The organism is Vogesella perlucida, assembly GCF_979366545.1.
Window position 1 is genome coordinate 1 of record NZ_CEETRO010000005.1, and the last position, 56003, is coordinate 56003.

50 protein-coding genes (1 of these 50 running past the window's edge) are annotated in these 56003 nt (G+C 63.7%); 17 read left to right on the forward strand and 33 right to left on the reverse strand.

Annotated features, from left to right (window positions below; all coding sequences use genetic code 11):
• Positions 1–323: 323 nt before the first annotated feature.
• From ACZ9XP_RS08435 to ACZ9XP_RS08445, 3 genes are all read right to left on the reverse strand, one after another.
• A complete protein-coding gene (locus tag ACZ9XP_RS08435) occupies positions 324–1349 on the reverse strand; it encodes a carbonic anhydrase (RefSeq protein ID WP_465188261.1) in 1026 nt (341 codons plus the stop codon).
• 87 nt (positions 1350–1436) lie between these two features.
• On the reverse strand, positions 1437–2315 hold the full coding sequence (locus ACZ9XP_RS08440; RefSeq protein ID WP_465188262.1) for a DMT family transporter: 879 nt from the start codon (positions 2313–2315) through the stop codon (positions 1437–1439).
• 106 nt (positions 2316–2421) lie between these two features.
• Positions 2422–4029, reverse strand: a complete 1608-nt coding sequence (locus ACZ9XP_RS08445) for a HAMP domain-containing methyl-accepting chemotaxis protein (protein WP_147685450.1) — start codon at positions 4027–4029, stop codon at positions 2422–2424.
• A 284-nt stretch (positions 4030–4313) separates the two neighbouring features.
• On the opposite strand from ACZ9XP_RS08445, the gene ACZ9XP_RS08450 reads away from it, so the two are divergent.
• The gene (locus ACZ9XP_RS08450; protein WP_438699048.1) at positions 4314–5405 is read left to right on the forward strand and encodes an NAD(P)/FAD-dependent oxidoreductase; all 1092 of its coding nucleotides are present in this window, start codon (positions 4314–4316) and stop codon (positions 5403–5405) included.
• On the opposite strand, the gene ACZ9XP_RS08455 is transcribed toward ACZ9XP_RS08450, so the two are convergent.
• From ACZ9XP_RS08455 to ACZ9XP_RS08465, 3 genes are read right to left on the reverse strand one after another with little or no spacing between them, the layout of a single operon-like run.
• Positions 5355–5939 carry a hypothetical protein gene (locus ACZ9XP_RS08455; RefSeq protein ID WP_465188263.1) on the reverse strand — a complete coding sequence of 195 codons (585 nt, stop codon included), beginning with the start codon at positions 5937–5939 and terminating at the stop codon, positions 5355–5357. The two genes, ACZ9XP_RS08450 and ACZ9XP_RS08455, sit on opposite strands and share 51 nt — an antisense overlap.
• On the reverse strand, positions 5936–6694 hold the full coding sequence (locus ACZ9XP_RS08460) for a substrate-binding periplasmic protein (RefSeq protein WP_465188264.1): 759 nt from the start codon (positions 6692–6694) through the stop codon (positions 5936–5938). Before ACZ9XP_RS08460 ends, ACZ9XP_RS08455 begins: the two co-directional genes overlap by 4 nt.
• A gap of 13 nt (positions 6695–6707) precedes the next feature.
• Entirely contained in the window at positions 6708–7508 is an 801-nt protein-coding gene (locus tag ACZ9XP_RS08465) for an MOSC domain-containing protein (protein WP_465188265.1), read from the reverse strand.
• Between the two features lie 202 nt (positions 7509–7710).
• Here ACZ9XP_RS08465 and ACZ9XP_RS08470 point away from each other — a divergent pair, with 202 nt between their 5' ends.
• Positions 7711–9027, forward strand: coding sequence for a methyl-accepting chemotaxis protein (locus ACZ9XP_RS08470; protein ID WP_465188266.1), 1317 nt, complete (start codon positions 7711–7713; stop codon positions 9025–9027).
• Between the two features lie 205 nt (positions 9028–9232).
• On the opposite strand, the gene ACZ9XP_RS08475 is transcribed toward ACZ9XP_RS08470, so the two are convergent.
• Positions 9233–10033 (reverse strand): AraC family transcriptional regulator, encoded by an 801-nt coding sequence (locus ACZ9XP_RS08475; protein ID WP_465188267.1) that lies wholly within the window; start codon positions 10031–10033, stop codon positions 9233–9235.
• A 92-nt stretch (positions 10034–10125) separates the two neighbouring features.
• Between ACZ9XP_RS08475 and ACZ9XP_RS08480 the strand changes: the two genes are divergently transcribed.
• Positions 10126–11328, forward strand: coding sequence for an MFS transporter (locus ACZ9XP_RS08480; RefSeq protein ID WP_465188268.1), 1203 nt, complete (start codon positions 10126–10128; stop codon positions 11326–11328).
• Positions 11329–11726: 398 nt separating this feature from the next.
• On the opposite strand, the gene hutH is transcribed toward ACZ9XP_RS08480, so the two are convergent.
• From hutH to hutC, 5 genes are all read right to left on the reverse strand, one after another.
• Positions 11727–13262, reverse strand: coding sequence for a histidine ammonia-lyase (gene hutH, locus ACZ9XP_RS08485; RefSeq protein ID WP_465188269.1), 1536 nt, complete (start codon positions 13260–13262; stop codon positions 11727–11729).
• Positions 13263–13537: 275 nt separating this feature from the next.
• Positions 13538–15226: a urocanate hydratase gene (hutU, locus tag ACZ9XP_RS08490; protein WP_147685433.1), complete on the reverse strand. Its 1689-nt coding sequence runs from the start codon at positions 15224–15226 to the stop codon at positions 13538–13540.
• A gap of 192 nt (positions 15227–15418) precedes the next feature.
• A complete protein-coding gene (gene hutG, locus ACZ9XP_RS08495; protein ID WP_465188270.1) occupies positions 15419–16351 on the reverse strand; it encodes a formimidoylglutamase in 933 nt (310 codons plus the stop codon).
• A gap of 199 nt (positions 16352–16550) precedes the next feature.
• Positions 16551–17786, reverse strand: a complete 1236-nt coding sequence (hutI, locus tag ACZ9XP_RS08500) for an imidazolonepropionase (protein ID WP_465188271.1) — start codon at positions 17784–17786, stop codon at positions 16551–16553.
• Positions 17787–17968: 182 nt separating this feature from the next.
• On the reverse strand, positions 17969–18697 hold the full coding sequence (hutC, locus tag ACZ9XP_RS08505) for a histidine utilization repressor (RefSeq protein WP_147685430.1): 729 nt from the start codon (positions 18695–18697) through the stop codon (positions 17969–17971).
• A 133-nt stretch (positions 18698–18830) separates the two neighbouring features.
• On the opposite strand from hutC, the gene ACZ9XP_RS08510 reads away from it, so the two are divergent.
• Together ACZ9XP_RS08510 and ACZ9XP_RS08515 are read left to right on the forward strand one after the other, a co-directional pair.
• Positions 18831–19697: a D-hexose-6-phosphate mutarotase gene (locus ACZ9XP_RS08510; RefSeq protein ID WP_147685427.1), complete on the forward strand. Its 867-nt coding sequence runs from the start codon at positions 18831–18833 to the stop codon at positions 19695–19697.
• A 39-nt stretch (positions 19698–19736) separates the two neighbouring features.
• On the forward strand, positions 19737–20318 hold the full coding sequence (locus tag ACZ9XP_RS08515; RefSeq protein ID WP_147685425.1) for a hypothetical protein: 582 nt from the start codon (positions 19737–19739) through the stop codon (positions 20316–20318).
• Positions 20319–20447: 129 nt separating this feature from the next.
• On the opposite strand, the gene ACZ9XP_RS08520 is transcribed toward ACZ9XP_RS08515, so the two are convergent.
• The 3 genes from ACZ9XP_RS08520 to waaC form a co-directional block, all read right to left on the reverse strand.
• Positions 20448–20978, reverse strand: coding sequence for a GNAT family N-acetyltransferase (locus ACZ9XP_RS08520; RefSeq protein WP_147685423.1), 531 nt, complete (start codon positions 20976–20978; stop codon positions 20448–20450).
• 74 nt (positions 20979–21052) lie between these two features.
• Complete coding sequence (waaA, locus tag ACZ9XP_RS08525; protein ID WP_465188272.1) at positions 21053–22300, reverse strand: lipid IV(A) 3-deoxy-D-manno-octulosonic acid transferase; 1248 nt, start codon at positions 22298–22300, stop codon at positions 21053–21055.
• Complete coding sequence (gene waaC, locus ACZ9XP_RS08530) at positions 22300–23259, reverse strand: lipopolysaccharide heptosyltransferase I (protein ID WP_147685419.1); 960 nt, start codon at positions 23257–23259, stop codon at positions 22300–22302. The genes waaA and waaC overlap by 1 nt, the downstream gene beginning before the upstream one ends.
• 586 nt (positions 23260–23845) lie before the next feature.
• On the opposite strand from waaC, the gene ACZ9XP_RS08535 reads away from it, so the two are divergent.
• The 4 genes from ACZ9XP_RS08535 (at position 23846) to ACZ9XP_RS08550 (ending at position 26892) form a co-directional block, all read left to right on the forward strand.
• Positions 23846–24604 (forward strand): glycosyltransferase family 2 protein, encoded by a 759-nt coding sequence (locus ACZ9XP_RS08535; RefSeq protein ID WP_465188273.1) that lies wholly within the window; start codon positions 23846–23848, stop codon positions 24602–24604.
• Positions 24605–24935: 331 nt separating this feature from the next.
• Positions 24936–25952 carry a S66 family peptidase gene (locus ACZ9XP_RS08540; protein WP_465188274.1) on the forward strand — a complete coding sequence of 339 codons (1017 nt, stop codon included), beginning with the start codon at positions 24936–24938 and terminating at the stop codon, positions 25950–25952.
• Positions 25949–26389, forward strand: a complete 441-nt coding sequence (gene yiaA / locus ACZ9XP_RS08545; RefSeq protein WP_147685412.1) for an inner membrane protein YiaA — start codon at positions 25949–25951, stop codon at positions 26387–26389. Before ACZ9XP_RS08540 ends, yiaA begins: the two co-directional genes overlap by 4 nt.
• Positions 26389–26892: a GNAT family N-acetyltransferase gene (locus ACZ9XP_RS08550; protein ID WP_147685410.1), complete on the forward strand. Its 504-nt coding sequence runs from the start codon at positions 26389–26391 to the stop codon at positions 26890–26892. The genes yiaA and ACZ9XP_RS08550 overlap by 1 nt, the downstream gene beginning before the upstream one ends.
• A 64-nt stretch (positions 26893–26956) precedes the next feature.
• Here the strand turns inward: ACZ9XP_RS08550 and ACZ9XP_RS08555 are convergent, their stop codons facing one another.
• A complete protein-coding gene (locus tag ACZ9XP_RS08555; RefSeq protein ID WP_465188275.1) occupies positions 26957–27685 on the reverse strand; it encodes a 16S rRNA (uracil(1498)-N(3))-methyltransferase in 729 nt (242 codons plus the stop codon).
• A gap of 115 nt (positions 27686–27800) precedes the next feature.
• Between ACZ9XP_RS08555 and ACZ9XP_RS08560 the strand changes: the two genes are divergently transcribed.
• Positions 27801–28592, forward strand: a complete 792-nt coding sequence (locus tag ACZ9XP_RS08560; RefSeq protein WP_147685406.1) for an inositol monophosphatase family protein — start codon at positions 27801–27803, stop codon at positions 28590–28592.
• A gap of 79 nt (positions 28593–28671) precedes the next feature.
• Here ACZ9XP_RS08560 and ACZ9XP_RS08565 read toward each other — a convergent pair whose 3' ends face one another.
• The 3 genes from ACZ9XP_RS08565 to ACZ9XP_RS08575 all read right to left on the reverse strand — a co-directional run bounded on the left by ACZ9XP_RS08565 (position 28672) and on the right by ACZ9XP_RS08575 (position 30877).
• Positions 28672–29349, reverse strand: coding sequence for an alpha/beta hydrolase (locus ACZ9XP_RS08565; protein ID WP_438698966.1), 678 nt, complete (start codon positions 29347–29349; stop codon positions 28672–28674).
• Between the two features lie 116 nt (positions 29350–29465).
• Positions 29466–30356, reverse strand: a complete 891-nt coding sequence (locus tag ACZ9XP_RS08570; protein WP_465188276.1) for a DMT family transporter — start codon at positions 30354–30356, stop codon at positions 29466–29468.
• The gene (locus ACZ9XP_RS08575; protein WP_147685399.1) at positions 30356–30877 is read right to left on the reverse strand and encodes a MarR family transcriptional regulator; all 522 of its coding nucleotides are present in this window, start codon (positions 30875–30877) and stop codon (positions 30356–30358) included. Before ACZ9XP_RS08575 ends, ACZ9XP_RS08570 begins: the two co-directional genes overlap by 1 nt.
• Before the next feature lie 87 nt (positions 30878–30964).
• On the opposite strand from ACZ9XP_RS08575, the gene ACZ9XP_RS08580 reads away from it, so the two are divergent.
• On the forward strand, positions 30965–31852 hold the full coding sequence (locus ACZ9XP_RS08580; RefSeq protein WP_438698968.1) for a carboxylate/amino acid/amine transporter: 888 nt from the start codon (positions 30965–30967) through the stop codon (positions 31850–31852).
• 5 nt (positions 31853–31857) lie between these two features.
• Here the strand turns inward: ACZ9XP_RS08580 and ACZ9XP_RS08585 are convergent, their stop codons facing one another.
• From ACZ9XP_RS08585 to rarD, 4 genes are all read right to left on the reverse strand, one after another.
• Positions 31858–32226 (reverse strand): VOC family protein, encoded by a 369-nt coding sequence (locus ACZ9XP_RS08585; protein ID WP_465188278.1) that lies wholly within the window; start codon positions 32224–32226, stop codon positions 31858–31860.
• A gap of 92 nt (positions 32227–32318) precedes the next feature.
• The gene (locus ACZ9XP_RS08590) at positions 32319–32972 is read right to left on the reverse strand and encodes an alanyl-tRNA editing protein (RefSeq protein ID WP_147685392.1); all 654 of its coding nucleotides are present in this window, start codon (positions 32970–32972) and stop codon (positions 32319–32321) included.
• Positions 32969–33844, reverse strand: a complete 876-nt coding sequence (locus tag ACZ9XP_RS08595; protein ID WP_147685390.1) for a GNAT family N-acetyltransferase — start codon at positions 33842–33844, stop codon at positions 32969–32971. The genes ACZ9XP_RS08590 and ACZ9XP_RS08595 overlap by 4 nt, the downstream gene beginning before the upstream one ends.
• Positions 33845–34015: 171 nt before the next feature.
• A complete protein-coding gene (gene rarD / locus ACZ9XP_RS08600; protein ID WP_147685388.1) occupies positions 34016–34924 on the reverse strand; it encodes an EamA family transporter RarD in 909 nt (302 codons plus the stop codon).
• A 384-nt stretch (positions 34925–35308) separates the two neighbouring features.
• Here rarD and ACZ9XP_RS08605 point away from each other — a divergent pair, with 384 nt between their 5' ends.
• From ACZ9XP_RS08605 to ACZ9XP_RS08615, 3 genes are all read left to right on the forward strand, one after another.
• On the forward strand, positions 35309–38800 hold the full coding sequence (locus ACZ9XP_RS08605) for an indolepyruvate ferredoxin oxidoreductase family protein (RefSeq protein WP_465188279.1): 3492 nt from the start codon (positions 35309–35311) through the stop codon (positions 38798–38800).
• A gap of 178 nt (positions 38801–38978) precedes the next feature.
• A complete protein-coding gene (locus ACZ9XP_RS08610) occupies positions 38979–40598 on the forward strand; it encodes an EAL domain-containing protein (RefSeq protein ID WP_465188280.1) in 1620 nt (539 codons plus the stop codon).
• 40 nt (positions 40599–40638) lie between these two features.
• Positions 40639–41103 (forward strand): GNAT family N-acetyltransferase, encoded by a 465-nt coding sequence (locus ACZ9XP_RS08615; RefSeq protein ID WP_465188281.1) that lies wholly within the window; start codon positions 40639–40641, stop codon positions 41101–41103.
• Between the two features lie 96 nt (positions 41104–41199).
• On the opposite strand, the gene ACZ9XP_RS08620 is transcribed toward ACZ9XP_RS08615, so the two are convergent.
• From ACZ9XP_RS08620 to ACZ9XP_RS08645, 6 genes are all read right to left on the reverse strand, one after another.
• On the reverse strand, positions 41200–41439 hold the full coding sequence (locus ACZ9XP_RS08620) for a hypothetical protein (protein WP_147685380.1): 240 nt from the start codon (positions 41437–41439) through the stop codon (positions 41200–41202).
• 53 nt (positions 41440–41492) lie between these two features.
• Positions 41493–42524 (reverse strand): AbrB family transcriptional regulator, encoded by a 1032-nt coding sequence (locus ACZ9XP_RS08625; RefSeq protein ID WP_147685378.1) that lies wholly within the window; start codon positions 42522–42524, stop codon positions 41493–41495.
• Between the two features lie 60 nt (positions 42525–42584).
• A complete protein-coding gene (locus ACZ9XP_RS08630; protein WP_465188282.1) occupies positions 42585–44090 on the reverse strand; it encodes a tripartite tricarboxylate transporter permease in 1506 nt (501 codons plus the stop codon).
• Positions 44090–44605, reverse strand: a complete 516-nt coding sequence (locus tag ACZ9XP_RS08635; RefSeq protein WP_147685374.1) for a tripartite tricarboxylate transporter TctB family protein — start codon at positions 44603–44605, stop codon at positions 44090–44092. Before ACZ9XP_RS08635 ends, ACZ9XP_RS08630 begins: the two co-directional genes overlap by 1 nt.
• A 3-nt stretch (positions 44606–44608) precedes the next feature.
• The gene (locus ACZ9XP_RS08640) at positions 44609–45562 is read right to left on the reverse strand and encodes a Bug family tripartite tricarboxylate transporter substrate binding protein (protein ID WP_438698610.1); all 954 of its coding nucleotides are present in this window, start codon (positions 45560–45562) and stop codon (positions 44609–44611) included.
• A gap of 67 nt (positions 45563–45629) precedes the next feature.
• Positions 45630–46691: an ABC transporter substrate-binding protein gene (locus ACZ9XP_RS08645; RefSeq protein WP_438698609.1), complete on the reverse strand. Its 1062-nt coding sequence runs from the start codon at positions 46689–46691 to the stop codon at positions 45630–45632.
• Between the two features lie 226 nt (positions 46692–46917).
• Between ACZ9XP_RS08645 and ACZ9XP_RS08650 the strand changes: the two genes are divergently transcribed.
• Genes ACZ9XP_RS08650 through ACZ9XP_RS08660 form a run of 3 tightly spaced genes read left to right on the forward strand, consistent with a single transcriptional unit; the run spans position 46918 to position 52169 of the window.
• Complete coding sequence (locus ACZ9XP_RS08650; RefSeq protein ID WP_017507669.1) at positions 46918–47586, forward strand: response regulator; 669 nt, start codon at positions 46918–46920, stop codon at positions 47584–47586.
• Positions 47583–48992 (forward strand): sensor histidine kinase, encoded by a 1410-nt coding sequence (locus tag ACZ9XP_RS08655; RefSeq protein ID WP_147685368.1) that lies wholly within the window; start codon positions 47583–47585, stop codon positions 48990–48992. Before ACZ9XP_RS08650 ends, ACZ9XP_RS08655 begins: the two co-directional genes overlap by 4 nt.
• 27 nt (positions 48993–49019) lie before the next feature.
• Complete coding sequence (locus ACZ9XP_RS08660) at positions 49020–52169, forward strand: EAL domain-containing protein (RefSeq protein ID WP_170253654.1); 3150 nt, start codon at positions 49020–49022, stop codon at positions 52167–52169.
• A 122-nt stretch (positions 52170–52291) separates the two neighbouring features.
• Here ACZ9XP_RS08660 and pyrI read toward each other — a convergent pair whose 3' ends face one another.
• The 4 genes from pyrI to ACZ9XP_RS08680 form a co-directional block, all read right to left on the reverse strand.
• Positions 52292–52759, reverse strand: a complete 468-nt coding sequence (gene pyrI, locus ACZ9XP_RS08665) for an aspartate carbamoyltransferase regulatory subunit (RefSeq protein ID WP_017507672.1) — start codon at positions 52757–52759, stop codon at positions 52292–52294.
• Positions 52760–52770: 11 nt separating this feature from the next.
• Positions 52771–53691 carry an aspartate carbamoyltransferase gene (gene pyrB, locus ACZ9XP_RS08670; protein WP_147685364.1) on the reverse strand — a complete coding sequence of 307 codons (921 nt, stop codon included), beginning with the start codon at positions 53689–53691 and terminating at the stop codon, positions 52771–52773.
• Between the two features lie 233 nt (positions 53692–53924).
• Positions 53925–54485 carry a LysE family translocator gene (locus ACZ9XP_RS08675; protein ID WP_465188283.1) on the reverse strand — a complete coding sequence of 187 codons (561 nt, stop codon included), beginning with the start codon at positions 54483–54485 and terminating at the stop codon, positions 53925–53927.
• A 107-nt stretch (positions 54486–54592) separates the two neighbouring features.
• Positions 54593–56003 carry the 3' portion of a methyl-accepting chemotaxis protein gene (locus tag ACZ9XP_RS08680; protein ID WP_147685360.1) on the reverse strand. 668 nt of this gene lie beyond the right edge of the window, so only the last 1411 of its 2079 coding nucleotides appear in the window; the start codon falls outside the window, past its right edge — the gene reads right to left on this strand; its stop codon occupies positions 54593–54595.

The following is a 56003-nucleotide window of genomic DNA, read 5'->3' on the forward strand; positions in this document are numbered from 1 at the left end:
AAATCTTTGCAGTGCAAGTATTTGGCTTAGCCAGACACTTACACCTATCGGTTATTTGGTCTGTTAAAGAGCGGTGCTGACTGCTTGTTTCGTTTGCGTCGTCAGCTGAGGAGGCGAACTATACCCAGACGAGCGAAGGGCGTCAACACTTTGTTAGCAGAAAACTGTAAATATCTTAGTAAATATCGATAAGTATTTGATTTATATGGTCGCGAAAAAGCCGCCGTTTTCACGGCGGCTTGCGGATAAGCGGCGGGGTGTCTGCCAAGGGTGGGCGGTACGCCGCCTATTGCCTGACTAGATACTAATAATAACGGCTCTGGCTAGTGGCCGCCCGCCGGTGCGGCGCTCATGCCGGTGGCGGCATTAAAGAAGTTACCGGCTTTGGTGAGGGCGGCCAGCTTGGCGGGGTCGGTTTCACCATTGATATTGGTGATGATGAGTTTGCCCTTGCCTTGCTTGTAGTCGTTGCGGAAGTCGTAGAAGGCGCCGATGACGGCGAGTTTGCCGGATTCGACCTCACCGCCGAATTTCAGCATGGCGGATTCCACCTGGTTGTTCACGTTCATCAGTACGCCTTCATTGACGTTGATGCCTTTGGGAATGTTGATGGTGAGCAACTCTTTCTGGATGGGGCGCTCCAGTTTGCTGAAGTCGCCACTGGCGGCTGCCACGGCGCCGCAAACTGCGTGACCGATGAACATGAGCAGCGGGGTGTTGAGGTGGCGCACGCCGTATTCGATGGAGCCTTCGGAGGTGGCCAGCTGGTTACCGATATTGCGCACCATGAACAGGTCGTTGACGGCGTCGGGGTGGAAAGCGTTGCTTTGCACGCGGGAGTCAGCACAGGTGACCACGGTGGCACGCGGGGTTTGCTTGCTGGCAAATTTATCGAAGTAGCTGCTGTTGTTGCGCTTCATATAGTTGGAGTTGGCCGCGAGCATGGCTTTCACCAGGTTTTGTACTTTGCCGGTTTCGCTGTCGTGGCCGTGGCCATCGTCATGCGCATCGCCATGCCCTGCCGCTGCACTCGTGTGGGCTTTGGCCTTGCCATGGCTGGCAGCGGGTTTATGGCTGCTTGCCGGGCGGGCATGACTAGCGGCTGGCTTGTGTACCGCGGTGGCGGTGTGGATAGCCGGGCGGCGCAGCGGGTGGATGGACGGCGACAGCGTCTCTGGCGCTTTACTGGCGGCCGGCGTGCCGTGACCGGCCTCGGCGGGCTTCGGTGCCTCGGCTGGGGCGGCGTGGCTGGCCGCTGCTTTGGGCGCGGCGGCGGGGGCATGCGCATCGCTGGCCATGGCTGCGGTGGTGCCGAGTGTAAATAACGCGCCAAGCAGCGCTGTAACCATCCCCTTGTATTCCATATGGACACCTTGCAAATTAATGTGAGCTTTTAACAGTATCGGCTCTGGCCGGGAAAACTCAATTGTCCGATATCAGTCTTTTGCGGTGCGCGGGCGCCACTGGCTAAGCAATACGCCACCCAGCACCATGACGCAGGCGAGTGCCTGGGTGGCATTGAGTGTTTCATCCAGGTACAGCCAGGCCAGAACCAGCGTAAACAGCGGGATGAGGTTGATGAACGCGCCGGCCAGGGCGACGGGGACTTTGCCTACCGCCCAGGTATACATGCCATACGCGCCCAGCGTGATGCAGGCGCCCAGATAGAGCACCCATAACATGGCGTCCAGCGGGTAGTGCTGCGGCCAACTGCCCCATGGCGTGAGCAGTGCCGCGCCGAACCACACGCTGCCCATCAGCGTCTGGGTGGCGGTGATGACCAGGGCGGAATAGCGCGTAGAGAGCTTCTTGGCGATCAGGACATAGCCGGTAGCGCAGAGCATGGCGAGGAATTCCAGCAGGTTGCCCAGTACCGGGTTGGGGGCGCTGGCTTGTACCTCGCTACCACCAGTCAGTACCAGTACCCCGGCCAACGAGAGCGCCAGACCCAGCCAGACGGTGCGCGGCTGCCGGTCTTTCAGCAGGAAGTGCGCCCCCACGGCCACCAGCAGTGGCAGGGTGGCGGTAATCATGCCGGCTTGCGATGCGCTGGTATGCAGTAGCGCCTGGGCTTCGAACAAAAAATACAGGCACGGCTCGCACAGCCCCATCAGCAGTAGCCAGCGCCAGTCGCCGGCCTGGTAGCGCCAGCGTTGGCCGCGCCGCAGCAGAAACGGCAGCATGCAGATGCTGGCGATGATCATGCGGCAGAACAGCACGAATAGCGGGTCGAAGACGGCAAACACGGTCTTGAGCGCAATAAAGGAGCTGGACCACAGCAGCATGGCTGCGGTGAGGGCGATATAGGGCAACATGGTGACGCCTGTCATGCGTGAAGCCGGCGAGTGTGACGCAGCGGCATGCCGGCGTCAAAACGACTGCGGCCAACCCACAGGTTGGCCGCATGCGAGATAGATACTGCTACAGCTTGTAGGCCGATACGGTGTGCTGCATGCTGGACGCCAGCTCGCGCAGGCGCTGTGCCTGGCTGGAGGCATCGCCCGCGGCAATGGCGTTATCGGTGGCCAAGCTGGCGACTGCCTCTACCTGGTTGGCAATACCATTGGTAGCGGCGCCTTGCTCGCGGATGGCCAGGGTAATTTCCCCGACCAGCTCACAGCTCTGGGTGGCACTGCTCACGATATCGCCCATGACCTCGCTGGCCCGCCCGGCTTCGGCCACGCCGCCATCCACCCGCTCTACGGCAGCCCGCATGCGCGCCACCGCGCTACCTGACACGCTCTGGATCGCCCCGACACTGGCTTCGATTTCCTGGGTAGACAGCGCGGTACGCTCGGCCAGCTTGCGGACCTCGTCGGCCACCACGGCAAAGCCACGGCCCATTTCGCCGGCACGCGCGGCCTCGATAGCGGCGTTCAGCGCCAGCAGGTTGGTCTGGTCGGCCACGTCGCGGATCACCGATACCACGCTGGCAATCTCGCGGCTACGTTCGTCCAGCTGTGCCATATTGCCCGATGCCTCGCCGACAGCAGACGAAATGGCATGAATGCTGCCCACGGTGCTGTCGATCACCTTGCGGCCACCGCCAGCGCTGGCACCCGCACTACGCACCAGCTGGTCGGCTTCCTGCGCGCGGTCGCCAACGTGGTTGATGCTGACTGTGATTTCTTCCAGCGCGGCTGCCATGGCCGCGGCCGATTCCGACTGCACGTCCGAGCCATGCGCTACCTTGTGCGCAGCCCCGGCTACCGCTTCGGATGCTTGGTTAATCTGGCGGGCGCCATCCATGATCTGGCTCAGGCTGCCACGCAGGCTGTCGATCAGCTGGTTCAGCGCCGTCAGCATCTGGGCGATTTCGTCTTTACCCTGCACGTGGGCCCGGCGGGTAAAGTCCAGGTTACCGGCAATGTCCTGCATCAGCTGTCGTGCACCACCCAGCCCACGGTCTACCTGGCGGTAAACGGTAAAACCGATCAGGCCAACCAGCAGTGCGCCCAGCGCGGTCAGACCGATAGTAATACCCAGCGATTGGGCCTGAATGGCGGCGGAGCTCACACGGTTTGTTTCTACATAGGTGTTGTTGTACTTGGCGTGTTTGTCCAGCGCCGCTACCGCCTCGTTAATGGACGGCAGATTGCGTTCGTACAGCTGGCGGGCTTCTTCGGTACGCTGCTGGCGCGACAGGTCGAGGATATTGCCGTAGAAGCTCCACACCCGTTGCAGCTTCTGGCGCTCGTCGTCCAGCAGGCGCTGGTCTTCCGCGTCGGCCACCAGGGCTTCGTACGATTTGAGCGATGCGTCAACGATTTGACGCTCTTCTTTCATTTCCGCTTCGATGGTCTGCATACGGGAAGCGTCGGTACTGATGACATGCAGCAACACCAGCCCGTTGTAATCCAAGAAATTGGCCCGCGCATCGGCCAGCAGCTGGATACTGGCAATGGTGGTTTCCGAATCGTCCAGCAGTGCCTGAAAACGCTTGAGCTGCCAGATGGCGCCACTGCCCAGCACCAGCATACCCACGACGGTAATCAGCACCAACAAGCCCAGTTTGTGCGCAATTTTCATAGCTTCCCCTTATGCAATCTTTTATAGATTTACGCCTTATTACTTTAGATAGTATGCGCGTTCAGGGTGGACAATGCTGAACTGTGTGCGTACAGCCAACGTGGCTTCAAGGCTGGCCGCAAGGTAGGGGTGATGGGCCTGCATGTAGCCGCTTGCAGCACAAGGCTTTGCGGCCCCTGCACCAGCCCGGCCAGCTGCCAGGCAGGCTTTGTAAAGCCGCAACAATGACATGCAGCGTAGTAGCGCCGGGGGCACCATAGCCAAGCAGCAAGGGGGATAAGCGGATGGACAAAATCGATACCGTCGTGATCGGTGCAGGCGTCGTCGGCCTGGCCTGTGCCCGTGCACTGGCCCAAGCCGGGCGCGATGTCATGATCGTGGAACAGGAGGCCGCCATCGGCCAGCACACCAGCAGCCGCAATAGCGAGGTGATTCACGCCGGCATCTACTACGCCCCCGGCAGCCACAAGGCGCGGCTGTGCGTGGCCGGGCGCGACATGCTGTATCGCTACTGCGCCGAGCGCGCCATACCACACCAGCGCATCGGCAAGCTGCTAGTAGCAGTAGCCGCTGCCGACGCCGGCAGCTTGGCCGCACTACAGCAGCACGCCGCCGCCAACGGTGTCGCGCTGAGCTGGCTGGACCACGCCGCGCTACGCGAACGCGAACCGGCGCTGCACGCCCACGCCGCCCTGCACTCGCCCGCTACCGGCATTATCGACAGCCACGCGCTGATGCAAGCACTGCTAGCCGATGCCGAACACGCCGGTGCCACGCTGGCGCTGGCTTCGCCTGTTCTGGGTGGGCAAGCCAGCCGCGCAGGCATGGTGCTGCAGCTGGCTGACGGTTACGAGGTGCTGGCGCAGCAGGTTGTGAACGCCGCCGGGCTATGGGCACCCACGCTGGCGCAGCAGCTGCATGGCGTTCCACGTGAAACCATCCCCACGCCCCGCTACGCCCGTGGCGTGTACTTTGCCCTGAGTGGGCGCAGCCCGTTCTCGCAGCTGATCTACCCGCTGCCCGAGCCCGGCGGCCTGGGGACGCACCTGACGCTGGACCTGGGCGGCCAGGCGCGCTTTGGCCCGGACGTGGAATGGATTGATGGCGTGGATTACACGGTAGACCCGCAGCGGGCGCAGGGCTTTTACCGCAGCATTCGCCGCTGGTGGCCGGGGCTGGCCGACGGGGCGCTGGCGCCCACCTATGGCGGTGTGCGGCCCAAGATCGTGCCACAGGGTGCGGCAGACGGGGATTTTGTCATTCAGGGCCCGGCCGTGCATGGCGTACCCGGGCTGGTGAACCTGTACGGTATCGAATCGCCCGGTTTAACCGCCAGCCTGGCTATCGCGGCCGAGGTGGCTAGCCTGCTGCGCTAGCGCCAGCCCGGCTACCGCCCGCAAGATACGCTGGCGTATCAGCCCGCTGACCGGCCGTATCAGGTACCAGTACGGCCAAAAACGGCGGTAGCTGGCCTGCGTGGGGCAGGCTACCCGTGTTTCGGTGCAGAGCAGCGTCTGGCCATCCGGCTGGGCGCTGACCGTAAAACCCAGCACCAGGCGCGGGCAAGGCAGCGCGGCAAAGCTGGCCGCATCGGCAATGGGCTGCAGCCCGTAATCGCTACGCCAGAACTCGCCTGCCAGCCCCCATACCAGCTCGTGCTCGCCCTGCGCCAGCAGGGTAAATTCGTGCAGGCCAAACGGCGGCTTGTGTGGCAGGGCATTGGCGTAACCCAGCCGTGCGACCAACCTGCCAGGTAGCTCGCGCAGCGCGATAAAGCGGCTTATCCACGGGTCTTGCCACTGCGGCAGCTGCGCCAGCGCTTGCATGAGCGCAGCGGGCGTGGCCGCTACGCGGCGCTGGTGGCGCTCGGCAAACTGGTATTGCGGCAACAAGCCGTGCAGCAGGCTCATGGCTGCGGTTCGGCGTCGTAGCGGCGGAAAATGGCGTTATAGCGGCCGTCGTTTTTCATTTCGCGCAGGCGGTAGTCCATGCGCTGGCGCAGGATCGGGTCACGCCACAGCACGGTAGCCTCGCGCGGCGGCAGGATGGCAAAAATGTCTACCGGCTGGCGCACATCCACCCCGGCCTCGCCGCGCAGGTGCTTGCGGTACCAGTCCAGCACCAGGCGGTCGGCCAGAATCACGTCTACCCGGCCGGTGTACAGGCTTTTCACCTGCTGGCGCTGGTCGCCGGTTTCGTTGTATTGGCCTTGCGATACCGCCTCCAGCCTGTCGAAACTGTCCGGCATGTCATTCTGCGCACCATCCCACGCCAGAATGTTCAGCCCCACCAGGTCGGCGGTGTTGTCCAGCTTGAGGTGGCGCTTGTGCAGCGCCATGGCCAGGTTGTCGAAGGTGTGCAGCGGGCGGCCCAGCGTGCCGGGCAGGTTGGCGTGTTTTTGTGCCAGCGGCGATATATCGTAGATGGCGTCTACCTCGTTGCGACGGAACAGCGCCATGCGGCGCGCCACCGGGTAGTACACCGGGTGTAGCGCCAGCCCTTCGGCTTGCAGCGCTTCGCGTAGCAGCTCTACCGCAATACCGGGGCGTACCCCGGCATTGACCCAGGGCGGGCTGTTTTCCGGAAAGGCCACCTTGATCACGGTGGCGGCCTGCGCCGGCAGCGCCAGCAGCAGGGCCGCTAGCCAGCACCATGGCTTGCTCATGTGGCGGACTGAATTAATCAAAGGCCAGGGTACTTTCCAGAACGGTGAGCGCGTCGCCCAGCTGCAGTACACCGCTGTTACGCGCAACCAGGTTCACGCCAAAGCAGACGCCCTCGTCCAGGCGGCGGTAGCCTATCAGGGTAGCCAGCGGCTGCTTTTGCGGGTGGGGCTCGGCGGTATCCGGGTCAATGGTGGTAAAGATGCAGCGGGTGCAACGGCTGACCACCTCGAACTCCACTTCACCAATGCGGATACGCTGCCACTCGTCTTCTTCAAAGGCAAAGGCGTCGTCCACCACCAGGTTGGGGCGGAACTGGCGCATGGAAACCGGTGCGGCCAACCTTTGGTTCAGGTCGTCCAGCGAGGCCTGGCTGATCAGCAAAAACGGCGCGCCGTCGGCAAACGACAGCGGCGTCACGCCATCCTTGAACACGCGGGTCGTCTGCCCCAGCCACAGCAGCTGCACCGGCTCGGCCAGCAGCTGGCTGAACCAGGCATCGGCCGCCTCATCGCCGCACAGTGCGGTGAACTCGCTTTTCCATACCTGGGCGCGGTGCGGCTGGGCAAAGCGCGCGGTATCGGTATGCAGCGCCTGCTGGCCCGGCGCAGTAAACTGCCACGCACCCTGCCCCGCCCCGGCCGCCTCCACCTGTACCAGCGCCGGGTGGGTACGCGCAGTGATCTGGCTACCATCGGGGCGCACGACCAGCCACACGCGGTCGTCGGCCAGCCCCTGCAAAGTCACCGTCGCTTTTTCCACGGCCTGGCCGCGGCAGGATTTCAAAGGGTGGATAAACAGCTGGGTCAGCGCCATAAACTGTGCCCTATAGTAAAGACGCCCTAGGCTAACGCCAGCGGGCAGCTTAAGCAACGCCCTCCGCGTGGCTGCTTGTCATTTATATTTTATAGAAACAAAAGAAACTGGTTAGATGCGCCTATTAAAAGAATAGCCATCTTGGCTACTCTGCCGCTACTTGATGCTGTGCACCGCTACGCCGCAGGCATGGGAGATAAAGATGTTCAATAAACACCTGAAACAGGAAATTTCAAGCCTGAGCGCCGCGCTTGCCAAGCACCAAGCCATCGAAGCCGCCATTGACCGCTCCAATGCGGTAGTACAGTTCGACCTGGACGCCAAAGTCATCACGGCCAACCAGAACTTTCTGCGCACCTTGGGTTATAGCAGCCTGGAGCAAATTGCCGGCAAGCCGCACAGCACCTTCTGCGACAGCGCGACCGTGGCCAGCGCCGACTACAAGCAGTTCTGGGACACGCTGCGCCGTGGCGAATTCTTCAGCGGCCGCATCAAGCGTATTGGTGCACAAGGACAAACCTTGTGGCTGGAAGCCACTTACAACCCCATCCTGGACAGCCGCGGCCAGGTGACAGGTTTCATCAAGTTTGCCACCGACATCACCCCGCGCGTCATGGCCGCTGCGCGCGACCGAGCCACGCTGGCCGCACTGAACCGCGCCATGGCGGTGATCGAATTTACCCCCGACGGCCAGGTCATCCAGGCCAATGACAATTTCTTGCAGGTCATGGGCTACCGGCTGGACGAGATCAAAGGCAAACACCACCGCATTTTCTGCGACAGCAGCTTTAGCGGCAGCGCGGAATACGAGCAGCTCTGGCGTACGCTGCGCAGTGGCCAGTTCTTTTCCGGCCAGATAGAACGCCTCACCAGCCGTGGCGAGCGCCTGTACCTGGAAGCCAGCTACAACCCGGTGTTTGATGAAGATGGCAAAGTCAGCAGCGTGGTGAAGTTCGCCACCGACATCACCGCCAAGGTGCTACAGGTGCAGAAAGAACGCGACAGCGCCCTGTTTGCCCTGACCACCTCGCAACAAACGCAGGCGCTATCCGATAGTGGCGTGGGCAATATCCTGCAAAGCGTGGCCGATATCCGCGCCATGGCCACCAGCATCGAGCAAGCCGGCCATAACATCCAGGCACTGGGCGAGCGCTCGCAAGCCATTACCTCCATCGTGCAAACCATCAAGGACATTGCCGACCAGACCAACCTGCTGGCACTGAACGCCGCCATCGAGGCCGCCCGCGCGGGCGAAATGGGCCGCGGCTTTGCCGTGGTCGCCGACGAAGTACGCAAGCTGGCCGAGCGCACCTCGTCGTCCACGGCCGAGATTGCCGGCATGGTGGGCGATATCCAGCAGCAAACCCGTACCGCGGTAAGCAATATGGACCAGCTGCTGGAGCAAGCCCGTGGCAGCGTACAGCTCACCCAAGGGGCAGGCGATACCATGCAGCAGATACGCGATGGCGCAGAAAAAGTGGTGCAAGCCATCGGCCAGTTTGCCCACCTGAAAAACTAGCCGTGCCCTGGTACCCGAACGCCCTGCGGGTGGCCCAGCACCCCATGCACCGCTCGCCGCCGCTAGCGGCCAGACGGCACAGTGGCAGCACGACGAATTTCCTACTAAATCAGTCAACAATTTTATCCACAGTGTAGCGGTATGCCTTCGTGGCGATGGCCAGGGTTGTGGATAAGTTGGCCGCACCGCCCGCCGTGTGGCGGCGTTAGTCCTCGCTGTTATCCGGTGCCGGGCTGGCAAAAAACGCGCTGGGTGCCACGCCAAACTGGCGGCGGAACATGGCGGTAAAGGCGCTGGGGCTGGCGTAGCCGGCAGACAGCGCCACGTCCAGCACCCGCGCACCGCCGGCCAGCAGCGCCAGCGCATGCATCAGCCTGGCTTGGCGCCGCCAGGCGCCGAAATTCATGCCGGTAGCGCGCTGGAAACGGCGCTGCAGCGTACGCACGTCCACCCCCAGCCAGGCCGCCCAGTGCTCGCTGCTGCGTTCGTCGTCCGGCTGCGCCTGCAGCTGGCGGCACAGCGGCGCCAGCAAGTCGTCGTCGGGCGTGGGCAGCGCCAGCGGCAGCGTTTCCAGCACTTCGCATTCCTCCAGCAGCAAGGCCAGCAGGCGCGCGGCGCGGGTATCGGGCAACACCGGCGGTGGTATGCGCACCGCGGCCAGCAGCAGCTCGCGCCATAGCGGCGTGACTGCCAGCACACAGCACTGCTGCGGCATGCCGGCCAGCGCGTGCGGCTGCACGTACACGCTGCGCACCTGCGCCGGGCTGAGCATGTGTACCTCGTGCCAGTGGCCGGGCGGGATATAAATGGCGCGGCTGGGCGGCACGATCCACTGCCCGCGCGGGGTCAGGATGCGCATCACGCCGGCAATGCCGTACAACAGCTGGGCTGTGCTGTGGGTGTGGCGCACGGTGGCGTAGCCGGCCGGGTATTCCTGGGTTTTGCCTATCATCAGCGTGGCGCTGGTGAGCAGCGGCGGGTTGATGTCTTCGACCGGGGCGTGCATGCCGTTTTCTCGATAGTTAGTGCCCGTACGCAGCAGGACAGGCAGGAATAGCCATTCTAGGATGGGCTACCTTCCCCCACAAGGAGCACACCATGAACACCAGCCCCGCCGCCGCTGCGGCCAACCCTGACACCGCCACACCCCGCTGGCGCGTGATTAGCGCCGTGAGTGCGGCGCACTTTCTGAACGACATGATGCAGTCGCTGATCCTGGCGCTGTACCCGCTGCTAAAGGGCAACTACGCGCTGAGCTTTGCCCAGATCGGCCTGCTGACCCTGGTATACCAGTGCACCGCCTCGCTGCTGCAGCCCATGGTAGGCATGGTTACCGACCGCCGCCCGCAGCCCTACGCCATGATGCTGGGCATGCTGTCCACGCTGGCCGGCCTGCTATTGCTATCGCAAGCCACGCAGTACGGCTGGCTGCTGGTCGCCGCCGCGCTGGTGGGCACCGGCTCGTCCATCTTCCACCCCGAATCGTCGCGCGTGGTGCGGCTGGCCTCGGCCGGGCACAAAGGCCTGGCGCAATCGCTGTTCCAGGTAGGCGGCAACGGCGGCACCGCCACCGGCCCGCTGCTGGCCATGCTGCTGATCCTGCCCTACGGCCAGGGCAGCCTGGCGTGGGTGGCCATGCTCACCCTGCTGGCCATGCTGCTGCTGTGGCAGGTGGGTAACTGGTATCGCGCCCAACTGGCGCACGCCGCACAGCGCCGGGCCAGCGTGGCGGCCAACCCGCTGTCGCCGGCCGACACCCGCAAAACGCTGGCGGTGCTGATGGCGCTGGTGGCCACCAAGTACACCTATATGGCCAGCCTGCACAGCTACTTCACCTTTTATCTGATCGAACGCTTTGCCGTACCCACCGCCAGCGCGCAGCTGTACCTGTTTGCCTTCCTGCTGGCTGTGGCAGTGGGCACCCTGCTGGGCGGGCCGCTGGGCGATCGCATCGGCCGCCGCCGCGTGATCTGGTTTTCCATCTTTGGCAGCGCACCGTTTGCGCTGGCGCTGCCACACGTGGGCCTCACTGCCACGCTGGCGCTGGTGGTGATCATCGGGCTGATTCTGTCGTCGGCCTTCTCGGCGATTCTGGTGTACGCGCAAGAGCTGCTACCGCAAAAGGTAGGCACCATCTCCGGCCTGTTCTTTGGCCTGGCGTTTGGCGTAGCCGGCCTGGCCGCCGCCGCCTTGGGCCAGCTGGCCGACCACGCCGGCATCCAGGCCGTATACCAGTGGTGCGCGTGGCTGCCGCTGGCCGGCATCATCGCCGCGCTGCTGCCCGAGCTGCGCCGCCGCTAGCCACACCGCGGCCCAAAACAAGGTTGGCCGCACGCCATTACGGCGTGCGGCCAACTACCCGCCAGGCGTGGCGGTTAAAAGACGTAGTCCGGATAAGCCAGCGGTGCATCCGGGATGATGGGACGGTATACAAATGGCCAGCTCATTGCGACATTGGATTGCAAGCCCGGATGCGGCTGCGCTTTCTCCGAGCTACGGCTTATGCGCGGTGAACGTTGGGCTTCGCTGCGCTCAGCACCAACCTACAAGCCACAAGCCACAAGCCACAAGCCACAAGCCACAAGCCACAAGCCACAAGCGAACATCATACCGCCAGCCCATGACAAAAGGGCAAGCCCGCAGGCTTGCCCTTGTTTACGTCTGGCTGCGGCCAACCTTGGCCGCATTCCGCTCTCTGCTTACAGCGACGGCAGCAGGCCGGGGATGGCGAAGCGGTTGTACTCGGCGCGCTGGATCAGGGCGCAGGCTTTTTCGATGTCGGGCGCGAAGTAGCGGTCCTTGTCGTAGAAGCTGACCTGTTCACGCAGCACGGCTTTGGCGTCTTCCAGCGCGTCGGCGGCTTTGTTCGGGGCGCGGAAGTCCACGCCCTGGCAGGCGGCCAGCAGCTCTACCGCCAGGATGCCGGCAGTGTTGTCGGCCATGTCGCGCAGGCGGCGGCCGGCGAAGGTGGCCATCGACACGTGGTCTTCCTGGTTGGCGCTGGTAGGCAGGCTGTCTACCGAGGCCGGGTGGGCCAGCGATTTGTTCTCGGACGCCAGTGCGGCGCCGGTGACCTGGGCGATCATGAAGCCGGAGTTCACGCCGCCGTTGTTCACCAGGAACGGTGGCAGCTTGGACAGGTTGCTGTCGATCAGCAGCGCCATGCGGCGTTCGGACAGCGAGCCGATTTCGGCAATGGCCAGTGCCAGGTTGTCGGCGGCAAACGCTACCGGCTCGGCGTGGAAGTTGCCGCCGGACAGGATGTCGTTATCGTCGGCAAACACCAGCGGGTTGTCGGATACCGAGTTGGCTTCCACCAGCAATACCTCGGACGACTGGCGGATCTGCGTGAGGCAGGCGCCCATCACTTGCGGCTGGCAGCGCAGGCTGTACGGGTCTTGCACCTTGCCGCAGTTGGCGTGGCTGTCGGCAATTTGCGAGCCGGCGCCCAGCAGCGCGCGGTATTGCGCGGCGGCGTCGATCTGGCCTTTATGGCCGCGTACCTGGTGGATGCGGTCGTCGAACGGGGTGCGGCTGCCCTGGGCGGCTTCTACCGACATGGCACCGGCGACCGAGGCGGCTACGTACAGGTCTTCGGCGGCAAACAGGCCTTCCAGCGCAAAGGCGGTGGACGCTTGGGTGCCGTTCAGCAGGGCCAGGCCTTCTTTCGGGGCCAGGGTAATCGGCGCCAGGCCGGCGCTGCGCATGGCCACATCGCCCGGTACGCGCACGCCATCCACAAAGGCTTCGCCTTCGCCGATCAGCACCGCGCTCATGTGCGACAGCGGGGCCAGGTCGCCAGAGGCGCCCACGGAGCCCTTCTGCGGAATCACCGGGTAAATGCCCTTGTTGAACAGGGTGATCATGGCGTCCAGCACTACGCGGCGGATGCCGGAAAAACCACGCGACAGCGAGTTGATCTTCAGCGCCATGACCAGGCGCACAGTGCTGTCTTTCATCGGCTCGCCGATACCGGCAGCGTGCGACAGCACGATGGAGCGCTGCAGCAGCTCCAGTTCGTCGGCGGCGATCTTGGTGTTGGCCAGCAGGCCAAAGCCGGTGTTGATGCCGTACACGGTGCGGTTTTCGGCCAGCACGCGCGCCACGGTGGCGGCGGAGGCGTCGATGGCAGCGTGGGCGGCCGGATCCAGCGCCAGCTGGGTGGCCGGGTTGCGGGCGATCTGGCGCAGCTGGGCCAGGGTGAGCTTGCCCGGGGTAAGGGTGATGGTGGTCATGGTGGTACCTTTTTCTGTCGGCCACGAAAACCACGAAATAGCACGGAAAATCTTTTTTTTGCCACGGAAACACACGGTATACACGGAAAATACAACAGCCAAACCGGGCAATGGCTTGATGCAGCCAGCCCATCGGTTTTCAGGCTGCCGGCCTGGGTTTTTCTTCCGTGCTTTTCGTGTGCTTCCGTGGCGAACAGATTCTGTTCGTGCCCTTTCGTGGTTTTCGTGGCAAAAATTCTGGCCCCTGCGGCCAACGTTGGCCGCAGGGTACGGCTTTACTTGATCATCGGCAGCTTGAGGCCAAAGCGCTTGGCAGCGGCCACGGCTTGCTCGTAACCGGCGTCGGCGTGGCGCATCACGCCGCTGCCGCAGTCGTTCACCAGCACGCGGGCCAGGCGCTCGGCGGCGGCGTCGGTGCCGTCAGCCACGATCACCATGCCGGAGTGCTGCGAGTAGCCCATACCCACGCCGCCACCGTGGTGCAGCGACACCCAGCTGGCGCCGCCGGCGGTGTTCAGCAGCGCGTTCAGCAGCGGCCAGTCGGATACGGCGTCGGTGCCGTCTTTCATGGCTTCGGTTTCGCGGTTCGGGCTGGCGACCGAGCCGGTGTCCAGGTGGTCGCGGCCAATCACGATCGGCGCTTTCAGCTCGCCGTTCTTCACCATTTCGTTGAACGCCAGGCCAGCGAGGTGACGCTCGCCCAGGCCCAGCCAGCAGATGCGTGCCGGCAGGCCCTGGAAGCTGATGCGCTCGCGTGCCATGTCCAGCCAGCGGTGGGTGTGCTTGTTGTCGGGGAACAGTTCCTTGATCTTGGCGTCGGTCTTGTAGATGTCTTCCGGGTCGCCGGACAGCGCTACCCAGCGGAACGGGCCTTTGCCTTCGCAGAACAGCGGGCGGATGTAAGCCGGCACAAAGCCCGGGAAATCAAAGGCGTTGGCCACGCCCTGGTCAAACGCTACCTGGCGGATATTGTTGCCGTAGTCCACGGTGGGGATGCCCATGGCCTGGAAGTCCAGCATGGCCTGTACGTGCACGGCGCAGCTCTTGGCGGCTTCGGCGGTCAGGCGGGCGTGCAGTTCCGGCTTGGTTTGCGCGTCTTTCCACTGTTCTACGGTCCAGCCCACAGGCAGGTAGCCGTTGATCAGGTCGTGGGCGGAGGTCTGGTCGGTAACCAGATCAGGCTTGATGCCGCCCGCCTGGGCGCGGCGTACCAGCTCTGGCAGCACCTCGGCGGCGTTACCCAGCAGCGCGATGGACACGGCTTCTTTGCGCGCGGTGTGTTCCTTGATCAGCTCCAGCGCGTGGTCGATGTCGCGCGCTTGCTTGTCCACGTAGCGGGTACGCAGGCGGAAGTCGATGCTGCTCTGCTGACATTCGATGTTCAGCGAGCAGGCGCCGGCCAGCGTGGCGGCCAGCGGCTGCGCGCCACCCATGCCACCCAGGCCGGCGGTCAGGATCCAGCGGCCGGACAGGTCGTTGTTGTAGTGCTGGCGGCCGGCTTCGACAAAGGTTTCGAAAGTGCCTTGCACGATGCCCTGGCTGCCGATGTAGATCCAGCTACCGGCGGTCATCTGGCCGTACATGAACAGGCCTTTGCGGTCCAGCTCGTTAAAGTGGTCCCAGTTGGCCCATTTCGGTACCAGGTTGCTGTTGGCAATCAGCACGCGCGGGGCGTTGGCGTGGGTCTTGAACACGCCTACCGGCTTGCCGGACTGCACCAGCAGGGTTTCATCTTCGTTCAGCTCTTTGAGCGAAGCCAGGATCTGGTCGAAGCATTCCCAGTTACGTGCCGCACGGCCGATGCCGCCGTACACCACCAGGCCTTGCGGGTTTTCCGCCACGTCCGGGTCCAGGTTGTTTTGCACCATGCGGAAGGCCGCTTCGGCGATCCAGTTTTTGCAATGCAGGTCGCTGCCGTGCGGGGCGCGGATTACACGGGTAGCATCAAAACGCGGGTCGTTCATGGGAGTCTCTCCTCTAAAAATCTTTTTTGGCCGCGAAAGCACGGTAAAAGCTTTTTTTGGCCACGAAAGCACACGAAAAGCACGGAATTTTTTTAATAGCCGCCGCTGATTTGCATTCGTACAAGGTTTTCTAATCAGGTTTCGTGGTTTTCGTGGCCAATGGCTGTTAACTGTTTTCGGGGCTAGAAAATACTAACGGCGCAGCTGGCGGGTAATACCCCAGGCCAGGCGGGCGGCGGCTTTGGCTCCGTGGCTGTCCTGATCAAAAGCGGGGTTGAATTCCACCAGGTCGGCGCCAATCAGCTTGCCGCTGCGCGCCAGCTTGGCCACCAGCGCATCCACCACGGCGATATCCACGCCGTAACCGGCCGGAGCGGACACCGCTGGCATTTGCGCGGCGGGCAGTACGTCCAGGTCGATAGTCAGGTAAACGGCATCCACGCTGTCGATAAACTCCGCCAGCTGCTGGCGCGCTTCGGCCAGCTGCCACGGGGCCATATCGCTATCCAGCCGCCATTCGGCGCCCAGGCGGGCGGCGGTGTCGAACAGCGCGCGGGTGTTGGCGGTTTCCGCCACGCCCAGGCACAGGTAACGGAACGACTGGCCGTGTGTGGCACAGGCGGCAGCAATCTGCGCAAACGGCGTGCCGCTGGTGGCGGTGTCGGCCTGGCGCAGGTCGAAATGGGCGTCGAAATTGACGATGCCGATGCGCTTGCCGGCGTGGGCGCGGGCCAGGCCCAGCCAGTGGCCGTAGGCGGTTTCGTGGCCGCCACCCAGTACCAGCGGCAGGTGGCCGGCTTGCACAATGGCGGTAACGGCTGCGGCCAACCTTTCGTGCGCAGCGTCCAGGTCGCCGTCGTCACAGCGCACGGTGCCGGCGTCGTACAGCGGCAGCGTGGGGTGCCAGGCCAGGTTGGCCAGCGCACGGCGCAGCGCCAACGGGCCATCCACCGCGCCGGTACGGCCCTGGTTACGGCGCACACCTTCGTCGCAGGCAAAGCCGAGGATGGCAATGCCGGGTGCCGCGCCAGCGGCCAGTGGCTGTACCGCCTGGTGCCAGCGGCGGGCGGCGTCGCCTTCGGCGGCGTCGATGCGGCCGGTCCACATGCTCATGTCTATCGTCATTTGAAAATCCTTTTTGCCGGTCATCAGGCACGCCTGGTGGTTTGCCACGGCATTTAAAAACTGCATTTCTTTTTTGCCACGGAATACACAGAAAGCACGGAAAAAAACCAAACCCTATGCCATTGAAGCCGGCTTCTTTTTTCTGTGTCTTCCGTGTATTCCGTGGCTAAAAATGTTTTCTGTATTCAAGGCAGACAGATCAATCAATCTGCTGCGCCACGCCACGGAACACGCGCTGTTTCAGCGGGTTGGTGCCCAGGCCGTACACGATTTCTGCCGGGTGCTCGATATCCCACAGCAGCAGGTCCGCCACGTAGCCTGCGGCCAACTTGCCATGGCTGGCCGCGCGGCCCAGCGCCTGCGCGGCGTGGCAGGTGGTGCCCAGCACGACTTCTTCCGGCGTCAGGCCGAACAACACGCAGGCCTGGTTCATGGCCAGGCGGATGGAGGCAAACGGGCTGGTGCCGGGGTTCAGGTCGGTGGACACCGCCATCGCCACGCCGGCGGCGCGCAGCTTGTCCACCGGCGGCTTTTGCGTTTCACGCAAAAAGTAATACGCACCGGGCAGCAGCACGGCCACGGTGCCGGCCTGCGCCATGGCGGCCACGCCGGCGTCGTCCAGGTATTCGATATGGTCGGCCGACAGGCCGCCAAATTCGGCCACCAGCGCAGCGCCGTGCAGGTTGGACAGCTGCTCCACGTGGCCTTTCAGCTGCAGGCCGTGGGCGCGGGCGGCCTCGAACACGCGGCGGGTTTGCGCCGGCGAAAAACCGACCCCTTCGCAGAACACGTCCACCGCTTCGGCCAGGCCTTCGGCGGCGGCAGCCGGCACAATGGTGTGGCACACGTAATCGATATAGGCGTCGGCCTGGCCGGCGTATTCCGGCGGCAGCGCGTGCGCCGACAGCAGCGTGGTGGCCACTTCCACCGGCAGCGCAGCGGCCAGGCGGCGGGCGGCGCGCAGCTGTTTCAGCTCGTCGGCCAGCGTCAGGCCGTAGCCGGACTTGATCTCTACCGTGGTGACGCCTTCTTTCATCAGCGCTTTCAGGCGCGGCAGGCTGGCCAGCGCCAGCTCGTCTTCGTCCAGGCTGCGGGTGGCGCGCACGGTGGAAATAATGCCGCCGCCTTCGGCCGCGATTTGCTGGTAGGGCACGCCGGTTAGGCGTTTTTCCCATTCCGCGGCGCGGTTGCCGCCGTACACCAGGTGGGTGTGGCAATCGATAAAGCCCGGCGTGATCCAGCGGCCTTGCGCGTCGTACACGCTACCGGCCTGACCGAAAGCCTGCAGCGCCTCGGCCTGCGGCAGCACGGCGTGGATGCGGCCATCCTGCAGCCACAGTGCGTGACCTTCCAGCGCACCGTAGGGCGCAGGGTTGGCCGCATCGCAGGTGGCGAGTCGGGCGTTGATCCACAAGGACTGGTCGGGCTGGTGCATGGCTGAATCCGGTTGCGCGATTAATTGTATATACATTTAGACCATGCGCGCGCTGACGTCAAGCAGCTTTTATTGTCGCGCCGCAGCAAGGCCGGCATGCCAATGCGTAAAAAACCCATAAAAAACAACAGGCCACGTCAAAACGTGGCCTGTTGCGGGGTGTGACTTAAATGTATATACAATTACGTTTTGCGTACCCGCGTCTGCGAGCGCAGCTTGTATTTGCTGCCGGGGTGCAGCAGGCGGGCAAAGCTCACCAGGTGCTTGCCGGACCAGGTACGGCGCAGTACGCGCAGGCAGGGCTCCGGCAGCGCGAGCGCCAGCAGCTGCTGTTCGTCGCTGCCGGGCAGCACCGCCTCGACCGTGTGTTCCACGTCGGTCAGCGGGCAGGTGCGCATCAGGTAGGCGTTAGGGGTTTCCTGCTCGAAGGCCTGCGCCAGGTAGTCGGGTGCCCACTGCGGGTTCACGTAGCGGTCTTCGATCTGGATAGGGCTGTCATCTTCGTGATGCACGATCAGCGAATGGAACACCGCCGCACCGGCGGCCATGCCCAGGCGCAGCGCCACTTCTTCGCTGGCCGGCTCGGCGCGGGCAAACAGCACCTGCGCACGGTAGGCGTGGCCGCGCAGGGCGATTTCTTCGGCGATATTGTTCACGTCCAGCAGCGGCGACTCGGCCTTGCGCTCGGCCACATAGGTGCCATCACCGGCGTAACGCAGCAACACGCCGGCTTCGGCCAGGTCGCGGATGGCCTTGTTCACTGTCATGCGCGACACGCCAAACTGGCGCGCCAGCTCTACCTCGGGCGGGATCTTGGCGCCGGGCGCAAAAGTGCGCTGCTTGATGCCGTCGAGGATGTAATCGCGGATGCGCAGGAAATGGGGTTTGGCGGCGGGTTTGGGCGTGCTCATGCCGCGATTGTAACGCGGCACTGGTCAAAGCGCTTGCCAGCAGTTAGCTTAATGCTGCATGACAAAGCATGCACAGCGGCACGGTGCTTCCTGCCTGCCCTGGCCCACGCCCACCTTTGCAGATGGAATTGCCATGAGTCACCCCGTACACCCCGATCTGTTACCCGCTGGCGTACGCGCCATCGAGCTGGCCCCTGGCGTACCCGGCCTGGCATTTACCCACCCCGCCTTCACCGCCACCCTCAGCCTGTATGGTGGCCAGTTGCTGGGCTATACCCCGCACGGCGGCCAACCTTTGTTTTACCTGTCCCCTACGGCGCTACTGCAGCCGGGCAAGGCCATACGTGGCGGCGTACCGCTGTGCTGGCCGTGGTTTGGCAAACATGGCAGCGACGCTAGCCAGCCGCAGCACGGCGTGGCACGCACAGCGCTGTGGACAGTCAACGCCATTGCCCGCAGCGAGCTGGGGTTTCACGTGAAACTGAACGGCCCGCGCCACGGCGAGCTGTCGTCCAGCCTGAGCCTGGTACTGGGCGACAGCGTGGACATGGCGCTGACCACGCGTAACCACGGCAAAACCGTGGCCACGGTGAGCGCGGCGCTGCACAGCTATATCGCCGTGGGTGATATCCGCCAGATCAGCCTGGCCGGCCTGGAAAACGCCCCTCTCCACGACAAGCTGACCGACAGCCACGGCACCCTGCCCGCCAGCCCCTGGCGCTTTGAGGGCCCGACTGACGCCGTGGTCGCCAGCGGTGCCGCCACGCTACTGCACGATGCCGCCTGGCAGCGCACAGTCAGCATCAAGCCCAGTGGTTCGGACAGCACCGTGGTGTGGACCCCGTGGGCAGCAGGCGCTGCCGCGCTGGCCGACCTGCCGGACGACGGCTGGCAGCACTTTGTCTGCGTAGAAGCTGCCAATGCCGGGGCGGACAGCCGCCAGATCGCCCCGGGTGACAGCCATACACTAGGCCAGCATTTGCGCGTGGCGGGGGTATAATCAGCGTTTGCCTCACCGCCGCATACCACGAGTAACAGCATGATCCAACCCGACCGCCTGGACCGTTTCTTTCCCATTACCTACCCCAATGGCACCACGGTAAGCCGTTTTGCCAAGCATTGCCCGCACTGCAAACAGCTGGTGAAAGCCTCGGCAATGGAAGGCATGGCCCTGCTGCTGAAAGACAAGGTATTCGTGCTGGCCGACGGCCACTGCCCGCACTGCCAGCACAGCTTTGTGGTGAAGTGCGTGATCGACGAATACAAGCAGGTACACGCCGTGGGCCTGCCGGTATTCCTGTACCGCATGATGCTGCAGTGGGGGGCGCGCAAACACGTGCAGACGTTCCGTCAGCAAAGCGACTGGCGCATGGCCCAGCAAGAGGTGGAGGCCCACACCACCGAGCCGGCCGCGCCGCGTGGTACCCAGCTGGCAGACAGCGCCATGGTGCAGAAGTCGGAAGAAATCCTGGGCAACTTCATGGGCCAGCCCATTCACGCCTGGATCATGAACAACGGCCAGCGCCTGGTATACGAACGGGCGGTACCGCCAGGTGGCAGCTTTCAGCTGGCCGAACAGGAAGTGCTGTTTGAAAACCGCCTGATTTACCGCCCGGCCTGATACGGCCAGGCACCCTACAAAAACCCCGTCAGCTTGCTGGCGGGGTTTTTTCGTTGCCGGTACACAAACCGCTGCAGCGTGTTGGCAGGCCAGCCAACAACGCCGCATCAGACACGGTGTTAACAGGGGCTAATTCAGGCGTATACGGTAGTGGCAGCTGCTGTCATCCGGCCAGCTCTCCACCATGCCCAGGCGCTGGCACAGGCGCCGTGCGGCATGGTTGGCCGCGGCGGTACAGGCGTACACCTCCTGCGCGCCGTAGGGGCCAAACGCCAGCGATAACATGCTGTCGGTGGCTTCGGTATACAAACCCAGCCCCAGCCAGTCCGGGTGGCCCCAAAAACCCAGCTCCCAGCACTGCGCGCTGCGCAGGTGCAGCTCGCAACAGCCCACTATCTCGCCCCCCAGCCAAAGCAGGGCAATCTTGTCCTGCCCTTGCGGCCACACCAGCGCCACCTTGCGACACCAGGCTTCGCAGGCCTCGGCGTGCTGTGGCGGCTGCGCCCACGGCAGGCTGTCCGGAAAGCAGCGCAGCAGCGGCAGGCTGGCCTCGATGGCGGCCTGCAATGCGGCGCCGTCGCCCGGCTGCGGGGCGGCCAGGCGCAGGCGGCTGGTATAGACCCCGTCCAGCAAGGGGTCGGCTAAGGGGTAATGCGGCATGCCACCTCCGATAAACGGTATCGCCGCGCACTGCACGGCGTGAAAGCCTGCCTGCGACGGCGCGCCGTGCGGGCTTAGCCCAGTGTGTCTGCGATCAGGCTGGCGATACGTTCACTGGCGCCGCGGTGGGCGGCGGTAAAGGCCAGGCCAGCCTGGCGCATACGCTGGCGGGCATCGGTGTCGGCCAGCAGCTGCAATGCCGCTGCCACCAGCTGGCTGGCATCCTGCACCTGTCGTGCCGCCCCTGCCTGCAGGGCCAGCGCGCTGGCCTCGGCAAAATTATAGGTGGAGGGCCCCAGGAGTACAGGAATGCCTGCGCTCGCCGGCTCAATCAGGTTCTGCGCGCCAAAATCCAGCAAGGAGCCGCCAACAAAGGCCACATCGGCGGCGGCGTAGTAGGCAAACAGCTCGCCCATGCTGTCGCCCACCCACACCTGGGTGTCCGCGGCCACCGCGGCCTGGTCGCTACGGCGCTGTACGGCAAAACCCCGGGCTGCGGCCAACTGTGCCGCCTCGGCAAAGCGCTCGGGGTGGCGTGGCACCAGCACCAGCAGGGCCTGCTGCGGGCCGGCGGCGCGCCAGGCGTCCAGAATCAGCGCTTCTTCGCCATCCCGCGTGCTGGCGCACACCCACACCGGGCGCGTGCCGATGCGGGCACGGAAGGCTTCGCCCAGCGCCAGCTTGTCGGCTGGCGGGGTGAAATCGTACTTGGTGCTGCCGCACACCAGCGGTGCCGGCGTGCCTAATGCGGCCAACCTGGCGGCGTCGTCGGGGCTTTGTGCGGCCACGGCGTTCAGGCGCTGCAGAGCCGGGCGCACCAGGCGGCGTATGCGCTGGTAGCCGCGGGCGGATTTTTCCGACAGCCGCGCGTTCACCAGCAGTACCGGCACGTTGGCATCGCGGCAGGCGTGGATCATGGCCGGCCAGATTTCGGTTTCCATCAGCAGCAGGCAGGCCGGCTGCGCGGCGGCAACGAAACGGCGCATCCAGCACAGATTGTCGTACGGCAGGTAATGCACCTGGGCGTCGGGGTACATCTCTTGCGCGGTAGCCCGGCCGGTGGGCGTCATCTGGGTAATCAGCAGGCTGGCCTGGGGATAACGTGCGCGCAAGGCTTTCACCAGCGGCAGTGCAGCGCGGGTTTCGCCCACCGACACGGCGTGCAGCCAGATCTGCTGCCCGCGTGGCTGCGGCAGGCTGCGGCCAAAGCGCTCGTCCCAGTATTCAAGATAAGCCGGTGCCTGGCGGGCACGTTTTTTCAGGTAACGCTTGATCAGCGGCGTCAACAGTGGCCACAGGGCGGAATACAGCTGCAACAGCATCAAGCGGCCCCCCGCACGCGGGCCAGCAGGGCCAGCACCGCGTCCACCGGCGGGATCTCCCCAGCCCGGCCAATGTTGGCCGCACGCGTGGTTTCTACTACGCCGGTGAGCGCCGGGTCGGTATCGGTATAGATCGCCACCAATGGCACATCCAATGCGTTGGCCAGATGGGTCAGGCCGGTATCCACCCCCACCACGGCACTGGCGTGGCCCAGCAGCGCTGCTGCATCGCGCAGTGGCATGCGCGGTGCCACCAGCGCACCCGGCATGGCGGCGGCCAAGCGCACTGCCCGCGCTTGCTCCACCGCATTGCCCCACGGCAGTACTGCATACAGCCCTTGTGCGGCCAGCTCGGCCGCCAGTGCCAGCCAGTGCGGCTCGGGCCACAGCTTGCTGTCGCGGCTGGTGGCGTGCAGCAACACGGCGTAGTGCCCGGCGGGCAGCCAGCCCGGGCGGGCACCGGCGCGGATGCCAAACACCGGCGCGCCGCTGACTTCATAGCCGAAAGCTGCGGCAAACAGGCGGCGGTTGCGCTCGATGGCTGACAGCTGGCGGCTGACGGTGTAGTGGCGCTGATAAAAACGTGCGGCCAACGGTTCACGGATGCTGGCGGCGTCGTAGCCGGCCAGCGGGCCGTTGGCCAGCCAGCCCGGCAGCGCACTTTTCAACAGGCCTTGTGCGTCCAGCACCAGATCCCAGCGCGTGCTTTGTAATGATGCTTTCAGTGCCGCCATCTGCTGCCAGGTATCACGCACCAGCAAATGCTTGCGCCAGCGGCGCCAGGCAATGGGCAGCGTGGCCTGTACTTGCGGGTGCAGGCCGGGGATATCCACAAAGGCTTCTTCGGCCAGCCAGGTGATGCGGGTATCGGGCTGGTGTCGTGCCAGGTCGGTGAGTGCCGGCCAGGTGTGGATAAGGTCGCCCATCGACGATGTGCGCAGCAGGAGGACATTTTTCATGCGCGGAATTTTACGGCTGCCCCTGTGGTTAACCAAGTAAAATCGCGGCGACCCGAATGTGGATAAAGCGCTGTGGATAAGAAAGGTCATAGTTATCCACAAAGGCTCCCGTCAGCGAAGATGGGGTTAATAGGGTAGCCACGCACATGCTAACACCTTGAAAGAAAGGTTTTTTTGGCACTTATCCACAGTAAATGATCTTGTATATCATTGTCTTCAAATAAGTAATGTGAAAACAATGAAAGCGTGAGGTGCAAAACGGCTAGCCAATGTGGCAACAAAAAACAGCGGTCTGCAGACAGTCAAAACCGGGTGGCTTACGCAATACGCTTCGCTGCAGACCAGCCGCCATGGCACACTTGATGCACAGGCAGCGGGTAAAAGCAGGCCTAGGCGTGTGGACAAGCCGGGTTAATCACATAAGCGCCAATTTATCCACAAAGCTTGCACCACAAAACAGGCCAGACAAGCACAGCTGTTCATGTAGCGCAAATGTTTGAAAAAAAACAGGAAAACAGGCTTATCCACAGCCGATGATGTCCTTCATCAGCCCTTATCAATTTAATTACTGGACAGTCTAGAAAGTATGTCTGAAGCGCTAAGCGTGGTGCTTATCACCAAAAATGCAGAAAACCAGCTGGAAAAATGTCTGCAAAGCTGTGTTTTTGCCAACGAGATCGTGGTGGTGGATTCGGGAAGTACGGACAGGACATTGGCAATAGCTTCTGCCTATAAGGCAAAAGTTATCCACCAGGACTGGCTGGGCTTTGGCCCGCAGAAGCAGTTTGCCGTGGCACAGGCCAGCCACGACTGGGTGTTATGCCTGGATGCCGACGAATGGCTATCTGAAAAATTACGCCATGAAATCATCAACTTGCTTAGAAACCCAAGCGGCTATGCCTGGCGTTTTGCCCGCAGCAACAAGTTCATGGGGCGTTTTCTGAAATTTGGCGAAGGCTACCCGGATTACAGCCTGCGCCTGTTTCACCGCCAGCACGCCCGCTGGTCGGATGACGTGGTACACGAATATGTGCAGACAGATAGCGAAGTCGGCACCCTGGCTGGCGACCTGATGCACGAGTCTGGCGAAGACATTGCGCTCTACCTGACAAAACAGAATCGCTACACCAGCTTGCAAGCCGATGCGCTGTATCAGCGTGGCAAAAAGTGTGGTGTGGCCAAGCTGGTGTTCAGCCCGCTCACGCGATTCATCAAGTTTTACCTCGTGCGCCAGGGCTTTCGCGATGGTTTGCCGGGGCTGGTGCACATCAGCATTGGCTGCTTTAACAGCTATATCAAATACGCCAAGCTGATCGAGCTGCACCGCCTGGGGAAAACCCGCTAGATCGGCTGTTGGCTGTGGATAAACGGCTAAAACAGACGTTTTTTGCCATAGCGCGTGTGTAAAAGCAGCAGGTGGCAAGCTTGGCGCTATGAGGTCATGCCTGTGGGTAAACAGATTTGGCCAGCCAAGCTACTGTTTTTAAAAAAGATTTCAGCGCCATAAACAACCAGGCCCTGTTTATCCACAACTGGCCAGACTAGCAGCCTGGCTGGCACGACATTCGCCGGGCTGGTGTTTTAGCTGTCAGATTTCGATAAGCACAGCACGCCAAGCTTTTGTCATGAATGAGAATTGCTGCTGTAATGGGGGGCCCTAACCCGCTGCCCCTGCCATGAACTTGCGCTTTCCTGCCCCATTGCAGCCCGGTGACACGCTGGCGCTGTGCGCGGTGTCCTCCGGTGTCCCCGAGGTGATGCACGCCCGCCTGGACGCCTCTATTGCCGCCCTGCGTATGGCCGGCTACCAGGTGGTGGAGGGCGACACCCTGCGCCGGCAAGAAAAAAACGCCAGCGCCAGTGCCGCTACCCGGCTGGCAGAGCTCAACGGTTTTCTGTACGACCCGGCGATCAAGGCTATTTTGCCGCCCTGGGGTGGCGAGCTGGCCATGCAACTGCTAGCCGGGCTGGACTGGCCAAGGTTGGCCGCATTGCCGCCAAAATGGCTGTGCGGCTTTTCTGATGTGTCCACACTGGCGGTACCGCTTACCCTGCGCGCCGGCTGGGCCACGCTGCACAGCCCGAACGTATTTGATATCAGCCACCCGGCCCGCCAAAGCGAAATGCAGCCGCTGTGGCACAGCTGGCAGCACGGTTTGCCGCCTCGCCAGCAGGCCTTCACGCACTTTTGGCCGTTTGGCGACCCTGGTGTAACGAAAAGCAGCCGCGTGCGTGTGGCAGGGGCTGCACAGGCCAGCATGGCCGGCAGGCTGATCGGTGGCTGCCTGGATACGCTGTCGCGCCTGGCTGCTACGCCATACTTTGACCTGCAAGCCTGGCGCGGCCAACCCGTACTGCTGTACCTGGAAAACTGCGAGTTGGCCCCGTGCGAGCTCGCACGCGCCCTGACCGCCATGCGCCTGGCCGGGGCGTTCGATAGCCTGGCTGGGCTGATACTGGGGCGCAGCAGCGGCCCCGAGGCTGCACAGCCGGGCGACCTGCAGTACGAAGAAGCCGTCATGCAAGCGCTGGACGGCCTGCCCTGCCCGCTGGTACTGGATGCCGACATCGGCCATGTACCGCCGCAATGGACCCTGATGAACGGCGCTTGGGCCACGCTGCACGTAGCGCATGGCCATGCCACCCTGGAACAGCACTACCACCCCGCCATCACCGCAGGAGACACGCCATGAAGCCCCGCATCGCCCCACCCTCTGCCGCCTTTGTCGGCGTGTCCTGGGTCGCCTTGTTTGCCGGTATGCTCACCTACCTCATCGGTCTGTGGAATGCCACCATGCCGCTGAACGAAAAGGGCTATTACTTCACCGTGCTGCTATACGGCCTGTTTGCTGCCGTCTCCTTGCAAAAAAGCGTGCGCGACCGGCTGGAAGGCATTGCCGTCAGCGGCATTTACTACGGCCTGTGCTGGCTGTCGGTCGGCATCAGCCTGTTATTGCTGGCGGTAGGCTTGTGGAATGCCACCCTGCTGGGCAGCGAAAAAGGCTTTTACGCCATGGCCTACCTGCTGAGCCTGTTTGCTGCCGTGGCGGTACAGAAAAATACCCGCGACCAGCTGGCCAGCCGCCCCGAGCCGGCCAGCTTTGCACCAGAAAACGAAGGAGAGCAGTGATGGCGATTTTGCTGCGTGATGCCAGTGCATTCGACGCCGATAGCGTACAAAGCCTGCTATTCGACCATGGCCCCAATATGTGGAACTGGCTACCGCCCGAAGGCGTGGCGCGTACCATCCAGCAGCTGGTCGCCGGCCTGGCTGGCGGTGTACTGGCCGAAGACGGCAATACGCTGGTGGGGGCGGTACTGTACCGCCAGGCCGACCCCTACCCCAGCCTGCGCCCCGACGATATTGCCCCGCTGCAGTGCAGCTATATCGTGGAAGCCGTGGTGCACCGCGACTACGCCGGCCAGGGCATTGGCGCCCGTTTGCTGAACAGCGTGTGCCAGAAGCTGGCGGCCCAGGGCCAGGCCTGGGTGGTAGCCGACCGCCACGAAGAAAACGGCCCGTCCGCCGGCATGATGCGCAAAGCCGGCTTGCAACAGTTGGGCGTGTACGACGACCCGGCGCGCCGCCCCAGCGGCAGCCGCCGCACCGCGGTATGCGGCAGGCGGCTGTAATACGCACCAAACAAAAAAAGCGGCCAGGCAGTGATGCCTGGCCGCTTTGTGTTTCAGGGTGTGGCTATACGCTGTAGTCGCCCCACACTGTCTGGATGGCACCGACTGCCGCCAGTGCCGCCGTTTCGGTGCGCAGGATGCGCGGCCCCAGTTTCAGCGGCGTCCAGCCTGCGTTAATGGCCTGCTGCTCTTCTGCGCCGGACAGCCCGCCTTCCGGCCCGGCCATCAGCCACGCCTGTTGCGGCGTACGGGCGATATCCACCAGCTTTTGCGTACCCAGCGGCGACAGCAGCAAGTGGGCATCGGCCGCTGGCAGGCTGGCCAGCCACTGTTTCAGCGTCAGGATGGGGCGTACCTCGGGCACGGTGTTGCGCCCGCTTTGCTCGCACGCGGCGATCACGATCTCCTGCCAGCGCTGTACGCGTTTGTCGGCGCGGTCGCCGGCCAGCTTCACGATGCTGCGTTCGGTGGCCAGCGGCTGAAACGCGCTGACGCCCATTTCCACGCCTTTTTGCAGGGTGAACTCCATGCGGTCGCCGCTGGAAATGGCCTGCGCCAGCCCCAGCCATACCGGTGATTCGCGGCTGGTGTCGTCAAATGCCGTGATCGTGCAGCTAACGTCGCGTTTGGCGATATCGGTCAGCGTTGCCTGGTACTCCCCGCCACGGCCGTTAAACAGCGTGATGCCGTCACCGGCGCGCAGGCGCAACACCTGCACATGGCGCACTACCGTATCCGGCAGTGCCAGGGTTTGCCCGGCAGCAAGGGCAATATCTATAAAAAACCTTGGCATGGTGTGTTGATCGTTCGTGTTGATAACGGTATTTTGCTTGGTTTGCTGCACGTGCAACAACATAAACATTACACGGTGGTAAGCGGGCCTGCCCGCAGCGCGAGAGGAGAGATGGATGCAAGTGGTCGATCAGGTAATACAGGTCGTACGCGACGTGGCCCGTTACGAGGTCATGCCGCGCTTTTTGCGCGTGGGCAAGACGCGCAAAGAGGACGGCTCGCTGTTTACCGAAGCCGATCTGGCCTGCCAGCAGGTACTGCAGCAGCGCCTGCCCGCCATCCTGCCCTACCCGGTGCTGGGCGAAGAAATGACCATGGCCGAGCAAGACGCCCTATGGGCGGCCAATCAGGCCGGCCTGTGGGTGGTCGACCCCATCGACGGCACCACCAACTTTGTTAACGGCCTGCCCTACTTTGCCGTGTCGGTGGCGCTGATGGTGAACGGCGTGAGCGAGCTGGGTGTGATCTACAACCCGGTATCCGACGAAATGTTCTACGCCCGCCGTGGCGGCGGTGCCTACCTGAACGGCCAGCGCTTGCCGCTGAAAACCGTGTCCAACAGTATGGGCGACGCCATTGCCGCCGTGGAAATCAAATACCTGCGTTCCGGCAAGCTGGCCGCGCGCATGGGCAGCGTGGCGCCGTTTGGCAGCCAGCGCAGCATGGGTTCCAGCACGCTGGACTGGTGCTTCCTGGCGGCCGGCCGCTACGACATTTATCTGCACGGCGGCCAGCGTCTGTGGGACTACGCCGCCGGCGCGGTGATCCTGGAAGAAGCCGGCGGGCGCATCGCCAGCCTGAACACCGACGACTACTGGGCCGACACCATCTGGAAGCGCTCCGCCATCGCCGCGCTGAACCCCGAGCTGTTTGCACAGTGGCACAAATGGGTGCGCGCCAACCAGTAAGCAGCGGTTTTTAATAGGTTTTTAATAAACAATGCGGCCAACCTTGGGCAAGGTTGGCCGCATTGTTTTGGTGGCGGGCTTAGCGGCGGGCTAGCCAGCTGGCGAAGTCCTGCGCCATGGCGGTGGTAAGCTGGTGCCCGGCCGGGTAGCGCTGCAGCGTGTGCGGCACACCCAGTTCGGTTAGCCAGGCGGTAGCACGTTCGGCCCAGCTGAAGGGCAGTTTGTCATCGTGTTCGCCGTGACACAGATAGCCGTTCAGCAGCGCCAATGACGATTTTTCGGCGAGGATGGGCGCAATGTCCGGCAGGATGCGCCCGCACAGCACGGCAAAGTGGCCCAGGCTGCCGGGCGAGGTCAGTGCGACACTAGCGCTCATGATGCCGCCCTGGCTGAAGCCAGCCACGGTGCAGTGTTCCGGTACCACGCCAAACTGGTATTGCAGGCTGGCCAGCAGCAAGAGCAATAGCTGCCGACTGTGCTCGGCTTGTGGTGCATTGATACGCGGGCCATCGCTGCCGAACTGTACCTCGAACCAGGCAAACTGCTGCGGCCCGAACTGCAGCGGGCCACGTACCAGTACTATCAGCCAGTTTGGGGGTAGCAGCGGCAGCAGGCCGGCCAGCTGCTGTTCGTGGCCACCCACGCCGTGCAGCAATACCAGCAGCCGGCTGGCCTGCGCTGGTGGCCGCGCCTGGGTACGGTAAGTCAGGCCACTGGCCGGGTCGGTGTGCAGCGGGGAAAGCAGGGGTTCGGACATGGCAGGGCTCCGGGAACGATGGTGCCATTGTGGCCCTGCACTGGCTGGCAATAAACCCGCGGTACAGAAAATGATTCGCTACCAAAGGGAAATAATCAGTAGCGGGTATGCCGAGCCTAACGCCCCAGTAGCAGCGCAGTGCCGGCTACGCTGATGGCGGCGCCCAGCCAGCCTAGCAGCGGCGGGGCCTGGCGCGTGACCGCCCACAGCATGGGCAGGATCAGTACCGGGCTGAGCGCCGACAGCATGCCCACGGTGGCTACGTTGCCGCCTTGCAGCGCCACCATGATCAGTGTCATGCCTAGCCCCAGCGCCACCAGGCCGTTCAGCGCCAGCTGGCCCAGCATGCGCGGCGTGGGCGGGTTGGCCATGCGGGCCAGGCGGCTGCCGCTGGCCCACAGCAGCCAGTTGGCCGCACAGCCTATCGCCATGCGCAGGGCGCTGGCGGTGAGCGGGTCTAGCCCGCTGGCCATGGCCGGTTTGGCAAAAAAGGTACCGCATGCCTGGCACAGCGCAGCGGCCAGGCCTAGTGCCACGCCGGCTTTCAGGCCTTGGCTTTGTTCCCACTGGTGGGTGCTGCCATCGCGGCGGCCAAATGCCACCGCCACCAGCACGCCGCCAAACACCAGCACGCTACCGGCCAGCGCCTGCAGGCTCAGTGCCTCGCCCAGCAGCAGTACGCCCAGCGCCACCGAAAACACCGAGTGCGTGGCAAACAGCAGGCCGGTGCGGCGCGGGCCCAGCCGGTTCATGGCGGCGAACATCAGCGCATCGCCCAGAAAAATGCCGAACAGCGCCGATAACGTGAGCGGTAGCAGCGCGGCGCTGTGCAGCGTGGCCCAGCCGCCCAGCGCCAGGCTGGCAGCGCCCAGCAGCACGGTGAGGAAGCTCAGCCGTAGCCGGCTGAAGGCAAACGGGCCGAAGTGCCGCGCCGGGGTGGCACCGATCAGGCCGCCAGCGGCCCAGCAGGTGGCCGCGCCCACGGCGGCCAGGTCGTACAGCAGCATCAGCGCCCCGCTTTCGCGGCGGGTTCCAGCGTGGCCAGCAGCGCGCTCATTGATGCGTCCAGCGCATCCAGCTGTGCGGCGTCCAGCGGTGCCAGGATGCGCGCCATGTTATCCACATGCGCACCCACTACCTCGTTCACCAGATCCAGCCCCTGCGGGGTGAGCTGCACCAGCAGGCTGCGTGCGTCGTCGGGGTTGGGCAGACGGCACACCAGGCCGCGCTCGGCCAGCAGCTGCAGCTGGCGCGTCATGGTGCCGGACGACAGCATCAGGCTGGAAAACAGCGCGGTGGGCGCCAGGCAGTAAGGCGCGCCGCTGCGGCGCAGCGTGGCCAGCACGTCGAATTCCCAGTTGCTGATGCCGTACTGGCCAAAGGTGTCGTTCAACCGCTTTTGCAGCTGGATGCTGCAGCGGCCCAGGCGGCCGATGATGGCCATGTGGCGGGTGTCCAGGTCGGGGCGTTCGCGCTGCCACTGTGCGCGGATGGCGTCCACGGCGTCGGGGGTGTTCGGGGTATCCATGCCGGCTCCAGATAGCTCGTGTTCAAGATAAATATCTTGAGTTAAAGATAAATTATCGATACGCTGATTATATCTTGAATTGGAGATATCACCGTGACGACCGCTTCCCGTTTGTGGCGCGATACCTTGTTAACTGCCGTGGTGCCGCTGATCTGGGGTTCCACTTACCTGGTGACCACGCAGTGGTTGCCGCCCGGCCTGCCGTTTAGTGCGGGTGTGCTGCGCGTGCTGCCGGCCGGTTTGCTATTGCTGTTGTGGACGCGCCACCTGCCGCAACGGCAGGAGTGGCCGCGCTTGCTGCTGCTGTCGCTGCTGAATATCGGTGCCTTCCAGGCGCTGTTGTTCATGGCGGCCTACCGCTTGCCCGGTGGTATCGCCGCCGTACTGGGGGCGATTCAGCCGCTGCTGATGATGGGCTTGCTGTGGCTGCTGGAGCAGCAAACGCCCCGGCCGCTGGTGTTGCTGGCGGCGTGCACGGGCCTGGCCGGCATGGCGGTGCTGCTGAATGCGGGGAATGCGCAGTGGGACACGCTGGGTGTGCTGGCGGCGGCGGGCGGCGCCATCGTGATGGCGCTGGGCATGTATCTGGCGCGGCGCTGGGGCAGCAGCCTGCCCTTGCTGGCGCTAACCGGCTGGCAGCTAACGCTGGGCGGGCTGATGCTGCTACCGGCAGCACTGTGGCTGGACCCGCCGATGCCCACGCTGTCTGCGGCCAACGTGGCGGGCTATGCCTACCTGTCGCTGGTGGGCGCGCTGCTGGCCTACGGTTTGTGGTTTCGCGGCCTGCGCCTGCTGCCGCCGGTGGCGGTGTCGGCGCTGGGCCTGCTCAGCCCGGTGGCGGCGGTCATCCTGGGCTGGGTAGCGCTGGGGCAAAGCCTGCACGGCTGGACGCTGGCCGGTATGGCTACCGTACTGCTGAGCGTGCTGTGCGTGCAGCTGGCCAGCAGCCGGCGCCCGGCGCGCACGCCGGCTTAGCCGTATCAATCCCGCTGGCACACGCGGATGAGGTGCCCGTCCGGGTCGGCCAGGACAAATGTCTGGCCGTAGGGTTCTTCGCGTAGCGGGCTGATGATGTTCAGGCGCCCATCCTGCTGCCAGCGCGCATACAGCGCCGCCACGGTGCTGCCATCTGGCAGCATGATGCCGATCTCGCCACGCGGTGCGGCGGCAGTATCGGGTGCCGTGCCGGACCATAGCGCAAACAGCGCGTCGCCGCTGCCGGCAAAGGCCACGTACTGCGGGCTGACGAATACCGGCGCGGCGGCAAACAGCTGCTGGTAAAAGGCGGTGGAACGGGCGATATCGCTGACGTAGATCAGCTGCAGGTTGGCAACGATGGCGGTAGACATGACGGGTTTCCTTTGTAGTGTGAAACCACAGCCTACGCCCCCCCTGCTGCCAGCCTGCTGTCAGCAGCAGCCCAGTTTTTGTTGCTGTGCTGTCATGCGGGCGCATCGTCCAGCAGCGTGATTTCCACCCGTTCCTTGCCACGGCCCACGTTCTTGCGTTTCAGCGCGATGCGGCCAACCTCGCCGCTGTGGCGCAGGTGGGTGCCGCCACAGGGCACGTGGGCGATGCCGGGCAGCGCCCAGTAGCGGCGGCCGCTGGCCGCGTCGGAAAAGGCGCTGGTGATGGCCAGGTTGGCCGCAATCAGTGCGTCGATGCGGGCCTGCAAGGCAGGCAGGTGCGGGGTGATGGCTTGCGGCAGTGCAAAGTCGATGCGCGCCTTGTGCTCGGCAATGTGGGCGCCGATTTTTTCCACGTCCGGCAGGGTCTGGTAAATCGTTTCCAGCACCAGCTCGGCGGCAAAATGCAGCCGCATCAGCCGGTAGCGCCGTGGCCAGTCCAGCTGCAGCGTCACGGCCGCGCCGGGCTGCAGGCCATGTTGCGGCGGCAGGGTGTAAATAATGCCGTGATCCTGCTTGCGTGCTGCCAGCACCGGCCAGCCGGCTATGCTACCGTGGTCGCTTTCCTGGCCGCCGCTTTCGGCGTACAGGATGGTGGCAGCCAGCGTGACCTCATCGCCGGCCACGGTGGCCACCGTGGTGTCCAGCGTGCATAGATAGGGGTCGTCCCAGAATACCTTGCGGGTCATGCCTGCCCCCGCTCTGCGGCCAACCTTTGGTAAATGGCCGGTTCCACTTTTTCCATGATGCGTTCCGGCTTGCCCAGCGCGCCAAAGCCGAACTGCGCGTACAGGCCGTGGGCATCGGCGGTGGCCAGCATGAAGCGGCGCAGGTTTTGCAGCCGCGGGTGCAGCTGCAGGTAGCGCATCAGCGCCTTGGCGATGCCCTGGCCGCGTGCGCTGTCTACCACGAACACGTCGGCCAGGTAGCCGAAGGTGGCGTAATCGGTAATCACGCGGGCAAAGGCCAGCTGCTGGCCGTCGGCGTGGTAGCCGCCGATCACCAGCGAGCCCTGCAGCGAGGCTTCGAAGAGGTCGCGTGGCAGGCCGGCAGCCCAATACGACTCGCGGCTGAGGTACTGGTACACCAGCTCGCGGTCCAGCCGGGCGCAGTCGGTGCTGAAGACGATGCCTGGCTGTGGCCCCTTCAGGCGTAGCCAGCGGTGGCCGGCGGCATCCACGCCTTCGCCTGTCGGCTGCCAGCCTTGCTGGCGGTAAAACGCCAGCGCGCGCGGGTTGGCCGCAAAGCATTTCAGCGACGGTGCAGCAGTAAAACGTAGCGCAGCGGCCTGTAGCAGGGCCTGGCCTATGCCCTGCCCTTGTGCGGCGGGTGCCACGTACAGGTGGTGCAGAAAGTTTTCTTTTTCGTACACGCTGGCAAAGCCCAGCACCTGGCCGTGGGCGTCTTGCGCGACCAGCAGGCTTTCGTCAGCGGTGTCGCGGGCAAAGTCGGCCAGCTGCATGGCTTGGCTATCCAGCCAGGGAAAGCTGCTGCGGCGTGTGTCCAGGTAGAGCTGCGCCAGCGCGGCGTGCTGGTGTGGGGCGTAAGGCAGGATGGTCATGCAGGCTCCTTGTGGCGCGGCCACCAGCTGGCTTGGGCGGATGGCGGGCTGAGATGACAAACAGCTTACGACAGCGGCGCGCACGACGGTAGTGCAGCATTGGCGCTGTCGACCAATGGCAAGGGCAAGCCGTATGGCTTGCCCTTGTGGTGTTGCGGCCAACGTCTGGCACTAGGCAGCAGCGGCGCGCCGTGCTTTCAGGTAGCCCAGCAGGCCGTGGCCGGAGTACAGTGCCAGCGCCGCCCAGATCAGGCCAAAGCCGATGGCGCGGCTGCTGTCGAACGGCTCGTGGTACAGCCATACGCCCAGTAGCAGCTGGATGGTGGGGCCCAGATACTGGATCAGCCCTACCGTGGCCAGCTTCAACCGGCGTGCACCGCTGGCAAACAGCAGCAGCGGGATGGCGGTGACCACGCCGGCACCCATTAGCAGCGCATCGGTGGCCAGGCCCAGCTGGCCAAAGGCGCCATCGCCGCGCATGGCAAACCACAGCAGCGCCGCCAGCGCCAGCGGCAGCATCAGGAAGGTTTCCAGCGCCAGCCCTTCCAGCGACGGCAGCGGCGCTTTTTTGCGCAGCAGGCCGTACACGCCAAAGGTCGCCGCCAGGCTCAGCGCCACCCACGGCAGCGTACCTACCGACAGCGTGAGCCACGCCACGCCCAGCGTCGCCAGGCCGATGGCAATGCCCTGTGTGCGCGTCAGGCGTTCGCCCAGAAACAGGCGCCCCAGCAGCACGTTCACCAGCGGGTTGATGAAGTAACCCAGGCTGGCTTCCACCACGCGGTTTTCATTGACCGCCCAGATGTAGATCAGCCAGTTGAACGACAGCAGCAGCGACGACAATGCAAACACGCGCAGGCGCGCGCCGTCGCGCAGGCTGTCGCCCAGCCAGCGCCAGTTGCGCTGCACCAGCAGCAAGATCGCCACGAACAGCGCCGACCACACAATGCGGTGACACAAAATTTGCAGCGCCGGTACCGCGTGCAGCGGTTTCCAGTACAGCGGGAACAGGCCCCAGATAAAGAACGCGCCGGTGGCGTACAGCACGCCTTTGCCGGTTTCGTTGGGTGCAGATGACATGGATACGTCTCGAAGGTGGGCCGCAGGCCGGCGGGTAGCCGGTGGCGACAATGGCTCAAGGCTGCACTGTAGCGGTGCGGTGACGGCGCGCTCAACCACGCTAACAGAACGCAGTGTTTTGTCTGGCGCAGGGGCGCTTTTGCTGCACTGGCACATTTGCCGCACTCGCCCGCGCGCGAAGCAGAAAAAAACGACAAAGCTTTTGACGTTTACGTTTACGTCAACTAGTGTTCGCACAAAGCGGTAGCACAGCTGCCGACACACTATAAAGAGACAGAGACAACGCCCTGCAGCCTACCGCCGCCGGGCCACATCACCAGGACGGGATAGCCCACAAGGCTTCACCCGACCCGCTGCGACAAGCACACAGATGGAGGAGACACCATGTCGATTCGCCACGTCGAACTGGAAGACAAATACACGGCACCTACCGGCCAGGTACTGCTGAACGGCATCCAGGCGCTGGTGCGCCTGCCCATGATGCAACAGGCGCGCGACCGCGCTGCCGGGCTGAATACCGCCGGCTACGTTACCGGCTACCGCGGCTCGCCGCTGGGTAATGTGGACCAGGTCATGCAAAAGGCCAGCAAGCACCTGGCGGCCAACAATGTGGTATTCCACCCCGGTTTGAACGAAGACCTGGCCGCCACCGCCGTGTGGGGCACGCAGCAGGTCAACCTGTTCGAGGGGGCCAAGTACGATGGTGTGTACTCCATGTGGTACGGCAAGGGCCCGGGTGTCGACCGCTCCGGTGATGTGATCAAGCACGGCAACGTAGCCGGCACCAGCAAGTTCGGCGGCGTGCTGCTGATTTGCGGCGACGACCACGCCGCCAAGTCGTCCACCTTCCCGCACCAGTCCGACCACATCCTGGCCGCCAGCATGATTCCGGTGCTCAGCCCGTCCGGCGTGCAAGAGGTCATCGACTACGGCCTGCACGCCTGGGCCATGAGCCGCTATTCCGGCTGCTGGGTGTCGATCAAGGCCATCTCCGACACCATCGAAAGCGCCGCCGTGGTGGATATCAGCCCCGAGCGCGTGCAAACGCTGATCCCCGTGGACTTTCCGCTGCCGCCCGATGGCCTGTCCATCCGCTGGCCGGACACCCCGCTGGCGCAGGAAAAGCGTGTGCTGCACCACCGCCTGTACGCGGCGCTGGCCTACGCCCGTGTGAACAAGCTGAACCACGTGACGCTGGATTCGCCCAAGGCGCGGCTGGGCATCATCACCTGTGGCAAGAGCTACCTGGACGTGATGCAGGCGCTGGACGATCTGGGCATCGACGAGCAGCTGGCCGCCGACATCGGCCTGCGCATCTTCAAGGTGGGCATGGTGTGGCCGCTGGAGCCGGAAGGCGTGCGCGAGTTTGCCCAAGGCCTGGAAGAGATCATGGTGATCGAGGAAAAACGCCAGATCATCGAATACCAGCTCAAAGAGCAGCTGTACAACTGGCGCGACGACGTACGCCCGCGCGTGGTGGGCAAGTTTGCCGAAAAAGGCGAATGGGCGCTGCCGCACGGCGACTGGCTGCTGCCGGCCGCCGGCGAGCTGACTCCGGCCATGATCGCCCGCGCCATTGCCAAGCGCCTGGCCAACCTGTACGACAGCCCGGTGATTCACGACCGCCTGAAGTTCTACGACGACAAAGAAGCGCAGCTGGTGAAACCGCGTGAAGCCATCGCACGCATTCCGCACTACTGCAGTGGCTGCCCGCACAACACCAGCACCAAGGTGCCGGAAGGCAGCCGCGCCGTGGCCGGTATCGGCTGCCACTACATGGCGCACTGGATCGAGGGCGACAGCACCAAGACCTTTACCCAGATGGGCGGCGAAGGCATTACCTGGCTGGGCCAGGCGCCGTTTACCAGCACCCAGCACATCTTCACCAACCTGGGTGACGGTACCTACTTCCACTCCGGCCTGCTGGCCATCCGCGCCGCGGTGGCGGGCAAGGTCAACATCACCTACAAGATTCTGTACAACGACGCGGTGGCCATGACCGGTGGCCAGAACGTGGACGGCTACCTGGACGTGCCGATGATTACCCGCCAGGTGCACGCCGAAGGGGTTGGCCGCATCGTGATTACCAGCGACGACCCGGACAAATACCGTACCGCGCACGGCCTGAAAGAAGGCCTGGCACCGGGGGTGGAGGTGTTCCACCGCCGCGAGCTGGACCGCCTGCAAAAAGAGCTGCGCGAGCTGCCTGGCGTCACTATCCTGATCCACGACCAGACCTGTGCCGCCGAGAAGCGCCGCCGCCGCAAACGCAAGGAATTCCCCGACCCGGACCGCCGCGCCTTCATCAACGAGCGCGTGTGCGAGGGCTGTGGCGACTGCGGCAAGAAATCCGGCTGCCTGTCGGTGCTGCCGGTGGAAACCCCGCTGGGCCGCAAGCGCAAGATCGACCAGAGCAGCTGCAACAAGGACTTTTCCTGCGTGGAAGGCTTCTGCCCCAGCTTTGTCTCGGTGGCCGGCGCCAGCGTGAAAAAACCGGGTGGTGCCGCTGCCAGCCTGGACAGCATGGGCGCCCTGCCGCAGCCGCAGCTGCTCAGCCTGCACGAGCCGTTTGGCATCATGGTCACTGGCGTGGGCGGCACCGGCGTCGTCACCATCGGCCAGGTGCTGGCCATGGCCGCGCACCTGGATAACAAGGGCGTGACCGTGCTGGACATGGCCGGCCTGGCACAAAAAGGTGGCTCGGTGTGGTCGCACGTGCGCATTGCCGATAGCCAGGAAAAACTGCACGCGGTGCGCATTGCCGCTGGCGATGCCAACCTGGTACTGGGCTGCGACCTGGTGGTGACCGCCGCCGAGGAAGCGCTGGCCAAGATGCGCGAAGGCTTTAGCCACGTGGTGGTGAACAACTACGAATCACCGACCAGTGCCTTCCTGAAAAACCCGGACGTGCGCTTCCCGGCCAAGGCCATGAAGGAAGCCATTATCGAGTCGGTAGGCAGCAGCCGCTTTGCCGAGGTGAACGCCACGCGTATTGCCACCGCGCTGATGGGCGATGCCATTGCGGCCAACATGTTCATGCTGGGCTACGCCTGGCAAAAAGGCCTGGTGCCGGTATCGCTGGAAGCCATCATGAAAGCAGTAGAGCTGAACGGCGCCGCCGTGAAGTTCAACCAGCAGGCTTTTGTCTGGGGCCGCCACGCCGCACACGACCCGGCGCGCATCGAGACCCTGGTCAGCCCGTCGGCCGTGGTGCAGTTTGTACCGCGTGACACGGTAGAAGGCGTGCTGCACCACCGAAGCAAAGAGCTGGTGGCCTACCAGGACGACAAGTTGGCCGCACGCTACAAGGCACTGGTGGAGCAGGTCAAAGCCGCCGAAGAGCGCGTAAAACCGGGCAGCAGTGCACTGACACTGGCGGTAGCCCGCGCCTACTACCACGTGTTGGCTTACAAGGACGAGTACGAAGTGGCACGCTTGTACAGCGATGGCGAATTCCAGCGCGCGCTGCACGAGCAGTTCGACGGTGACCTCAAGCTGACTTTCCATTTCGGCGCCAGCTGGATGACCGGCCACCAGCCGAAAAAGGTGAACTTGGGCCCGTGGGCGCTGAAGGCGCTGGGCGTGATTGCCCGCTTCAAAGGCCTGCGCGGCAGTGCGCTGGACCCGTTTGGCTGGCAGGCCGACCGCCGGCTGGAGCGCGCCATGATAGGCGAGTTCGAGACGCTGGTAGGCCAGCTGCTGGGCGCGCTGTCTGCGGCCAACCTGGGCACCGCTACCGAGATGGTGAAAGTGTACGAGGGGATTCGCGGCTTCGGCCATGTAAAAGAAGCCGGCCACCAGGCCGCACAAGCCAGACTGGCCGAGCTGCGCAAAGCGTTCGACACGCCGCCTGCCCACAAGGGCGCGGCGGCGTAACGGGCATTGTTTGAGGGTGTTTGACGGGCCGCAAGGCCCGTTTTTTTATGCCTGGCCCACGCGGTGGGGCGTATCAGCCGGCATCAATGCTGTTGTGTTGTTTATAAACTGAAAGAAAGAATTAATGAAAAAATGAGAAATTAGTAAGTCATTCCAGAGATACAGGCGTTGCCAGCCGATGAACCGTGTCAGAAAGCATATCGGTGTCTTTGCCACCAGCTACGGTATCGCCAGCGGCGTGCTGGCAGCCTTGCTGTGCCTGTTGCTGGCCATGCTGCTGTTTGTGGTGGTGGAAAGCCGCAAGCTGTACGCCACCCACCAGCGGCTGGCCACCCAGATCAGCGGTATTACCCGCGAGCAGGAAGACATGCTGGCCAGCCTCAACCGCCTGGTGATGCCGGTATGTGACGACGCTACCCTGGTGCGGCTGCGCACCCGGATCTTTGCCAGCCGCCATATCCGCGATGTCGGCATTTTCGACCTGCAAAACCGGCTGGTGTGTACCAGCAGCGAAGGCCTGCTGGCGTCCCCGCTACTGCCGCTTACCCCTGCCCTGCGCGAAATCCGCAACGGCGTAGATCAGTCCATCTGGTTCAACGCGCCTATCCTGCTGGGGCAGTGGCGCTACCGCGCCATGGTCATGCAGCAGGGCCGTTTCAACGTGGTGGTGAACCAGGACAGCCTGTCGGCCTTGTTGCGCGATGTGGACGTCCTGGGGCTGCAGCTGGCCGATGCGCTGCCGGGGCGTGTCTTTGTCAGCGGCAGGCTCACCCCGTACTGGTCGCGCTACTTTGACGAACAGACCGCGCTGAAACGGCCACTGAAAGGCTTTGACTGGACCGCCCAGGCCCTGGTGCGTACCGACTACATTCCAGGCACGCCGTGGGTGGTGCAGTCCTACCTGACCCTGCCGGAGATCCTGCAGCGCCAGGGTTTGATCCTGCTGCTGGTAGCGGTGGCGGCCTCGCTGATCGGCCTGCTGGTTACTGGCTTTGTCACCCCCATCCTGGCCAGGCAAAAGCGTATTGGCGCCCGTATCCGCAACCTGCTGGAAGAAGGCTGCGTGCAGTGCTATTACCAGCCGATTGTCGAGCTGACTACGCGGCGCTGGGTAGGTTGCGAGGTGCTGATGCGCATCCGCGATGGCGACGAGCAGATCTCCCCGCAGCTGGCGCTGCCGGAAATCGAAAAGCAGGGCCTGGGCTGGGTGCTGGATAGCTTTGTGCTGCAGCAAAGCCTGCGCGAGCTGGCACAGGCGCTGCCACCCACCGATGGTTTCAAGGTGGCGGTGAACCTGTTTCCCGACAATATCCAGTTCCGCCGCCTGGACGCGCTGATTTCCCCGCTACAGGCCATGCTGTGCCGGCCCGACTTGCAGCTGGGGCTGGAAATCGTGGAACAAAGCTACGACGACACCGTGGTGCACGAAATCGCCGCCCTGCGCCAAGCGGGCTACCAGGTCTCGGTAGACGACTTTGGTACCGGTTACTCCAACCTGGGCCGCGTCAAGCGCATGGCGCCGGATGTACTGAAGATAGACCGCTCTTTTGTGTTCGAAATGGAAGACCTGTCGCTGCGTTCCAGCCTGATACCGGAAATCGTCAGCATTGCCCGCGCTATCGGCTCCAGCTTGGTGGCCGAGGGCATAGAAAACGAGCTGCAAGCCGAGCAGCTGGCCAGCATGGGGGTAGAGTACGGCCAGGGTTACCTGTTTGCCCGCCCCCTGCCCGTTGACGCCTTTGCGGCGGCCTTCGCCGCCCAGTTGCGCTGGCAGCAGGGTACCGTTCGTGGGGGCTAAGTGGTATTAATCAGGTTTGCCCTAGCCACAGCGAGCCGCCATGCCTGCCGATATTCTGGTCAAGCTTTATGAGCTGCCACCCTGCCCTGCCATACCCGACGGCGTCGTATTGCGCCACCCTCTGCCACACGAGCGTAGCGCCATGCGCATGTGGATAAGCCGTGAGTTTTCTGATGGCTGGGCCGATGAATTCGATACGGCATTTCGCAGTATGCCGCCTACCGCCTGGGTATTGCAGCAGGGGGGCGAGCTACTGGGCTTTGCCTGCTATGACGTGACAGCGCGGGGATTTTTCGGGCCGACAGGGGTAAAGAAAAGTCATCAAGGTCAAGGGTTTGGCCGTATTTTGCTGCTGGCCAGCCTGCATGCGCTACACCAGCGTGGCTACGCTTACGCCATGATCGGTAGTGCCGGGCCACTAGACTTTTACCTGAGCCAGCTGCCGGCCATGCTGATACCCGATAGCCACCCCGGCATTTATCCACAGCCTGTTGATAAGTGCTGAGCGCCAGCCACGGCGTGTATGCTTTGGCTGGCATCACGCGGATGCGGCCAACTTGTGGCCATGGCGCTGATACACACCAAACCAGCTTGATACCAATCAGGCCACGCGTACGCCAGGGAACAGGCTGAGCCGCCGTGCGTCGTCCACGGCCTGTTCCATATCGCTGGTTTCCTGTTGCCACACCCACACCTTGTGCAAGGGGTCGAAGGTTTCTACCAGCCACAGCTTTTTGCCGGTGCCCAGTGCCACCAGGCGCGCGCGGGCGGGCTGCTGGTAGTTGAAGATAACGGCGTCGCTGGTGACAGGGGCGGCAGGTTTGGTAAACAGGGTACGCATGGTGGTGTCCGTAATAGGGTCGCCCGGTTCTGTTTGCAAATGCCATGCCAGCTTCAGCATTTTGCGGGCTGCGCTACCAGCCAGCGCGACAATGGCTCGGCCAGCAGCAGCACCATCACCAGCCGGCATAGCTGGAAAGCGATGATGGTGGGCACGTCCAGCCCCATGGCGCGCGCGGTCAGGCACATTTCGGTAATGCCACCCGGTGCCATGGCCAGCACGGCCAGTGCTGGCGGCAAACCCGCCACCATAGACAGCAGGCAGGCGCCGGCTACCGCTAGCAGCAGCAAGAGCGCCAGGCTAGCCAGAAAGGCGACAAGAAAGCGCGGTGCGGCCAACATCTGCTGCCGGTCGAAGCGCACGCCCAATGCAATGCCGATCAGCAGCTGTGCAAGCTCTACCCAGCCAGCCGGCAGGCTGCCGCTCAGCGTACCGCTGCTGGCCAGCAGCAGGCTGATGGTGAGCGGGCCGATAAACCACGGGTTGGGTATGCGCCGCCATTGCAGTAGTGCACCCAGTGCCAGCGCAGGCAGCAGCCACGGCAAGGCACTGCTGCCCAGTGGTGCAAGCGTGGTGGCAAACGGTGCAGCGCTGTGCCCGAACAGGGCAAAAGCACCGGGGTACAGCAGCACCACAATCAGCACGCGCAGGCTCTGGCCCAGCACGATCCATTCGCTTTTTGCCCCGCGCCGGCTGCCGATGGCGGTCATTTCCGACGCGCCGCCAGGCAGCGACACCAGCCAGGCGGTTAGCGGGTCCAGCCCGGGGCATAGCCGCCGTAGCAGCTGCATGGCCAGCCACGCCAGCAAGAAGGCAAACACCACGGCTATGGCTATCCACGGTGCCAGCGCGACTGTGCGCAGCAGTGCGGTGTGGCTGAAGGTCAGGCCCAGCGCCAGGCCGACAATGGCCTGGCCCAGCTCGCGGCTATGGCGGATGCTGGCCAGCGGCAGGCCCAGCAGGCGGCCGCCCAGCATGGCCAGTAGTGGCCCCAGCAGCCAGGGCAGCGGGCCACCGGCGGCGTGCCAAAAAAAAACGCCAGCTAGACTGATGACGAGTCCACTGGCGTGTGAGAAGTACAACATCGCTTGTACCGGGAGTACGGGGTGAGCGGCCGCTTCTGACGGCGGCCATCAACAGGCGGGTCAGGCTGCTTGCAGCATTTTCTGGCGGCGCTTCATCAGCGGCGGCACGATCAGGATGGCGGCGGTCACCACCAGGATGGCCAGCGAGATCGGGTGCGTCAGGAATACGGTCAGGTCGCCCTGGTGGATGGACATGGCGCGGCGGAAGTGTTTTTCTGCCATCGGCCCCACGATCAGGCCGACGACCAGTGGCACCACCGGGAAGTCGAAGCGGCGCATCATGAAGCCCAGTACACCAATGATGTACAGCAGCATCAGGTCGAACCAGCTCTGGCGCAGCGCGTAGGCACCCATGGTGGCCAGTACCACAATGCCACCGTACAGCAGCGGGCGCGGTACTTTCAGGAACTGTACCCACAGGCCGACCAGCGGCAGGTTCAGCACCAGCAGCATCACGTTGCCGATGTACAGCGAGGCGATCAGGCCCCACACCAGCTCGGGGTTGGTATCAAACAGCAGCGGGCCGGGCACGATGTTGTACTGCTGGAAGGCAGACAGCATGATGGCTGCGGTGGCCGAGGTGGGGATACCCAGCGTCAGCAGCGGTACCAGGGTGCCGGTGACGGCAGCATTGTTGGCCGCTTCCGGGCCGGCTACGCCTTCGATCGCGCCTTTGCCGAACTCTTTTTGTGTTTCAGGGCTGGCCAGCTTGCGCTCGGCCGAGTACGACAGGAAGGTCGGCATTTCGGTGCCGCCTGCCGGCAGGGTGCCAAACGGGAAGCCGATGGCGGTACCGCGCAGCCACGGTTTCCACGAGCGTTTCCAGTCGTCTTTGCTCATCCAGAAACTGCCTTTGAGCGACTCGATACGGCCGGCGATCTTGTTTTCGTAAGTGGCGGTGTACAGCGTTTCGCCAATGGCAAACAGGCCCATGGCCACCACCACGATGTCGATACCGTCGATCAGCGGCATCAGGCCAAAGGTAAAGCGGCTCTGGCCAGATTGCGACTCGATACCGATCAGGCCCATGGACAAGCCCAGCAGCAAGGCGATAAAGCCTTTCAGCGGCGAGTTACCCAGCACAGCCGACACGGCAGCGAAGGTGAGCATCATCAGGGCAAAGGTTTCTACCGGGCCCAGTTGCAGGGCAAAGCCGGCAATCACCGGGGCCAGCAGGGTGAGCAGCACGGTGGCAATGCTGCCGGCCACAAACGAACCGATGGCGGCGGTAGACAGCGCCGGGCCGGCGCGGCCGGCTTTGGCCATCTTGTTGCCTTCCAGCGCCGACACGATGGAGCCGGCTTCGCCCGGGGTATTCAGCAGGATGGAGGTGGTAGAGCCGCCAAACATGGCGCCGTAGTACACGCCGGCCAGCATGATCAGCGCGCCGGTTGGGTCTACGCTTTGCGTTACCGGCAGCAGCAGGGCCACGGTTACCGCCGGGCCTACGCCGGGCAGCACACCAATTGCCGTACCCAGGGTACAGCCCAGCAGCGCCCATAGCAGGTTGGCCGGGGTCAGTGCGGTAGCAAAGCCCAGACTGAACAGGGCATTCAACGATTCCATTACAGTACTCCCCCCGGGATCAGCGCCGGCAGGTTAAGGCCCAGCGTCTTGAACAGGTGAAACAGGCCCAGGGCCAAAACAAAAGACAGCACCAGGTCCAGTGTGGGGCGGCGTGTCTCCAGTGCACGACAAATACCGAAGCACAGCAGGGTGCCAGCCAGGGTGAAACCCACCAGGCCAATCAGTGCCATATGGGCAATGAGGCTGCCACTGGCGATGGCGAACATGCGCCAGTCGGCGTCGCCACGGGCAAATTCGTCTTCGGCTTCTACTTCTGCCGCGTCGTTCTCGCCGTCGCTGAGAATGGTATCCGGCCCGTTACTGTGGCGACGCTGCATCAGCAACGCGCCACCGGCAACGATCAGACCGGTTACCACCAGCGAAGGAAAGAAGCGCGGCCCGATGCCGGCATAGCCGGCATCGTTCGGGATGTCCTGCAGCTGCCAGGCCATGAACAGGCCCAGCAGGATGATCCCGAAGGCGAGCCACTGCTCGCCGGATACGCGCTTGATCATGGCTTAGTTACCCAGCTTCAGTTTCTTGACAGTCACGGCGGTGCGCTTGATGTCTTCGTTCAGGAAGGTCTGGAAGGTGTCGCCGCTTTGCAGCATGTCCAGCCATTCCATTTTCTCGGCTTTGGCTTTCCAGGTAGGCGACTTCACCGCGGTTTCCACCATCTTGATCAGCTGGGCTTTTTGCGCGGCATTGATGCCGGGGGCAGCAAACACGCCACGCCAGTTGTAGACCACTACGTCGGTACCCTGCTCGCGGATAGTCGGCACCGGAATGTCCGGGTTACGGGTGGCGGCGGAAATGCCCAGCGCACGCACCTTGCCAGCCTTGATCAGGTCGGCCAGCTCGCCGTAGCCGCTGATGTAAGCGGTAATCTGGTTACCCAGTACGGCAGCCTTGCCCTCGCCACCACCGGCAAACGGGATGTAGTTCAGCTTGTCCGGGTCAACACCGGCTTTTTCCGACATCAGGCTGGCCATGATGTGGTCAATACCACCGGCCGAGCCGCCACCGATGCTCACGGCACCCGGGTTGGCCTTGTAGGCGGCCATCAGGTCCTTGATGGATTTGTACGGCGAGGCGGTCGGTACCACGATCACGTTGAACTCGCCCATCAGGCGGGAAATCGGCGTCACCATGCCGAAGTTCACCGGCGATTTGTTGGTTTCCAGCGCGCCCACAGTCACGGCACCGGCTACCAGCAAGGCGTTAGGGTTGCCCTTTTCGTTGTTCACGAACTGCGCCATGCCGATAGCACCACCGGCACCGGCCTTGTTTTCTACGACCACGCTTTTAACCTGGCCAGACGCTTGCAGCGCTTCGCCCAGGGTACGGGCGATGGTGTCAAAGCCGCCGCCCGGGTTGGCCGGGGCCATGATCTTGAATTGTTCAACTTGGGCCTGTGCGGCCATCGGTGCCAGGGCTACCAGGCAGGAAACCAGCAGGGTTTTCAATTTCATGAGTCTCTCCAGTGTTGTGGTACAGCGAGTAATACGTCCTCGGGGCGGGACGATGTTTAAAGCTTATTCAGTGTGTCGGGCGCGTTGCCGCCGGCAGCTGCTCGCGCCAGCGTTTCAGGAACAGGCTCTTTTTGGCCGTATCCAGATACACCAGCAGCCCGCTACCTACCTGAATCGGCCGAAGGTTGGCCGCATTGCGTTTCAGGTCGATATGGCCCAGCTGCCGTGGCAGGTCTTCCCGTATGGGCGGTAGCCCGCTGCCCTGGGACAGCACCTGCTGGCCGTCGCGCGACAGCACAAAATCCGTCCATAGCTTGGCCGCTGCCGTGTGGCGGGCGGCCTTGTGTATCAGCATCAGCCGGGTCACCACCAGCGCGTAGTCTTGTGGCAATACCCAGCGCACCCGGGGCTGGTGGCGGGTAAAACTCACCGCGTACGGCCCCAGCACGTTATAGGCAATGTCGGCCTCGCCTTGCGACAGCCGGCGTAGCAGGGTCAGGCTGTTGCCTTCCTGAAAGCGCACGCTGCGGCCCAGCGCGGCGGCCAGGTCCCAGAACTCGGCGTTATGCCGCGAGTCCTGGCTGAAAAACAGGTAGCCCGCGCCAGAGGCTTCCACGTCGTACGTGGCTACCCGCAGCTGGCTGGGCTGTGCCCGCAGCATGCGCCGCAGGTCGGCATGCGTGTGCGGCATCTGGGCTACCCGCTGGCTGTGGTAGGCAAACACCACCGGCTCGAAAGTGGTGCCGTACACCTCATCCCGCCACGAGGCCCAATCTGGCAGCGCGTCTTTTTGCGGCGAGCGGTAACGCAGGGCGTAGCCGTCGTTCACCAGCTTGATCTGCAGGTCCATGGCCGAGCTCCACAGGATGTCGCCGCTGGCGGCGTTATTGCCCAGTGCGCGACGGTAGATGTCGGCGCTGTTCAGCTCCTGGTACTGCACGCGGATAAACGGGTAACGCTGCTGAAAGGCTTGTAACAGCGGGGCCACTTGTTCGCGGTCGATGGTGGCGTGCACCAGCAAAGTGCCCTCGTGTCGTGCCGCTTCGGTCAGCCCGCTTTGCATGCCATTGCCTGCCAGCAACAGCGGGCTGGCGGCCAGGCAAAGCCAGGTGAGCAGAAAACGGCGCATTCACAACTCCTTACAGTTGCACCAAGTCTAGGCAGCGCTAGCTTTCATTTCCCTTTCACTGTCTGACAGCCGGGCAGCAGTGGTGCAAGAAAGCCGCAATCTGCCCCTGACAGGTGCTTGGCAGGCAGCTATCGGGTGATACGATGAAAAGACAACACAGCAATACAAGCGGCCAACCCCGGCCCGGCACCGCCGGCAGGGCCACAGCCCACAGACAGAGAGCACGATGAGACTGCTGCTAGTAGAAGATAACCACGACATTGCCACCTGGCTGCAAAAGGCGCTGAGCGCTGCCGGCCATGCGGTGGATATTGCGCCGGATGGCGTACAGGCCGACCAGCTGCTGGCCTACGAGCCCTATTCGCTGGTGATTCTGGACATCGGCCTGCCGCGCATGGACGGCTTCGAGGTGCTCAAGCGCCTGCGCCGCCGTGGCAACCGCGTGCCGGTGCTGGTGCTCACCGCGCAGTCCGGCATCGACGCCCGCGTCCACGGCCTGGACCTGGGCGCCGACGACTACCTGGGCAAGCCGTTCGAGCTGGCCGAGCTGGAAGCGCGCGTGCGTGCCCTGCTGCGCCGCGCCCAGGGCAGCGAAGGCGGCGTGCTGCAGTGTGGCGAGCTGGCCTTCGAGCCGGCGCACAAGCGTTTTACTGTCTGCGGCCAACCTTTGGCCCTTACGCCGCGCGAGATGGCCGTGCTGGAGGTGCTGCTATACCGCCAGGGCAAGCCGGTGAGCAAAGAGGTGCTGGCCGACCAGATCGTGCGGCTGGACCAGGACCTGAGCCCGGACGCCATGGAAATCTACGTGCACCGCCTGCGCAAGAAGCTGGCCGGTAGCGGTGTAGCCATCCTGACCCTGCGCGGGCTGGGCTATATGCTGGACGTGGCCAAATGACACTCTCGCTGCGGCGCCAGCTGGTGCAATGGGTGGTGATCCCGCTGATCCCGCTGGCGGCCGCCACCGCCTGGCTGGCGCAAGACAACGCGCGCGAGGCGGCCAACGCCGCCTTCGACCGCACCTTGCAAGCCTCGGCGCGCAGCATTGCCGAGCGCATCGTGGTGCAGGACGGCGAGCTGGTGGTGGATATCCCGGTGGCCGCGCTGGAAATGTTCGACCCGCATTTCCAGGACCGCGTGTTTTACCGCATCGGCTTTGCTGGCGGCTCCACCATTACCGGCGACGCCGACCTGCCGCTGCCCGCCACCCTGCCCGGTGCTGGCGAGCTGCGCTTTTACGATGCCAGCTTTCGTGACGAAGCCATCCGCAGCGTGGCGCTGGCGGTACCGCTTTACTACGCCGGCAGCCAGCGCTTGCTGCTGGTGCAGGTAGGCGAAACCACGCTGTCGCGCGCTTCGCTGGCGCGGCGGCTGTTTACCGAATCGCTGGCGCAGCAATGGCTGATCGGCGCCGTGGCGGCGCTGTTGGTGGCCATTGGCATCAACCGCGCCCTGCGCCCCTTGGGCCGCTTGCGCAGCACGCTGAAAGCCCGCGCCGGTGACCCCTCGCTACAGCTGGATGTCGGCAGCGTGCAAAAAGAGCTGCAGCCCTTGGTGATGGCGCTGAACACGGCGCTGTCCGAGCTGGAAAACCAGCTATCCATCCGCCAGCGCTTTATTGCCGACGCCGCCCACCAGCTGCGCACGCCGCTTACCTTGCTGAAAACCCAGGCCGAATACACCCAGCGTCAGCCCGACCCGGCCGAACAGCAAGCCGGCCTGGCCGCGCTGGTGCACTCTACCGACCAGGTAATTCGCCTGGCTAACCAGTTGCTGGCGCTGTCGCGTGCCGAGCCCGGCCCGGCGCAGCACGAAACGCGCGAGCTGGATGTGGCCGAGCTGGCGCGCGAAGTGACCATGGACTTTGTCATGGTGGCGCTGGATAAGGCGCTGGACCTGGGCTACGAGGGCGACGACAGCGCCCTGCTGTGCGGCCAACCTTTGTTGCTGCGCGAAATGCTGTCCAATCTGATCGATAACGCCGTGCGCTACACCCCGGCTGGCGGCGAAATCACGGTATCGGCCTGGCAGCGCGGTAGCGAGGTCGAGCTGGTGATCTGCGACAGTGGCCCGGGTATCCCACCAGAAGAACAATCGCTGGTGTTCGAGCGCTTTTACCGCGGGCAGCAGGCCGGTGGCGATGGCTGCGGACTGGGCCTGGCCATTGTGCGGGAGATCGTGCGCGGCCATGCCGGACGCATCACGCTGGAGTCTGGCAGCGTTGGCGGTTTGCGCATCGTCATTACCTTGCCACGCCAGCCGCCGCCACTAGCGGGCGACGCGTTACACTTCGGCCTGCATTGACTCACGAAACACCTGTACACCATGCCCTTGCGCCCACGATACCTGCTTGCCACCCTGCCCTTGCTGGCCCGCCCCGGCCTGGCAGCAGAGGCTGGCACGTCCTTGCCGGGCCCATGGCTGCTTAGCGCCACACTGGCGGTACTGGCAGGGGGGTTACTGTGGCTGGCATGGCGCCACCACCGCCATGCCCAGGCCCTGCAAGTCCAGCACCGGCGCATGCAAAACCAGCAGGCCACCTTGCTGCAAAGCCTGGGGGAAGGCGTGTGGGGCTCGGATATGGACGGGCGCTGCATCTTTGTGAACGATGCCGCGCTGGCCATGCTGGGTTATACCCGCCAGGAGCTGGCACAACGCAGCGCCCACGAGCTGGTGCACCACCATTACCCGGATGGCCGCCCCTATCCGCTGGCCGACTGCCCGGTGACGCATACCTTGCGGGACGGCTTGCCGCGCTCGTGTGACGAGTACCTGATCTGCAAGGATGGCAGCTTTCTGCCGGTCTGGCTGACGGTAACGGCGCTGTGCGAGGACGGCCGGCAAACCGGCGTGGTGACCACCTTCAAGAATATCCGTGCCCAGAAAGCCGCCACCCAGCAGATACACCGCCTGAACCAGGCCTATGCGGCGCTATCGTTTACCAACCAGACCATCGTGCGCGAGCAAGACCCACAGCGCTTGTTCGAGCGTATCTGCGAGATTGCCGTGCAGCACGGCGGCCAGCGCATGGCGTGGATAGGCCGGCACGATGCCGACGGGCAATACCTGCAGCCACTGGCGGTATACGGCAGCGGGGCTGACTACCTGGAAGAAATCACCGTCTGGACGCGGCCGGACAAAACCGAAAGCCACGGTGCCGCCTCGCGCGCGGTGATCGAGCAGCAGCCGGTGGTGATCCCCAGTTTTCGCGAGCTGGCGCGTCGGTTACTGGCCGGGCAGCCAGCACTGGCCGAACAGTGGGTGGAGCGTATCGCGCGCTTTGGCTGGGGCGCTACCGCGGCCTTTCCTATCCGCCACGCTGGCGATGCGCAGCTGGTGCTGGCGGTGTACTACGGCGCCGATTTCGAGTTTGACCAGCAGCTGGTAGACCTGTTCAGCGAAATGGCCAGCGATATCGGCTACGCGCTGGACCGCATCGCCATGCAAGAGGAGCAGGTGCGCAGCCGGCGGCTGGAAGATGCGCGTGCCTTTTTGCTGGAATGCATGAACAGCGACCCGCCGCTGGCGCAGGGCCTGCAGCGGGTGGCCAGCTATCTGCACACCCTGCTGCAGCGCCGTTGCACCTTCCGTCTGCCGGACGATACCGCCCCGCCACCGGCAGGCTGTTTATGTCTGCCTGTCACCGCGCTGGATGGCCATGTGCTGGCCGAGTTGTATATCGAGGGCCAGCCCGACGAGCCGCTGGACCCTCACGACGAGCACTTGTTGCACAGTGTGCAGCACCTGGTGGCACTGGCCATCGAGCGCAAGCAAGCCGTGACACACCTGCAGTTGGCCGCCAGCGTATTCAGCCACTCCAGCGAGGGCATCATGCTCACCACGCCGCAAGGGCTGATTGTGGAAGTGAACCCGGCGTTTTCGCGCATTACCGGCTACCCGCGGGAAGAAGTGCTGGGCCATAACCCCAGCATGCTGTCATCCGGCCGCCAGGAGGCCGGTTTTTACCAGGACATGTGGCAGGCCCTGCGCCAGCAGGGCTTGTGGCAAGGCGAAATCTGGAACCGCCGCCGCGATGGCACCAGCTACCCCGAGATGCTGACCATATCCGCCGTCTACGACAGCAGCGGCCAACTGAGCCATTACCTGGGCGTGTTTTCCGATATTTCCTTGCTGAAACAGCAAGAGGCCCGCCTGCAAAAAATGGCCTATTACGACGCCCTCACCGAGCTGCCCAACCGCGTACTGCTGGCCGACCGCATGCAGCAGGCTCTGGCGCATACCCGGCGCAGCCAGCGCCTGCTGGGCGTGTGCTACCTGGATCTGGATGGTTTCAAGCCGGTCAACGACCGCTACGGCCACCAGATGGGCGACCAGGTGCTGGTGGCGCTGGCCGACCGTTTGCGCCAGCTGGTGCGCGGCGGTGATACCGTCGCGCGGCTGGGTGGCGATGAGTTCGTGATCCTGCTGACCGAGCTGGCCAGCCCGGCGCAATGCGAGCACGCACTGCAAAGCCTGCTGCACGAAATTGCCCGCCCGCTACAGCTGGGCGAGCTGCAGCTGCAACTCACCGCCAGCATCGGCGCCACGCTGTTTCCCTACGACGATTGCGACGCCGATACCCTGCTACGCCACGCCGACCAGGCCATGTACCAGGCCAAGCAAGACGGCAGGCAGCGTTACCAGCTATTCGACAGCCAGCAGGCGCGCCAGCAGCGCGACCACAGCGAGCAGCAAGCCCGTGTGGGCGATGCGTTGGCCGCTGGCGAGCTATGCCTGTACTACCAGCCCAAGGTAAACATGCAGGATGGCCGTCTGGTGGGGGCCGAGGCGCTGTTGCGCTGGCAGCACCCTGAGCTGGGCCTGCTGTTGCCTGGGGCTTTCTTGCCCCTGATCGAAGACAGCCCGCTCATTAGCCGGGTCGGGCAATGGGTGATCGACACCGCATTGGCCCAGCTGGCCGTATGGCAGCGCGACGGCCTGCAGCTGACAGTGAGCGTGAATGTGGCAGCCCGCCAGCTGCAGCAGCCCGACTTTGTCAGCCAGCTGGCGCAGAGCCTGGCACGCTACCCGACCCTGTCACCGCAGTGCCTGGAGCTGGAGATTCTGGAAAGTGCCGCCCTGCACGATATGGGCCAGGTATCGGACGTGATGCAGGCCTGCCAGGCACTGGGCGTCAGTTTTGCGCTGGATGACTTTGGTACCGGCTATTCCTCGCTGACCTACTGCAAACGCTTGCCGGCATCGCTGTTGAAAATCGACCAGTCGTTTGTGCGCGACATGCTGGAGAACAGCGAAGACCGCGCCATCGTGGCCGGGGTGATCAGCCTGGCGCGTGCCTTTGGCCGCGATGTGATTGCCGAGGGGGTGGAAACCACCGCCCACGCACACGCGCTGCGCAAGCTGGGCTGCCAGCTGGGCCAGGGCTACGGTATTGCCCGGCCCATGCCCGCCGAGCTGCTGCCGGGCTGGGTGGCGGCCTGGCCGGCATCGGCAGAATGCCACGCCATGTTGCAAGGCTAGCCGCTATCTGGCGGGGTTGGCCGCAAAACAAAACGCCACTGCCGGCCGGCAGTGGCGTTCGTCATGTTGTCACCGCTATCGCATCGTGGCGTTAGCTGGCTATCTATTTCCCTCTGTACGACTTAGCGCACGGCAACAACAATATCCTTGCTGAACACCTTTTCGCAATACTTGCACTTCATTTTGGTGTCGTGCTCGGTCACGCGCACGCTGAAATGGCTCTGTACCGGCTCCACATGCGACACGCAGTTGGAGTTGGGGCAGGCAAACAGGTCGGTCACTTCGGCCGGTATCGCCAGCTTTTGCTTGCGCACTACCTCGAAGTTTTCGATCACGCTGACGGTGCACTTGGGCGCCAGCAGCGCCAGCTCGTTGGCCTGGCCTTCGGTCAGCACCAGGTTTTCCACCTTGATCAGGTCCTTGTTGCCCATGTGGCCGCTGGACAGGTTCAGGCCCACGGTCACGCGCTCGCCGTAGCTGGTTAGCTCGAACAGGTCCAGAATGCGCAGGCCCAGGCCGGCGGGGATATGGTCGATCACGGTGCCGTTTTTCAGCGCCTCGACATTACGGGCGTAGACTTTTTCGCTCATGGTTTTTCCTTTCACACCGTTTCGTTCAGTACCAGCGACAGCAGCGCTTGGCGGGCGTACACGCCGTTTTTCGCCTGCTCGAAATAGTAGGCGTGCGGGGTGGCGTCCACGTCGGTGGCGATTTCATCCACGCGCGGCAGCGGGTGCAGGATCTTCATATTGGGGCGGGCGTTGCGCAGCATGTCGGCGCGCAGCACGAACTGGCCCTGTATCTTCTGGTATTCCGCCTCGTCAAACCGCTCGCGCTGTACACGGGTCATGTACAGGATATCGATGTGCGGGATCACTTCTTCGATGGTGCTGGCAATGGTGTAGCTGATGCCGCGCTCGTCCAGCTCTTCGCACAGGTAGTCCGGCATGGCCAGCGCTTCGGGGCCGACAAAGTAGAACTTGGCGCCGAACAGCGACAGCGCCTGCGCCAGCGAGTGCACTGTGCGGCCGTATTTCAGGTCGCCGACAAAGGCCACGGTCAGGTTATCCAGCCGGCCCTGGGTTTCGCGCAGGGTGAACAGGTCCAGCAGGGTTTGCGACGGGTGCTGGTTGGCGCCGTCGCCGCCGTTGATGATGGGCACGGCGGAGAATTCGCTGGCCACGCGGGCAGCGCCCTCTTTCGGGTGGCGCATCACGATGGCATCGGTGTAGCTGCTGATGATGCGCACGGTGTCGGCCAAGGTTTCACCCTTTTTGGTGGAAGTGCTGGCGGCGTCGGAGAAGCCGATCACGGTGCCGCCCAGGCGCTGCACGGCGGTTTCGAACGACAGGCGGGTGCGGGTAGACGGCTCGAAAAAGCAGGTGGCGATCAGACGGCCCTGCAGCAGGTCGGCGCGCGGATTGGCTTTCAGGCGCGCGGCGGTTTCTACCACCAGCTCCATTTCAGCCCGGCTGAAGTCCGGGATGGAGATAATGTGCTTGCGATAAAGCGGGTTGGGCATGGCGGGTCGCTCCGGCAGATGACAAAAACAAGGCTGAAAAAAAAGCCCCTGAGCAATCAGGAGCTTTTTTTACAAAAACGGTCGGGCCCGGCAGCATGTCGATCACGGCCGGCAACGGCAACGCCTCGCGCCAGGGCGACAAAAGCGGCAGTGCGTGGGCGGGAAGGAATCATGGTGCGGCTCGCGAACAAAACTGCGGGATTATACGAAATATGGCGGGGCGTGGGTAGGGGCTAGCCTGCCAGCAGGCGGCAGGCCAGTATGACAAAGCCGGTTGCCAGCCATGGGCGCCAGCGTGGGCCAATTAGCTGGGCGGGGGCCCCCAGTAGCAAGAGCAGCAGCCACAGGCTATTGAGCAGGCAGAACAGTAAACCCGGCAGCAGCAGGCCGCTGATACCACTGCCGGGTGGCGCAAATGGCGGGGAGAACACGGCAAAAAACAGAATGGCTTTCGGGTTCAGCAAGGTAAGCAGCAGGCTGTGGGTGAAGGCATGATGTCCTGCCCTTGTGCTGACTGCTGTCGGTGGGCGCCATAGTGTTGCGGCCAACCATAGTAGATACAGGGCGCCTGCCCAGCGTAGTAGCAGCTGCGTTGCGGGCCATTGCTGTAGTACGCCGGCCAGGCCGGCGGATACCGCAACGACCAGTATCAGGTCACCACACGCCAGGCCGGCGATGGCGATGAGGCCTGCGCGTTTACCGCCGCGAGCGCGGGCGCCCAGTACCGACAGGGTGCCGGCACCTGGTGTCAGGATTAGCGTAGCGCAGGCAAACAGGTAGGCGGGCCAGTCCATGGCGGCTTTCTTGCGGGGGATGCCACAGGGTAAATGAATAGGGTGTCATGCAAAAAGCCACCCGTTACCGGGTGGCTTTTGCTGGGGGCTAGATTCTGCTGCTTGTCTTATAGCCGGAAATTGCTCACCAGCCGCTCCAGGTTGCCGGACAGCTCGCGCAGTTGCTCTACCTCGCTGCGCACCTCGCGTGCGATGTCGCTGTTGGTGTGTGCCATATTGCTGATGCGTTCCACGTTCTGCGCGATCTCGGTGGTGGCACTGGACTGTTCGCGGGTGGAAGACGCAATGTCGCCAATCGACATCACCAGGGTGTGGCTCTTTTCCTGCACCGTTTGCATGGCCTGGTTGGCCGCATGGGCAATGTCCACGCTCACCGCCACCAGGTCGCGGCTGTGTTTCACGTCGGCCACTGCATCGCTGGTTTCGCTGCCGATGGCGTTGACGATGCGGCTGATCTGCACGGTGGCTTCGGCAGTGCGCCCGGCCAGGTTGCGTACCTCATCGGCTACCACGGCAAAGCCCCTGCCCTGCTCGCCGGCCCGGGCGGCTTCGATGGCGGCGTTCAGCGCCAGCAGGTTGGTCTGGTCGGCAATGTCCTTGATCACGTTGACGATGGTGTTGACCTCTTGCGAGCGCTCACCCAGCGCGCCCATGCGGTCGGCCAGCGCCTGCATGCTGCTGGTCATGCGCTGGATTTCGTCGGTGACCTGGCCCACGGTGGCCACGCTCTTCTCGGTAAGCTGGCCGGTTTCGCGCACGATGCTTTCGGCGTCGCTGGCCGAGTTGGCAATGTGCTGCACGCTGACGGTGACCTCTTCCACACCGGCGGCGGTGGCGCTGGCCGCGTCGGACTGCTGCGCCGAGGCCTGTTCTACCTTGATGGCACTGTCGGCCAGCTGCCCGGCGCTACGGCTCACGGCCAGGCTCTGCTCGCGCACGTCGATGAACATCTCGCGCAGGCTGTCGATGAAGCGGTTGAAGGCGTCGGCAGTGTGGCCGATTTCATCACGGTTGCTGACATGGATGCGTACAGTCAGGTCGCCTTTGCCGCTGGCCAGCTGCTCCATGGTGTTGGCCAGGGTGTTCAGCGGTCGAGTCAGTGCACGTACCACGGCGGCCAGCACCAGCAGGATGATGACCAGCGCCACGATGCCAATCACGATGGCCATATTGCGCTGGCTCACGGCCGATTCGGTAATGGCTGCGGTGGGGATGGATACGCCCGCTGCCCAGTACTGGCCGGTTTCGCCTACCTTGATCGGGTAAAAGAAGTGGGTGAAGCCGCTGTCTTCGTAAACGAAGCTTTCGCCTTTCTTGATCTTGTCTGCGTTAGCCGCCAACGGGTCTTCCTTGGCCAGCGGTTTGCCTACCAGCGCGGCATCCGGGTTCACCACGTACAGGCCACCTTCGGACACCATACGTACATAGCCGGTGTCGTACAGCTTCACGCTGCCATACTTTTTCTGCAGGGTATCCAGTGCCAGATCGGCCGCGGCGACGCCGATGAATTTGCCGCTG

What these genes read in the sequence shown, in the direction of transcription:
- ACZ9XP_RS08435 (WP_465188261.1), bottom strand. Translation starts at nt 1,349, where the DNA reads ATGGTTACAGCGCTGCTTGGCGCGTTATTTACACTCGGCACCACCGCA.
- ACZ9XP_RS08440 (WP_465188262.1), bottom strand. Translation starts at nt 2,315, where the DNA reads ATGTTGCCCTATATCGCCCTCACCGCAGCCATGCTGCTGTGGTCCAGC.
- ACZ9XP_RS08445 (WP_147685450.1), bottom strand. Translation starts at nt 4,029, where the DNA reads ATGAAAATTGCGCACAAACTGGGCTTGTTGGTGCTGATTACCGTCGTG.
- ACZ9XP_RS08450 (WP_438699048.1), top strand. Translation starts at nt 4,314, where the DNA reads ATGGACAAAATCGATACCGTCGTGATCGGTGCAGGCGTCGTCGGCCTG.
- ACZ9XP_RS08455 (WP_465188263.1), bottom strand. Translation starts at nt 5,939, where the DNA reads ATGAGCCTGCTGCACGGCTTGTTGCCGCAATACCAGTTTGCCGAGCGC.
- ACZ9XP_RS08460 (WP_465188264.1), bottom strand. Translation starts at nt 6,694, where the DNA reads ATGAGCAAGCCATGGTGCTGGCTAGCGGCCCTGCTGCTGGCGCTGCCG.
- ACZ9XP_RS08465 (WP_465188265.1), bottom strand. Translation starts at nt 7,508, where the DNA reads ATGGCGCTGACCCAGCTGTTTATCCACCCTTTGAAATCCTGCCGCGGC.
- ACZ9XP_RS08470 (WP_465188266.1), top strand. Translation starts at nt 7,711, where the DNA reads ATGTTCAATAAACACCTGAAACAGGAAATTTCAAGCCTGAGCGCCGCG.
- ACZ9XP_RS08475 (WP_465188267.1), bottom strand. Translation starts at nt 10,033, where the DNA reads ATGCACGCCCCGGTCGAAGACATCAACCCGCCGCTGCTCACCAGCGCC.
- ACZ9XP_RS08480 (WP_465188268.1), top strand. Translation starts at nt 10,126, where the DNA reads ATGAACACCAGCCCCGCCGCCGCTGCGGCCAACCCTGACACCGCCACA.
- hutH (WP_465188269.1), bottom strand. Translation starts at nt 13,262, where the DNA reads ATGACCACCATCACCCTTACCCCGGGCAAGCTCACCCTGGCCCAGCTG.
- hutU (WP_147685433.1), bottom strand. Translation starts at nt 15,226, where the DNA reads ATGAACGACCCGCGTTTTGATGCTACCCGTGTAATCCGCGCCCCGCAC.
- hutG (WP_465188270.1), bottom strand. Translation starts at nt 16,351, where the DNA reads ATGACGATAGACATGAGCATGTGGACCGGCCGCATCGACGCCGCCGAA.
- hutI (WP_465188271.1), bottom strand. Translation starts at nt 17,786, where the DNA reads ATGCACCAGCCCGACCAGTCCTTGTGGATCAACGCCCGACTCGCCACC.
- hutC (WP_147685430.1), bottom strand. Translation starts at nt 18,697, where the DNA reads ATGAGCACGCCCAAACCCGCCGCCAAACCCCATTTCCTGCGCATCCGC.
- ACZ9XP_RS08510 (WP_147685427.1), top strand. Translation starts at nt 18,831, where the DNA reads ATGAGTCACCCCGTACACCCCGATCTGTTACCCGCTGGCGTACGCGCC.
- ACZ9XP_RS08515 (WP_147685425.1), top strand. Translation starts at nt 19,737, where the DNA reads ATGATCCAACCCGACCGCCTGGACCGTTTCTTTCCCATTACCTACCCC.
- ACZ9XP_RS08520 (WP_147685423.1), bottom strand. Translation starts at nt 20,978, where the DNA reads ATGCCGCATTACCCCTTAGCCGACCCCTTGCTGGACGGGGTCTATACC.
- waaA (WP_465188272.1), bottom strand. Translation starts at nt 22,300, where the DNA reads ATGCTGTTGCAGCTGTATTCCGCCCTGTGGCCACTGTTGACGCCGCTG.
- waaC (WP_147685419.1), bottom strand. Translation starts at nt 23,259, where the DNA reads ATGAAAAATGTCCTCCTGCTGCGCACATCGTCGATGGGCGACCTTATC.
- ACZ9XP_RS08535 (WP_465188273.1), top strand. Translation starts at nt 23,846, where the DNA reads ATGTCTGAAGCGCTAAGCGTGGTGCTTATCACCAAAAATGCAGAAAAC.
- ACZ9XP_RS08540 (WP_465188274.1), top strand. Translation starts at nt 24,936, where the DNA reads ATGAACTTGCGCTTTCCTGCCCCATTGCAGCCCGGTGACACGCTGGCG.
- yiaA (WP_147685412.1), top strand. Translation starts at nt 25,949, where the DNA reads ATGAAGCCCCGCATCGCCCCACCCTCTGCCGCCTTTGTCGGCGTGTCC.
- ACZ9XP_RS08550 (WP_147685410.1), top strand. Translation starts at nt 26,389, where the DNA reads ATGGCGATTTTGCTGCGTGATGCCAGTGCATTCGACGCCGATAGCGTA.
- ACZ9XP_RS08555 (WP_465188275.1), bottom strand. Translation starts at nt 27,685, where the DNA reads ATGCCAAGGTTTTTTATAGATATTGCCCTTGCTGCCGGGCAAACCCTG.
- ACZ9XP_RS08560 (WP_147685406.1), top strand. Translation starts at nt 27,801, where the DNA reads ATGCAAGTGGTCGATCAGGTAATACAGGTCGTACGCGACGTGGCCCGT.
- ACZ9XP_RS08565 (WP_438698966.1), bottom strand. Translation starts at nt 29,349, where the DNA reads ATGTCCGAACCCCTGCTTTCCCCGCTGCACACCGACCCGGCCAGTGGC.
- ACZ9XP_RS08570 (WP_465188276.1), bottom strand. Translation starts at nt 30,356, where the DNA reads ATGCTGCTGTACGACCTGGCCGCCGTGGGCGCGGCCACCTGCTGGGCC.
- ACZ9XP_RS08575 (WP_147685399.1), bottom strand. Translation starts at nt 30,877, where the DNA reads ATGGATACCCCGAACACCCCCGACGCCGTGGACGCCATCCGCGCACAG.
- ACZ9XP_RS08585 (WP_465188278.1), bottom strand. Translation starts at nt 32,226, where the DNA reads ATGTCTACCGCCATCGTTGCCAACCTGCAGCTGATCTACGTCAGCGAT.
- ACZ9XP_RS08590 (WP_147685392.1), bottom strand. Translation starts at nt 32,972, where the DNA reads ATGACCCGCAAGGTATTCTGGGACGACCCCTATCTATGCACGCTGGAC.
- ACZ9XP_RS08595 (WP_147685390.1), bottom strand. Translation starts at nt 33,844, where the DNA reads ATGACCATCCTGCCTTACGCCCCACACCAGCACGCCGCGCTGGCGCAG.
- rarD (WP_147685388.1), bottom strand. Translation starts at nt 34,924, where the DNA reads ATGTCATCTGCACCCAACGAAACCGGCAAAGGCGTGCTGTACGCCACC.
- ACZ9XP_RS08605 (WP_465188279.1), top strand. Translation starts at nt 35,309, where the DNA reads ATGTCGATTCGCCACGTCGAACTGGAAGACAAATACACGGCACCTACC.
- ACZ9XP_RS08610 (WP_465188280.1), top strand. Translation starts at nt 38,979, where the DNA reads ATGAACCGTGTCAGAAAGCATATCGGTGTCTTTGCCACCAGCTACGGT.
- ACZ9XP_RS08615 (WP_465188281.1), top strand. Translation starts at nt 40,639, where the DNA reads ATGCCTGCCGATATTCTGGTCAAGCTTTATGAGCTGCCACCCTGCCCT.
- ACZ9XP_RS08620 (WP_147685380.1), bottom strand. Translation starts at nt 41,439, where the DNA reads ATGCGTACCCTGTTTACCAAACCTGCCGCCCCTGTCACCAGCGACGCC.
- ACZ9XP_RS08625 (WP_147685378.1), bottom strand. Translation starts at nt 42,524, where the DNA reads ATGTTGTACTTCTCACACGCCAGTGGACTCGTCATCAGTCTAGCTGGC.
- ACZ9XP_RS08630 (WP_465188282.1), bottom strand. Translation starts at nt 44,090, where the DNA reads ATGGAATCGTTGAATGCCCTGTTCAGTCTGGGCTTTGCTACCGCACTG.
- ACZ9XP_RS08635 (WP_147685374.1), bottom strand. Translation starts at nt 44,605, where the DNA reads ATGATCAAGCGCGTATCCGGCGAGCAGTGGCTCGCCTTCGGGATCATC.
- ACZ9XP_RS08640 (WP_438698610.1), bottom strand. Translation starts at nt 45,562, where the DNA reads ATGAAATTGAAAACCCTGCTGGTTTCCTGCCTGGTAGCCCTGGCACCG.
- ACZ9XP_RS08645 (WP_438698609.1), bottom strand. Translation starts at nt 46,691, where the DNA reads ATGCGCCGTTTTCTGCTCACCTGGCTTTGCCTGGCCGCCAGCCCGCTG.
- ACZ9XP_RS08650 (WP_017507669.1), top strand. Translation starts at nt 46,918, where the DNA reads ATGAGACTGCTGCTAGTAGAAGATAACCACGACATTGCCACCTGGCTG.
- ACZ9XP_RS08655 (WP_147685368.1), top strand. Translation starts at nt 47,583, where the DNA reads ATGACACTCTCGCTGCGGCGCCAGCTGGTGCAATGGGTGGTGATCCCG.
- pyrI (WP_017507672.1), bottom strand. Translation starts at nt 52,759, where the DNA reads ATGAGCGAAAAAGTCTACGCCCGTAATGTCGAGGCGCTGAAAAACGGC.
- pyrB (WP_147685364.1), bottom strand. Translation starts at nt 53,691, where the DNA reads ATGCCCAACCCGCTTTATCGCAAGCACATTATCTCCATCCCGGACTTC.
- ACZ9XP_RS08675 (WP_465188283.1), bottom strand. Translation starts at nt 54,485, where the DNA reads ATGGACTGGCCCGCCTACCTGTTTGCCTGCGCTACGCTAATCCTGACA.